This window comes from Muriicola sp. (assembly GCF_041567615.1).
Taxonomy (GTDB): Bacteria; Bacteroidota; Bacteroidia; order Flavobacteriales; family Flavobacteriaceae; genus Muriicola.
Map to the genome: position 1 here is coordinate 1 of NZ_JBFGBM010000002.1, position 46,547 is coordinate 46,547.

The following is a 46,547-nucleotide window of genomic DNA, read 5'->3' on the forward strand; positions in this document are numbered from 1 at the left end:
GGGATAATGAGCTAATATGATTGATAACTCCGGTCTCATTGTCCATATTCTGATACAGCAACTTCGCGAGCCTGGTGGGGATATCCTCCAGGGCAATTCCGGAGACCGAATTTTCCAATCCCTGAATCTTGACAGCCATATATTTCATAAGGGCCAGACTGAAATTGTGGTTCTTTCTCAACCAGTTTTTCATCTCCGGCAAAGGGATACTCAGCATCTCAGACCTTTCAAGTGTTTCGTAATACACCTTGCGCTTAAGGCCTCCAAAGAGAGACATCACGCTGAAGACATCATTGGTCTTCAGCAAGGTCAGGGTGAGTTTGCGGTCTTTTTTATGATCGATGACATAGACCTTGACCTTGCCCCTGATAATAATGAAGAAATGGTAGGAAACATCTGTCGTGTCCAGTACACAGGTATGCCGATCGCAGTTCCTCGTTCTGGATAATCGCAGCAGCTCTCTGATCGCCTCTGGAGACACGCTTTCGAAAAGCGGATTCTCAAGCAGGCTTTCAAAGTAAAACCGGTACTTTTCTAATTCGATATTCACGTCACAGAGTTCAGGCAGTGCTTCTAATTTCTGGAATTATGGCTGAAATCACAGTCAATTATGGGTACCATCCCTGAAAAAAATGTTGAAAGTTTTCAGCTATGTTTCCAAATACACGTTTACCATGTGATTACCATCGAATACATAACGCTGAACAGTGGGGCTTCTCCTTGGTAAAAGGAAAATGATCGGGTCAGGTTGGTTAGATATAATCTTTTGGTAATCAGGTTGGTCATTGTCTTAAAGATAAGAAAAAAGTAAAAATTTTACACCATTTGAAAGTAAAACAAGTAAGCGGTTGTAGTATTTCCCTCCGTTATTCCGATCAGTGTATAATGCTTAATTTTGTCAAAATCTAATTTATGAGCGATCACAAAACCAAAATACTCGAGGTGTGCAACCAGATTCGTAAGAACACGCTGATGGAGACCCTCGACATTGAATACGTGGATGTGGGAGAGAACTTCCTCATTGCGAAAATGCCTGTCAGCCCTAAGGTGCACCAACCAGACGGGGTCCTTCACGGAGGAGCGACTGTGGCCCTGGCAGAAAGTGTAGGCAGTGCAGCCTCTTATGTCTTCCTCGATGGGTCCTCATTTTTTGTCAGGGGCATCGAGATAGCAGCCAACCATGTTAAGAGCATTCGTGAGGGCTGGGTCTATGCGAAAGCGAGTATCGTGCACAAAGGCAGGACTACCCAACTATGGGAGATCCGGATCACTGACGAGGAAGACCGGCTCGTTTCACTTTGTAAACTGACAACCATTGCCCTCCCCAAAAAATAATACCCTTACATCACTGCTAGGTCAGGTAGCAAAACACCGGAGTGAAAAGAAACCCTTCGCCCTCTTCAGGTATCCGGATGAGGCTGTCGTGAAAGCGATCTTACAGGAGGATGGCCGGCTGCATACCCTGGCAGATCTCAAACGACCAGGCTTTGTGGTCAGCCCTTTTGGGCAGGACCGGCCTGCTTTCACGATCCTTCCCGACAGGACCGCCGAAGCAACTATTTACAAAACCATAAGCAGGGGAAGTACCCCGGCAGCATGGACAGAAACCGAAGAAGAGGCGACCCGCTACAAAGACCTTGTCCACAAGGCTGTGAAAACGATCCGGAAGGGAATTTTGAGGAAGGTGGTGCTCTCCAGGCCCTTGGAAGTGCCTACCGGTAAGTCGGCCCTCGAAATCTTCGAGGCAATACTGGCCTCTTATCCCTCTGCATTTTGTTATTGCTGGTTCCACCCCGAAGTGGGTTGCTGGCTGGGAGCTACTCCGGAAACTCTGGTCCGCTTCTCAAAAGGTGCATTTACTACTGTGGCCCTGGCAGGGACGATGGAAAAGGAGGAGGGAAAGGAACCCGCCTGGGGATTGAAGGAAAAAGAGGAGCAGGGAATGGTCACGGACTATATCGTTGAGGTGCTCTCAGAAATGGGCGTAAAAACAAAGTCCTCTGCCGTGGAGACCGTTGGGGCCGGAAATTTGTGGCACCTCAGGACAACACTTTCGGGAAAGGCCACAGCAGAACAGCTGGCGGAGGTGATCAGGGCCCTGCATCCGACCCCAGCCGTATGTGGGATCCCCCTGCAGGAGGCCCGAAACTTTATTGAGGAAAACGAAGGGTATTCCAGAGGGTACTACACGGGATACCTGGGGGAGCTTCACGGGGACAAGGAGGGGGAAACCCGTCTCTTTGTGAACCTCAGGTGTATGGAATTTCTCGGTGACAGGGCCAGGATCTTCGTAGGGGGAGGCATCACGGCCAGTTCCGATGCTGGGAAAGAATGGGACGAGACCCGGGCCAAGAGCCAAACTGTACTCAAAGTGCTGTAGATTTCCCTTTCAGGATTGGGAAAGCAGGTAGCTGCATCGTATTTTTGCAGCCCTATGCGATACCCAAGTATACCGTCTGCTCAACTTTTGGTACAATACTGCAAAGAGCTTGGCATTTCCCAGATAGTAATTTCCCCGGGTTCCAGGAATGCACCCCTGATCATAGGCTTTACGGAAGATCCTTTTTTTACTTGCTACAGCATCGTGGACGAGCGGTCCGCCGCTTTTTTTGCCATCGGGATGGCTCAACAGCTCAGGCAACCCGTGATCGTCCTGTGTACTTCGGGCAGTGCGTTGCTCAATTACTACCCGGCCGTAGCTGAGGCCTTCTACAGTGATCACCCTCTTCTGGTGATCTCGGCAGACCGACCGCCCTACAAGATCGATATCGGGGATGGGCAGACGATCAGGCAGGACGATGTGTTCGACCGGCATATCGGGTATTCGGCAAACCTGAAACTCGACCTGACTCACGCGGAGGATACCGTGTCACGCTACGGCCGAAAATTATTGCGGGAAGGTGTACCCCTGGAAGAGCAGCAAAAGGAGGTGGAGTCTTTTAACAGAGAGGAGATAGGTCGGGCCATGGAAGTGCTTTTTACAAAGTCCCTGCCCGTACATATCAATATCCCTTTTGAAGAGCCCCTTTACAATACGGTTTCCGCTCCGGGACTCGTCCAAAGGAAAATCAGCAAACCAAAGAGGAGCGAGGAGGCCCTTGGAGATCTGTCTGCCTATCTCGATCAATGGAATAGGGCGCAGCGCAAAATGGTACTGGTCGGGGTAATGGCCGAGGGGCAATTAGACTCTGAATGGCTGGAGGAACTGGCTTGTGATCCATCGGTTTTGATCTTCACGGAGACCACCTCAAACCTCAACCACCCCCGCATGATCCCGAGTATCGACAGCATCATCGCCCCCATTGAAAAGTCGGATCACAAAGCGGAGGAATTCTCCGACCTGCAGCCAGAGATCCTCCTCACTTTTGGTGGACTGGTAGTTTCCAAAAAGATCAAAGCCTTCCTGAGAACCCATCAACCGAAAGAGCACTGGCACGTGCATGAGACAAAGGCCTATGACACCTATTTTGCCCAGGTTCGCCATTTCCGCTGTACGCCGAATGCCTTTTCGTCTTCCTTCCTGCCGGGCGTGAAAAAAGTAAAGAGTGATTATCAGAGTCGATGGCTGGAGGTGCGCGATCGCTTTGTCAGCAAGAGGGCAGAATACCTGAACCAGATCCCTTTTTCGGATATGTGGGCTTTTGACAAGATCCTTGAGAGTTTGCCCAAAGGGGTGATGGTACAGCTGGCCAACAGCTCCACGGTTCGCTATGCCCAGCTTTTCGACATGGGAAAACACCAGGCGGTTTATTGCAACCGGGGGACCAGCGGGATCGATGGGAGTACCTCCACGGCAGTGGGGGCGGCCGTGCATTTCCCGGAACCGACCGTCCTGATCACAGGCGACCTTAGCTTCTTCTACGATATTAACGGGCTCTGGAACCAGTATCTCCGGCCTGACCTCAGGATCATCCTGATCAACAACAGGGGAGGGGGGATCTTCCGTATCCTGCCGGGAAAAGAGGATACGGCAAATTTCAAGACCTTTTTTGAGACCTCCCATGAGCTCAGTGCCAAAGCCGCCTGTGAGTTGCACGGACTGCACTACAGGTCGGCTGCCACAAAAGAAGAACTCCGGACGGCTCTAAAAGGGTTCTTCGACCCAACAGACCGGCCCCAGCTACTGGAAGTAAAAACGCCCTCCGATCTGAACGACCGGATTTTGCTCTCCTATTTCGATTTTCTATCTTCATCCGGCAAATCACAAACCTAATCTCATCCCATGGCAAACAAAAGAGACGAACTCATAGAGAAATACGCAACGGCCTTGCGCGAGAAATTCGGCCTGGAACCCGACATGGCCTTGCTGAAAAAAGTGACCATTGGTTTGGGCCCATCCATTTATAACCGGGATTCGGCCAATGTATCAGGTACGGACGAGAAGGAACTGTACAGGGTTAAGCACAATTTCCTGATCGGGAAACTGGGTCTTCAAGAATCCGGGGATCTGGATGCTGCCATTCGGGAGGTCATGAACACATACGGGACCTCCGAGCGGACCAAGTACAGGGCTGTGATCTATTACCTTCTGACCCGGAAATTCGGGAAGGAAGCAGTATATGGTTGAATCTCATTTTAAATTGGACTTCTCTTTCTCCTTACACTACCCTTACAAACCTGTCCTGCTATGATCGAGTTGGGAAACTACAACAAACTTACTATCCTCAGAAATACCAGTGTGGGCTTATTCCTGGGTGATGAGGATGTGGACGACCTCTTGCTTCCTTCTAAATATGTTCCGGAGGATTTTGAGATCGGGCAGGAGATCGAGGTCTTTTGTTATCTGGATCATGAGGAAAGGCCCATTGCCACCACCCTTAAACCTTTTGTAAAACGAAACGGTTTCGCCTACCTCCGGGTGGCCGAAGTAAATGAGATCGGGGCCTTTGTGGACTGGGGACTGGAGAAGAATCTTCTAATACCGTATCGGGAACAGGAGAGCAGACTCGAGGCCGGGAATTGGGCAGTGGTGTATTGCTATCTGGATGAGAAGTCATTCCGCATGGTGGGCTCAACTCGCATTAGCAGGCACCTCAGGAAGGACGAACCTCAGCTGTCGGTCAATGAAGAGGTTACCCTGCTCGTTTACCGCCGTACGGAATTAGGGTGGGAAGTGATCGTGAATGACGGGTACCGTGGCCTCATTTTCCACAGTGATGTCTTCCGGAAAATTTCGGCAGGGGATTCCATGAAAGGCTATGTCAAAAATGTGCGACCGGATAAAAAACTCGACATCGTCCTGCAGCCCGTTGGGTTAAAGGTTCTGGAACCGGCAGCCGACCTGATCTACCGAAGACTTCAGGAAGAAGGGGGCTACCTCAGCCTCAGCGATGCCTCCAGTCCGGAGGATATCAGGGCCGTGTTCCCGATGAGCAAAAAGACCTTTAAAAAAGCCCTGGGCACGCTTTACAAGGCCAGGAAAATAGATCTTTCCGGGGATGGGATCCGCATGGTGAAATAGGCATGGTGCAGCCTGGTTTTTACATTTGTCCGGAATTGGCGAATCCACACTGCATTTTCTTGTCCAATTAAGGGCTATTATTTTTTTGATTCTTAGCTTTTTGGTTATATTTATCTCCCACTTTTTAAACCCGGAATTTTATGCCATTCATAGAGGAGAGTGACTTGCTGGAACTTCACAAGGATATAGACAAGGCCCAGATCATCAATGAGCGCCTGCTGGACCAGATCAAATACAAGAACAAGGAACTTAAACGAAGCAAGATACAGAGGAATATCTTCGCCGGGGTTACCGTGCTTTTCCTCATCGCTACACTGGCGATTACCTCCTTTACAGCGGGGTGGAGCACCTCAAACTTCAATAAGTCCGAAACCAGCTTTTCTGTTCCCCTTGACAGCCTCGAGAGTTTTAAATCCCGCATAGACAACCTGAAGAAAGAGAACGAAGAGTTGAGCCTTGTAAAGGATTTTTACCTTGCCAAGAATTTCCTGGAAAAAGAAACGATCTATTCTGTTCAGGTTAAGTCCTTTGTGGACAATAACCTCACCCTTTCCTCAAAGTCATTGAACAATACACTCTTCGTAAAGACCAATCCTTTTTATTCTTATTCTCTGGGCAATTTCGAGACCCTGGAAGAAGCTCAGAAATTCAGGAAGCAACTCGTAAACATCGGTTTTGAAGATGCCTTTGTGGCTTCGTATAAGGACGGGAAGCGACTTAAAATAGAACCTGCCAATTAAAGTATTGAAAGCAAAAGCCTGGGTAAGTGCGGTTCGTCTGAGGACCCTGCCTTTATCAGTGTCCGGCATTCTCGTCGGCTCGGGCATGGCTTCCATCTACGGTAAATCAGATACTGCTATTTTTATATGGGCACTATTGAGCACCCTTGGGCTGCAGATCATCTCCAATCTGGCCAATGATTACGGGGATGGCATCAAAGGCACTGACAACGAGGAACGGATAGGACCCGCACGGGCCATGCAAAGCGGGTCTCTTACCGCCCGGGAACTGAAAAGCGGGATCCTGCTTTGCGTCCTTATCACCCTGGTGTTTATGGGAATGCTTCTCTACGAGGCGTTTAACGGCTACCCGGCGTATTTCCTTTTGTTCACCTTTCTGGGAGCGTTGGCGGTTTGGGCAGCCATCCGGTATACCGTGGGAGATTCTGCCTATGGGTATAAAGGTCTGGGAGATCTCTTCGTCTTTGGCTTCTTTGGCTTACTGGCCGTTCTGGGAACCCTCTTTCTCTACACCAAAGACCTCAGGGCCACGGACGCACTTCCCGCAGTGGCAATCGGATTGCTGAGTACGGCCGTCCTGAACCTCAATAACATGAGGGATTCCGCTTCCGATGCAAAGGCTGGAAAAAACACCCTTGCCGTAAAGCTGGGTATGCGAAATGCCAAACGGTATCATTATGCCCTTCTCCTTCTTTCCGTAGTCTGCATGGCGGTTTACCTCTCGATTTACAGCACGGACTGGACTCATTACCTGTGCCTCCTGGCCTATGTGCCCCTGGGGCTTCACATCCTTAAAGTACACGGGGTGAAAGAGCCTGAAAACTTCGATCCTGAACTGAAAAAAGTAGCCCTTAGCACCTTCGCCCTGGCAGGATTCTTTTATCTTACGTTTAATATTTTTTCGTAAATTTGAGAACCATAACCTTTGTAAACCCCATACATTTTGGAAGAGCCCATCAAGATCCTTATTGTTGAAGATAATGTGATCATCGCCGACGATATGCAGTCCATGCTGGAAGAAATTGGTTACGAGATCGTCGATAACGTCATCGTCTATGAGCAAGCTGAAGAAGTCCTGAAGAACAAGCACGTAGACCTCGTTTTGATCGATATCATCCTCGCTTCCGACAAGACGGGGATCGACCTCGGGAAACACATCCGCGAGAATTACAACATCCCGTTCATCTTTGTGACCTCCAACTCAGACAGGGCTACCGTGGAGAATGCCAAAACGGTTAAACCCAACGGATACCTGGTGAAGCCTTTTGAGCAGCAGGACCTCTATACCTCCATTGAGATCGCCCTTTCCAATTACGATTATTCAGAGAAGAAAGGGGAGAGTGCTGGCGAGGACACCACGGAAAAGGTGGTCTCCAATTCCGTCCTGAAGGATTCCATATTCGTCAAGAAACAACACCTTTATTACCGAATCCAGTTTGAGGATATCCGATTTATCAAAGCAGACAATGTGTATTTGGAGGTGAATACGGTTGACAAGAAATTCCTGGTGAGATCCCCTCTGAAGGATTATCTGGAAAAATTGCCCAAGAATAAGTTCTACAGGGCGCACAAGTCCTACATCGTCAACGTAGATCACATCGACGCTATCAATTCCAAGGATATCATGATCAACAATACCCTGATCCCGATCTCCAAGGAATTCAAAGAGTTCATCATCTCGGCGATGAATTCCTAGACATTTTATCCTTCTTTTTGATCTTTTTGACGGCCTCAAAGCGTTAGAATCTTCGCTACACCACAATTTGACCCGTTTTGACAACAATCTTTTTTCATTGATCTTCAGTTGAGGTAATTTGGAGTGAAAATCAGGAATTACCTTTTTTTCATTTTCATATAGTGTTCTCGTAAAAGGGTCCGTCTGAATAAGGCGGACCCTTTTTTTGTAGTCCATTTATGGATTTACAGGCAAATTGTAAGTCAAAATTTATTCACCTACAATTTTTGCTATTTCACAACACTTTGGAGGGTTTTCACAACAAAGTGATGGTCTCCGGGTCAGCTAAGCCTATTTTTAAGCGTTCTACGAACATCCCAAATCTTACCTTTTTTTAAAGAATGACCGAAAGGCTATGCAGCGATGCATAGCTTTTTTTATGCCCTGGTTTTGGAATAAAACTGACTCGAAACGAAACCTTGAAACTCAACAGGAAACACCTGAAATCAAAGCTGCCTTTAAAGCCTCGTGGGGAAGATCACCACACAAACCTCTTTGTTTACAACATATTTTTAAACTGGCCGTTAAATAATGGTAATTTTGAGGGTCGATTTACAGCCGGTAAAGTCCCGGAAAGACAACCTGTTTTAATGACTCCTCAAGGAGGGTGATATGGCAAAAAAGCACAGCATTTTTTTAATTTTCCTGCTCGTTATGCTTTCCGCCTTGGGATACTCCCAGGATCTGGATCCCATTGACAATGACGCCCTGGTAAAATTCGAGCAGTCGGGTTCCGTATCTGACAGGTTCAGCATCTTCTTTGAGACGGTAAACAGGTACAGCACGCATTCTGCCTATGACTGGCTGGATGCAGTTGAGCGTTACATCAAGAATGCAGAGATAGGAGGCGACTCTACCTCACTTAAAAAATACAGGCTGATCAAATCCCAGATTTATTTTGACATTGGGGATTATGACAAGAGTGTCTCAGAAGCTACCAGGATCTACAGTGAGAAGCACAAACTCGACATGGAAACCACGGAGATCCTCCTGAATCTCCTGGACAACAATTACGCCCGTCTTGAACTATACGACAAGCAAGTAGAGATCCGCAAGCAGAAAAGGGAGCTCGGACTCAAGGATAAGATCTCCTTCTATGACATTTACTCCAACCTGGGCCTGCATCGCCAGGCCATGAAGGAGTACATCCAGGAGAAAGCGAATACCATAGAGGAAAATGATTATTTCTCACGGGCCGAATACCACAATTCCATCGGGAAATATCTCCTGTTAGACAAATCTACCTCTACCGCCCTGACCAATTTCTCGAAGGCCAATGGATTTATCAACGTCTACCTCAATGACATGATGACGGTAAAGACTGAAAGTGAAATCATCAGGGCCAACATCCTCAAAGGGATCATTGACGGGAATATAGGGAAGTGCTACGCCCAGATGGGTCAGTTCGATAAGGCTATTCCCTACCTGGAAACCAGTATTGCCACCATAGAGGAAAACAATATAGGCAGGGCTTCAGATGATGTAAACGAAAATGTGCTCTTCCTGGCCGAGTGTCATCTGAGGATGGAACGACTGAAGGTGGCCAAGGAATACCTCGATCTCGACCTAGAGCTTTCCAAGACCAGTCAGACCATCAAAAAAAACCGGTTGTTCGCAGCCTATTACGACCGCTTGGGGGATTACGAAAAGTTGTCGGAATACCTCAAGAAAAATGTGCGGATTCAGGATTCCCTGGAGGCCAGCGAATCGGCCATTAAAAGGCAGCAGCTGGCGTCCCTTATCTCCGAGGAGAACCTGGAGGCCACTCGAAGAAAGATGAATGAGACGACCCTGGCTATGGAACAGACCAAGAGCGATATGGCCGCCATGGACGAGCGCAGCAACCTGATATTCATATCTCTTATTTTCACCCTCCTCGGTTTTGCGGGGCTGGTCTTTGCCTATTTAAAGAGTATCAAGAACCAGCGGTTGATAGCCGAACAAAAACACATCATTGAAAATGCCCTCATAGAAAAGGATTCCCTCCTGAAGGAGATCCATCACAGGGTAAAGAACAACCTGCAGATGGTGTCCAGTCTGCTGAGCCTGCAGACCAAGAACACCCGGAGCAAGGCGGCTATAGAAGCCCTGGAAGAAGGCAAGAGTCGGGTAAAGGCAATGGCGCTTATCCACCAGAAACTCTACCAGAACGACGACCTTTCCGTGATCGAAATGCAGGGGTATATCGAAAGCCTGGTGAACAGTGTACAATCCGTGTTTATGAAAGGGGGGCACAACATCAATATCACCATCGATGCAGAAGGGGTGGAACTCGACATAGATCGTGCAATCCCTTTTGGCCTCATCTTGAATGAACTGGTATCGAATTCCTTCAAATACGCCTTTCCGGAAGACAGCGAGAACGCCAAGATCTATATCCACCTTCGAAAGAACGGGGATCAGGGGTATTTTGAATACACGGACAACGGGATTGGGCTTCCCGAGGATTCAGAGGACAGGGCCAATTCTTCCATGGGTATCAGGCTGATGAACCGCCTGGTCAACCAGTTGCAATCCACTTTAAATATCGATAAAACCACGGAAGGGGTTCGATTTTGGTTCAATTTTAAATAAATTAGGGCCACTAAAATCGAATCTTATGGAAATCACCTTTCTGGGGCACGCTACCCTGTCCATTAAACTTTCAGAGCACACCCTCCTCGTGGATCCCTTTATCACCGGTAACCCCATGGTCAAGGATACGATTTCCCTAAAAGGCCTTAAGCCCGACTTTATCCTCCTTACCCATGCGCACCAGGATCACGTCCTGGATGTGGAAGAGATCGCGAAACACAGCAAGCCTACGGTCATCAGCAATTACGAGATCGCCATGCATTTCCAGGAGAAAGGATGCGAAGTTCACCCCATGAACCACGGGGGAAGCTGGACATTTCCCTTCGGTACTCTGAAATATGTGCAGGCGGTTCATACGTCCTCCTTTGCTGATGGTTCCTACGGGGGACAACCGGGCGGATTTGTCCTGAGTGCCGACGGGAAGAACATCTATATTGCCGGGGATACGGCCCTGACCATGGATATGAAACTCATCCCGATGCAATTTAAACTCGATCTGGCCGTGCTGCCTGTCGGGGACAATTTTACGATGGGGATAGAGGATGCCGTAGTGGCCTCGGATTTTGTGGAATGCGATAAGGTACTGGGATATCACTACGATACCTTTGGGTATATAGAGATCGACCATAAGGCTGCCAGGGACACCTTCGAGAAAGCAGGCAAGAAATTACACCTGCTCGCGATAGGGGAGACGCTTACCCTCTGATCAGACCACCCTGCTCCTGAGGACCGCCTTGTGGAGGAGACGGGGAAAAAATCGCTTCAGGTAAATGCCTGAGACCTCCCTGCCGCCGATGTACGCCTCGAACTTTCCCCTTTCGATGGCCCGGATCATCTTACGGACAAAGACCTCCGGTCTCATGCCTTCACCCGTCGCCTTGTCATTCACTCCCTGCGAACTACCGTCTGCGGTAAGGGCATTATAGGCCACGCGGGTCCGGACAAATCCCGGACAGATCAGCGTGACGTTGACCCCGTCCTTTTCATGTTCCATCCTCAGCACATCGAAAAATCCGTGCAGGGCGTGTTTGGCGGCACAGTATCCGGATCTTAGCGGACTTCCGAACCGGCCCATCAGGCTGGTGACCGTAACGAAATGTCCTCCTCCCTTCTCGATAAAATGGGGCAACAGGGCCTTGGTCAGGGCTAGGGTCCCCAAGTAATTGACCTCCATGAGTTCCCTGTAGACGTGCAGGGAGGTCTCAGAGATCAGGGAGCGCTGACTCACCCCGGCGTTATTGATCAGCATGTCTATCCGTCCTGCCATTTTAATGGCCGTGTCCGTGATCGCTTCCATCTTCTCGCTCCTGCCGAGATCCAGGGGAAGGACCATCACTCTACCCGGGTGCTCGCAGTGCTCCCTGACCCTCAACAGATCCTCCTCTTTTCTGGAAGAAAGGATCAGGGTATTTCCCTGAGTACTCAGTTTATAGGCAAGGGCTTCGCCTATACCGGAAGAAGCTCCGGTGATCCATATGACCCGGTCTTTAATCCTCATGTACAAGATCTTTTTATGAGTCAAAATATAGCTAAATTTGCAGCATTCCCATATGAAAGCATCCTGTAAAAGACACCTGCTCCAATTTATCAAGCCAGGGGGTACTTCCCGGGGGGTCCTTACCCGGAAAGAGACCTGGTTCCTCATCCTGAGGGATGGCGATAAGACGGGGATAGGGGAGTGTGCTGTTTTCAGAGGACTGAGCGTGGACGATGTCCCGGATTACGAACAAAAGCTTCAATGGGTTTGCCGGAACATAGAGATGGGGCTCGAATCCCTCCTGTCAGCACTCTCGGCCTATCCCAGTATCCAATTCGGACTTGAACAGGCATTTATTTCTCTGGGGTCCGGGGACCCATTTATTCTGTATCCATCGGCCTTTACCGAATCCGCTGCACCCGTTGCCATCAATGGCCTCATTTGGATGGGCGACCGGAAGTATATGGAAGAACAACTCAAACAAAAGGTGGATGCAGGCTTCAACTGCCTGAAAATGAAGATCGGGGCCATCGATTTTGAAACTGAGATCGATATCCTTAAGGCCATCAGAACTGGGTATTCAGCGGAAGAGATCGAACTAAGGGTAGATGCCAATGGAGCTTTTGGACGGGAAGATGTTTTCCAGAAGTTAGAGTCACTGGCAGCTCTCGACATCCATTCCATTGAGCAACCCGTTAAGCCGGGTCAGCCTGAGCTCATGAAAGAGCTCTGCGAAGCCGGTTTGGTTGATATTGCTCTGGATGAGGAGTTGATCGGCGTGACCTCTGAAACAAAAAAGAGAGAATTGCTACATATAATCAATCCTCATTATATTATCTTGAAGCCGAGCCTGGTGGGGGGATACGGGGGAAGTGAAGAATGGATCGCCCTGGCCGGCGAAACGGGAACAGGCTGGTGGGTCACCAGTGCCCTGGAGAGCAACGTAGGGCTCAATGCCATCGCCCAGTGGACCTTTACTCTCGGGAACCCCATGCCGCAGGGCCTGGGAACGGGACAGCTGTTCTCAAACAATATAGAAAGTCCGCTGGAGGTACAGGACGGCCACCTCTGGTATCGAAAGGACAGGCCGTGGAATATGAATCTTATTTGAAAAACATGTATATCGAACAAGGATACGAGGGGAGTTTTGCCCACTGGAAGTTTTGGATCCTGCCTTTGGGCTTCATCATCTTTATGGTCTTCAACTATATTTCCATCCTCTACTCTCCTGTAAGTGTCGACGTGATGATGGCGGAGTTGATCGAACAGCTGGGCTCCAATGTGGTCCTCATCCTGTTGCTCTTTCCGTTGGCTTTAGGACTCTTTTTCCTTCTTGGATGGGTAAAGCTCGTACAGACCCAGTCGATCCGGGCTTTTACCACATCCAGAAAGCGAATCGACTGGAAGAGAATGGGCTTCGCATTTCTACTGTGGGGAGGGATCACTGTATTGATGACCCTGGTAGACGTGTACTTTTCCCCTGAGGATTTCAGATGGAATTTTGAGCTGGTGCCTTTTCTGAAACTGGCTGCCATTGCGGTACTCTTGATCCCGTTGCAGACCAGCTTCGAAGAGTACATGTTTCGCGCCCATATGATGCAGGGGATCGGCTTGCTGGCTCGCAATCGCTGGTTGCCCCTGGTGGTTACCTCCCTGCTCTTCGGCCTGATGCACCTGGGAAATCCCGAGGTCGAAAAACTCGGGCCGGGAGTCATGATCTTTTATATAGGTACCGGCCTCTTCCTGGGCATCATTACCCTGATGGATGAGGGCCTGGAGCTGGCCCTGGGATTCCACGCGGCGAACAACCTCTTTGGAGCCCTGCTGGTCACCGCAGACTGGACGGCTTTTCAGACCAATTCCGTGTACCGCGACATTTCTGACCCGGTTCTGGGGTGGGATATCCTGGTACCCGTATTCATCCTTTTTCCTCTCTTGCTGTACTTCTTTTCCAAAAAATACGGGTGGACAGACTGGAAGGAAAAACTGACCGGGCGGGTAGCTTCAAAAGAGGAATTTCTTCAAAATCATACACATGCAAAGACATTTTAGCGATATACACCCCCATTTTAAACTCCAGGGATTTCATTACACCCATCACGAACTCAAGGATGTGGCTTACAGCCTGATCAAGGAGGGGGATAAGGAAGAACGACTGATAGGCGACTTCCTGATGGACTGGATCTCGCCCAGGGAAGAAGTGGTGGTCAGGACCTCGGGTTCTACCGGCAAACCCAAAACGATCACCCTGAGCAAGCAAGCGATGGTGAATTCAGCCCTGGCTACCGGGTCCTACTTTGGGATCCGGGAAAAATCCACCGCCCTTCTGTGTTTGTCTGCAGATCATATCGCTGCCAAAATGATGCTAGTAAGGGCCATGGTACTTGGACTTTCCCTGGATACCGTAATCCCTTCCTCCACACCTCTGAGTGGATTGGATAAACAGTATGACGTCTGTGCCATGGTACCCATGCAGCTCGAGAAATCCTTAGGAGAACTTTCCAGGATCGGGACCCTGCTGGTCGGCGGAGCTCCCATCCCAAAAAAACTCCGGGAAAGTCTGAAAGGCTGCAATACCCGGATTTATGAGACCTATGGAATGACCGAGACCTGTTCGCATATCGCCGTGCGATATATTGAAGTGGATAAGCAGGTTCCCCAGGTAGGAGGAGGTGAACACTTTCACACCCTCCCGGGCATCACGGTCTCTGTCGATGAGAGGGGCTGCCTGGTCATACACGCCCCCGAACTGGGGTTGGATGCCCTGAAGACCAATGACCTGGTAAATCTGGTCTCAGAAACCGAATTCGATTGGCTGGGCCGATGGGACCACGTCATCAACTCTGGAGGGGTTAAGCTCATCCCGGAACAAATAGAGGAAAAATTGAGACCAGTGGTCAACGGCAGGTTTATCCTCACGTCCAAACCGGACGACACTCTGGGTGAAAAGTTGATCCTGGTGGTAGAAGGCGAAGAGAGGCATCCCGACCTGCTCAATAAGATCTCGGGGATGAAGAATCTGGATAAATTTGAAATACCAAAAGAAATACATCATCTGGAAAGCTTTCCGCAATCGGAATCCGGAAAGGTGAAGCGCGATAGTATCAGGAAGGAAATCCTTTAAAACCGAGGTGCCGATTCTTTTAAAGAGTCAGGAACGGACAGAAACAGGTAACGGTTTCTAATGGGATGAATACAAACTCAAATTATATACAAGTGAATTTAATGGACCTCTCTATAATCAAATGGCGTAGGGCAAGAAGTTTATTTTTCTTCATTCTTCTGCTCGCACTTAGCACCCAGTTTTCTTTTGGACAGCACATACTGCATGAGAAAGAAAGGGCAGCTGTTATTGACGAGATCCTGGACGAACGTTTCAATAACCTCCTGCCTGAACTGATGGATAAGACGGGGATCGACATGTGGATCCTGATCTCCAGGGAGTACAACGAGGATCCGGTCCTGAGGACGATGCTACCAGCCACATGGCTCAATGCCCGGCGTCGGACTATGCTGGTATTCTACAGGGACGCGCAGAATAACCGTATTGAAAAACTGGCGGTGGCCCGATACAACGTGGGGAAGAACATCGTCTCTGCCTGGGACAAGGAGAAGGAACCCGACCAGTGGAAGCGCCTGATGGCAATTATAAACAAGAGGGATCCCAAACGAATAGGCCTTAATTTTTCGAAGGACCACAATATTGCAGACGGGCTCGACAAGACCGATTATGAGGAATTCATGTCGTATCTCCCCAAGGCCTACCAGAAGCGAGTAGTGTCTGCTGAACAACTGGCGGTGAGGTGGATTGAGACCAGAACTGAAAGGGAGATGGTCATCTATTCCCAGCTGGTGAGCATTACTCATGAAATTATTGCCGAGGCTTTTTCAGAGAAAGTCATTACTCCCGGGGTTACAACGACCTCTGATGTGGAATGGTGGATGCGGCAGAAGGTCACAGAAATGGGCCTGGAGACCTGGTTCCATCCCACCGTGGACATTCAGCGTTCAGAGGAGGCTCTCGTGGGACATTTGTATTCCTTTTCCGGCAGGCCGGAAGATATGCTGATCCTGCCAGGTGATCTGCTGCACTGTGATTTTGGGATCACCTATCTTAGGCTCAATACGGATTGCCAGGAACTGGCTTATGTCCTCAGGCCTGGAGAAACTTCCCCGCCCGAATTCCTGGTGGAAGCCCTTCGAAAAGGCAACCGGGTACAGGATCACCTCACTGATAACATGAGAACGGGCCTCACAGGGAATGAGATACTCGCAAAAGCACTGGAAGCAGGCAGGGCAGAAGGGCTCAGACCTGCTATTTATACGCATCCCCTGGGGTCTTACGGACATTCAGCGGGAACGACCATAGGGATGTGGGACGCCCAGGATGGGGTGATGAAGGACGATGGGGAGAATTATCCCCTCAATCCCGATACGGTTTATGCCATCGAACTCAATACCACCGTCTACCTTCCCGAATGGAAACGGGATATCAGGATCATGCTGGAAGAAGCCGGGTTCTATGGAAAGGAGGGCTTTAGGTATGTGAACGGCAGACAGACGGAATTACTCCTTATCCCCAGACCCTTAACCCATCAGGGCCAGTGATATGAAATCAACCCGATTAACCCTCATGATGGGGTTCCTCATCTGTTCCTTCCTCAGCGCACAGCAGGAAGCAAACCCGAATACGACCATCTTCTGGGATGTATCCCTTTCTGCCAAGGACCGGGACCTGGAAAAGGACCTGTCCATTTTAGACAAGGTTTTCCAAAGGTCTCCGGACCAGCGGGTACAACTTGTGCTTTTCAATCTGCAGATCACGGAAAAGAATTACACGATTGCACAGGGGCAGTGGGAAGACCTGAGGAAGGATCTCCAATCCCTGACCTATGATGGGGCCAATGAGTATTCACAGCTCAAAGGCCTTGCGAAACATCCCAATATTTACCTCTTTACAGACGGGAACCGGATCTACGAGGGGGATTACCCCGACCTGCCTCCCAAAAGCTTTTTGATCAACAGTTCACCTTACCGGGATGAGGAATTCCTCAAAAGGACGGCCCTGATCAACCGGTACCGCTTAATGGACTTTGCGGCCATCCTGCCCGAGAATATCAGCAGCCTTAGAAAACCCGTTCCTCCGGCAAAGAACACCGTCAGGGGTAAGGTATACATAGACAATGTACCTGTCCCGGATGTGGTCATCACCGTAAAAGGGGAGGCCGGAGGAGTGCGCACCGTACTGGACGGGAGTTTTTCCATTGAAGCTCAACCCGGAGACAGCTTGCTGGTCAGCAGCAGGAGCAGGAATACCTATAAATACGTACCTGTGGAGGATACATCTCAGATGAACATTTTTCTCGAGGGTAATGTCTTTACCCTGGAAGAGGTGGTCCTGGTGGAAAAGAGACAGGAGGAAGCCGCCCAGGTCGATACGGGGTATGGAAAAGAGAATGCAGAAAAAATAGGCTATGCCGTACAGAGCCTAGGTGATGACGACATTACCCCCATACAGACCGATGTATCCCAGACTGTTCTCAATAAATTCTCTAACGTCAACCTGGGTAATACGGAGGATATCAGCAGGGCGACCATGCGGTCCAATACCTCCATCCTCGGGAATAACTACAGCCTTGTGGTCATAGACGGCGTACCCCAGCGCCAGTCGGATTCCTCCCGTGGGGCGTCCTCCTCGAGCCAGGCTATTTTCAATTTTGTAAATCCGGACAATATTGCCTCCATCTCCGTTCTCAAGGGATACGCAGCCACAAACCGGTATGGCAGCCTCGGGGCCAATGGGGTGATCCTTATCACCACCAAGAGTGCAGCAGGCGCTAAAGCTGCGGGCCAGCCGGTAGACCTGGCCAGGCTTACGGACAATGTGTATAGAGGCGCAGATGCAGGCACAAAGGCATCCAAATCCGATTTGATTACCGCCCTGGAGCGCTCCGGCACCCCCGAAAAGGCCTATGAGGAATACCTCAGATTGCGGGCTGCCGCCGACCGGGGGGTGGATTTCTTCCTGGAGGCTTATGAATTCTTTAAAAAGGAGGACAAAGACAGGGCAGCGGTCATCATCTCGGGGGTCCTGGAACTTTTTCCCAAGGATATCAATACCCTGAAAGCGGTATCCCTGGCCCTCTCCGGGGTTGGCAAGTACAAAGATGTCATCCGTATCAATGAAGAGATCCTTGAAATTGACCGGAAACACACCCAGGCCTATCTCGATATTGCGGTTGCCAAAAAGGAGACGGGCGACTACCAGGACGCCCTGCAGGACCTTCTTGCCCTTCACGGGAATACGATTACACCTCCCATCAGTGCCAACAGTGTTTCCAAAACGGTGGTCCGGGAAATAAAAAACCTGGTCTTCAGGCATAGGGGAGCGTTGAATACTATCTCAATTCCGCCTCAATTAATGAACAACCTCAAGTATAATGTGCGACTCGTCTTTGAGTGGAATGACCCTCAGGCCGAGTTCAGCCTGCAGTTCGTCAACCCCCAAAATCGCTTTTTTAACTGGGAACACAACACCATGAGCAGCTCCGAAAGGATGAAGGATGAGATCATCAACGGATATAGTTCTGAGGAATTCGAGTTCTACGGGGATGGGGTGCAAGGCAAATGGCTCCTGAATGCGACCTATCAGGGACACGTGGATATTACCAACCAGGTTCCCCTGGTCCTCAAGTGTACCCTGTATCAGAATTTCGGGTCCCCAGATCAAAAATCCAGGGAGATCATACGGTCTTTTACAACGCCCGAAGAGACGAAGACCCTGGCGGAGATCCTTGTAGATTGAATCGGAATTTTTCGTAATTTTATACGACTTCAGGCGTTCGATAAGCCTGAAAGTCAATGCTATAAAAAAGAAATTATGAAAAAGATCGTCTTCATCCTTTGCTTCCTGTGTGCTGTCATGATCCTGAAGGCACAGGAAAAACAAGTGACCATAAAAGGGGAAGTTTCTGCCATGGATGCAGCCCTGGTCAACGCGGAAATCACTTCCCAGAAAACCGGAGAAACTGTAAAAACAGACAGCAGCGGGAAATACGAACTGCGGACCACGGCAGGAGATATGGTGACCTTTTCTTATCCCGGTCTTTCGGATATGGAAATTATCGTGGAGGATGTGAGCTCTGTCCTGAATGTCAAGTTGAATTCAGCCGTCAATGTCCTGGACGAAGTGGTGGTCGAAAAGACCAAGATCAAAAGCCAGGCCCAGCTGCGACAGGAATACAACAGCAATAAGAACCTGATCAACACTGCTTTTGGGATCCTCGATAAGGAGATCACAAATTTTTCGGTCAGGATCATCGATAAGTCGCAATTGCTTTACGGAAACTTTGACCTCGCTTCTCTCATTCAGTTCAGATTTGCCGGTGTCCGTGTGGAAAGACTTGGTGAAAGCCCTTTCAGGCCCAAAATATATCTCAGGGGGTCTTCCATGGGAATGTTCCCGGCGATTTATGACGTGGATGGTCTTATTTTAAATGAATATCCCGACTTTATCATGGTAGAGAACATTGAACGTGTAGCCATACTCAGCGGTCTCGGACTGGTCACTAAGTATGGTGGAGCTGCCAACGGAGGGGTTGTCGTCATCAATACCAAAGGAGCAAATACCTACAGGGACCCCAGAACAGGCGGACCTTATGATCAGGCCTTATTGAGAAATAATGTTTACGAAGGCAATGCCCTGAGCAAGGAACAGGCCGGAAAGAACCTCCCGGTCTACCTGCAGGAATTATACGCCAGCCCGTCAGAGAGGAAGGCCATGGAAGTCTATAAAGACCAGGCTGAAATGTACCGGAGCTCCGTATACTATTTCCTGGATGCTTTTGGATATTTTGCGGCCAAGTGGGGCAATGCGCAGTTCGCAGACCAGATCATCGAAGACCACTGGCACCTCTTCCAGGAGAACCCCGTGGGCCTGAAAGCCCTGGCCTATCTGTATCAGACAATGGGTGATGATCAAAAGGCGCACGAGCTCTACAAGGAGATCTTTATCCTGCGGCCACACTACGCCCAGTCGTACCGAGACCTGGCACTGAGTTACAGGCAGATAGGAGATATTCGCAAGGCAGCAGCCATGTATGCCCGGTATGACTACCTGGTCAAAGAAGGATTTATCAGGGCCGAAGACCGGGATTTCACCCCCCTGATGGAAAGAGAGTTCAGTAACTTACTGGAACTCCACGGAAGGGAGTTCAGAGGTGCCGACAGGAGAAAAAGCCGGTCCCTGAACAGCGATTTTGAGGGGACCCGACTCGTATTTGAATGGAATGACAGTGAGGCTGAATTCCAGCTGCAGTTCGTCAACCCACAGAACAAATACTTTAACTGGGAACACAGCCTGCTGGCAGATGCGGACCGCATCAGGGATGAGAAATTAAAAGGGTATTCCTGTGAGGAGTACCTCATAGACGGGAACCTTCCCGGTACCTGGCAGATCAACCTCAAGTATCTGGGCAATAAGAGCCTGACACCTTCTTTTATAAAAGCGACGATCTACCACAATTACGGCACCCCCTCACAAAGGGCGGAGGTAAAGGTCTTTAAACTGCAGTTGAAGGATGTGAACCAGGAACTCTTTACGGTTCAGAACAATACCAATCTCACTTCCAATTGATTCCGGGGACAGGAAATTAAGGCAACTAACTTTAAACCTGCAGCACGCCCATATTGAAGGCTTTTTCGATGGGGGCGTGATTGGCGGCCTCAATCCCCATGCTGAGCCACTTGCGGGTCTCCAGAGGATCGATGATGGCATCTGTCCACAAATGAGCTGCCGCATAATAGGGTGAGATCTGGTCATCGTATCTCTTTTTGATACGGGTGTAGAGTTCCTTCTCTTTTGCCGGGGTGATCTTTTCGCCCTTTTTCTTGAGGGAGGCGGTTTCGATCTGCAGGAGGACCTTTGCGGCAGAGTTACCGCTCATCACGGCCAACTCGGCGCTGGGCCAGGCCACAATGAGTCTCGGGTCGTAAGCCTTGCCGCACATGGCGTAATTCCCGGCCCCGTAGCTGTTTCCTATGATGACGGTGAATTTGGGGACCACGGAATTGCTCACGGCGTTGACCATCTTCGCCCCATCCTTGATAATCCCCCCGTGCTCACTCTTGCTGCCCACCATAAATCCGGTTACATCCTGCAGAAAGACCAGGGGTATCTTTTTCTGGTTGCAATTGGCGATAAACCGGGTCGCTTTATCTGCCGAATCGGAATAGATGACCCCTCCAAAACGCATTTCCCCTTTTTTGGTTTTCACCACCTTTCTCTGGTTGGCTACGATCCCGACGGCCCAGCCGTCTATCCGGGCATATCCTGTCAGCAGGGTTTTTCCGTAACCCTCTTTATATTGCTCAAACTCCGAATTGTCGACGAGCCTTTTGATGATCTCCAGCATGTCATACTGGTCTGCTCTCGACTTGGGAAGGATCCCGAAAATATCATCCGCCTTTTCTTTGGGGGATTTGGATTTGATACGGTTATAACCCGCAGTCTGTGGAGCGCCCATTTTATCGACCAGATTTCTGATGGTATCCAGCGCATGTTTATCGTCTTTCGCCTTGTAATCAGTGACCCCGCTGATCTCGCAATGGGTGGTGGCCCCTCCCAGGGTCTCATTATCTATATCCTCTCCAATGGCCGCCTTGACCAGGTAACTTCCGGCCAGGAAGATGCTGCCTGTTTTCTCAACGATCAGGGCTTCGTCACTCATGATGGGCAAATAGGCCCCTCCAGCCACACAGCTACCCATTACTGCCGCGATCTGGGGAATACCCATGCTGCTCATGATGGCGTTATTCCTGAAAATCCTCCCGAAATGTTCCTTGTCAGGGAAGATCTGCTCCTGCATGGGCAGGTAGACTCCGGCACTGTCTACCAAATAGATGATCGGCAGGTGATTTTCCATGGCAATCTCCTGGGCTCTGAGATTCTTCTTTCCCGTAATAGGGAACCAGGCCCCGGCCTTTACGGTAGCGTCATTGGCTACCACAATGCATTGACGCCCCTGAATATATCCGATGACCACGACCACTCCTCCCGAGGGACAGCCCCCGTGCTCCTCATACATGTCGAGCCCGGCCAGGGCACCGATCTCAATTCGCTCCGAATCCTTGTCGAGCAGGTAATCGATTCGCTCCCTCGCCGTCATCTTCCCCTGGGCATGGTGTTTCTCTATCCTTCCCTTGCCGCCACCCAGATGAATCCTGGCGAGTATTTTCTTGAGGTCTGATCGCTGTAGTTTATTGTGGTCTTCGTTGATATTGAAGCTCATATCCATAAGTGCAGGCGTGTTTTTTTTAACGCCTAAAGATAAGGAGTTATATTCATTAACTTTGTCAAAAATACCTGGTATATATGGCAAACAGTGTGGGTTGGGGAATCATCGGATTGGGAAACATCGCCCGGAAATTCGCAAAGGATCTCTCCCTGGTACACGATGCTGCCCTGATGGGTGTAGCGTCCAGATCTCTGGTAAAAGCAAAGGCGTTTAAAGAAGAATTCAAAGTGCCCTATGCCTTCGACAACTACGAGGCCCTACTCGACTGCGAGGAAGTGGAGGTAGTCTATATCGCCGTGCCGCATACCGAGCATTTCGAGTGGAGTATAAAGGCCATGGAGAAGGGAAAGCACGTTCTGTGTGAAAAACCTGCTGGGATCAATCAGGCGCAGGTAAAAGAGATGGTCGAGGCCGCCCGGAAGAACAAGGTCTTTTTTATGGAAGCCCTCTGGAGCCGGTTTATTCCTTCCATACAGGAGATCAAAAAAAGTATCGATGCAGGTGAGGCAGGGGAGATCGTGTACCTCCATGCCGACTTTGCTTTTTTTGCCCTGGATCGCAATCCCGACAGCAGGGTACTGAATCCTGAACTCGGTGGGGGGTCCCTCCTGGATATTGGCATTTACCCCGTGTTCCTCGCTTACCTCATCCTGGGTAAGCCAGACAGGATTGAGGCTCATGCCAAGTTCCTGGAATCCGGGACGGAAGTGCAGACCGCCATCACCTTTTATTATCCCGGGGCCCACGCCTTGTTGTTCAGCAGCCTGGGCACCCATAGTCCTATGGCGGCGACCATTGCCGGGACCGATGGTACCTTCATCATACATCCGCGCTGGCATGAGGCCGAGGGATTTTCACTCCTCTCAGATGAGAAGAAGGAAGAATTTGAATTTCCGAAGGTGGGGAAGGGCTACACCTATGAAATTGAGGAAGTCCACCGCTGCCTCTCGGAGGACCGCCTTGAAAGTCCGCTCTGGTCGCATCAGCACAGCCTCGACCTCATCAGCCTCCTGGACCGGATCAGGGAGATTACGGGGATCCGCTTTCCTTTCGAGGGATAAAGTTTTTTGATGGGAAATCGAATTCCACAGTTTTTACGATATTTGGCAGAACTAAACTAACTCAAATGGGGATGAATAAGAATACTGTCCTGGCATGGGCCACCTTTATCATGATCTTTGTGGGTTGCGCGTTGATCGCCCTGGGGGCATTTAGATACGACGATGTGGCCGGCTGGGGATTTGCTTCCGTGGGTATTGGTTTTTTTGCGATCGCATGGGTTTTTAATGCCCTTAAGGGCAGGGTTTAGAGCTTACTCTCTTTCCATCCGCCTTAATTCACCTTAACACATACATTCCAGTACATGTCAGACGATAAAAAGGTCATTTTCTCAATGTCCGGGGTCACCAAGACCTATAAGAATGCCAATACACCCGTTCTAAAGAATATTTACCTCAGTTTTTTTTACGGGGCCAAGATCGGGATTCTCGGTCTCAACGGCTCGGGGAAATCCACTTTGCTCAGGATCATAGCGGGAGAAGACAAGAACTATCAGGGTAACGTGGTATTCTCACCGGGCTACAAGGTCGGATACCTGGAGCAGGAACCCCAGCTGGACGACTCCAAAACCGTAATGGATGTGGTCAAAGAAGGGGTGGCTGAGACGGTAGCCATCCTGGATGAATACAACAAGATCAACGATATGTTCGGCTTGCCGGAAGTCTACGAGGATGCAGACAAGATGCAGAAGCTTATGGACAAACAGGCAGCCTTGCAGGATCAGATCGATGCGGCCAACGCCTGGGAACTGGACACCAAGCTCGAGATCGCCATGGACGCCCTCAGGACCCCGGAACCCGATAAGAAGATCGGCATCCTATCCGGAGGTGAACGCAGGCGGGTAGCTCTGTGCAGGCTCCTGTTACAGGAACCGGATGTACTTCTACTGGATGAGCCTACCAACCATTTGGACGCTGAGTCCGTACACTGGCTGGAGCACCATCTGGCTACCTACAAGGGGACGGTGATCGCGGTAACCCACGACCGGTATTTTCTCGATAATGTGGCCGGATGGATCCTGGAACTCGACCGGGGGGAAGGAATTCCATGGAAAGGCAACTACAGCAGCTGGCTCGACCAGAAATCCAAGCGCCTGGCCCAGGAAACCAAACAGGCTTCCAAAAGGCAGAAAACACTGGAACGTGAGCTGGAATGGGTAAGGCAGGGGGCGAAAGGCCGTCAGACCAAACAGAAAGCCCGTCTGAACAACTACGATAAATTATTGAGCCAGGACCAGAAGCAGCTGGATGAAAAACTGGAGATCTATATCCCGAACGGCCCGAGATTGGGAACGAATGTGATCGAGGCTATAGGTGTGAGTAAGGGATACGATGGCAAGTTGCTGTACGAAGACCTGAATTTTAAGTTGCCCCAGGCAGGAATTGTCGGCATCATCGGTCCCAACGGGGCGGGGAAGACCACGATTTTCAAGATGATCATGGGGGAAATATCCCCCGATAAAGGAGAATTCAAAGTAGGGGAGACGGCCAAACTGGCCTATGTAGACCAGAGCCATTCGAACATAAATCCCGATAAGAGCATTTGGGAAAATTTCAGCGACGGACAGGAATTGATCCTGATGGGAGGAAGGCAGGTGAACTCCAGGGCCTATCTCAGCAGATTCAATTTTTCGGGCAGTGAGCAGAACAAGAAGGTAAACATGCTATCCGGGGGAGAAAGGAACCGGTTACACCTGGCCATGACCCTGAAAGAGGAAGGAAACGTTCTTCTGTTGGATGAGCCTACCAATGACCTGGATGTCAATACGCTAAGGGCTCTGGAAGAAGGGCTTGAGAATTTCGCCGGATGTGCCGTGATCATATCCCACGACAGGTGGTTCCTGGACAGGGTTTGTACCCATATGCTGGCCTTCGAAGGGGATTCTCAGGTGTATTTCTTCGAAGGTTCCTTCTCTGAATACGAGGAGAACAAGAAAAAACGCCTAGGAGCAGACCTCACACCCAAGCGCCTCAAATACAAAAAACTGATTCGTTAAAAGTGGGTTTAAAAAGGATCTGAAGGGTACCAGTCGAGTTGCACTACCTCAATATCGGGATCATTCTCACGGATCAGTTCCGCAAACCGGGATACGTTACTCACTTCCGGTCTGCCTCTGTAGTGCTAGGGGTATACCTGTTCAGGCTTAAACGCCAGGACGGCATCTGCGGCCCTGTCTACCGTCATGGTATAGGGTAGATTCATACAAATAAAGGCCTTGTCAATATTCTCGAGCGCCCTCATTTCCGGGATATCCTCCGTATCTCCTGAAAAATAGAGTCGTTCATTCCCGAGGGTGATCACGTATCCGTTGCCCCGTCCTTTCACATGGAAATTCCTGGCCTCTTCCCTCAGGTTATACATAGGAATGGCCTCCACCAATACCCCAAAACGTTCCTTTGAATCACCATTGTTCAGCACATCCAACTGGGGTGTGAATTTTTCAGGCATTTTGTCGGCCACCGCCTGAGGCACGATGATCTTTGCACCGGCAGTGTCCAGATTCTCCAGGGTCTCAACGCTCAGGTGGTCCCCGTGTATATCCGTGATCAGGATGAGATCAGGGCTCGGATAGTCCGTAAAAGTTTCTGCTCCGCCCACCGGATCAATATAAAGAGTGACCTTTCCCCACTTTAGCACGGTAGTGGCGTGTTCCACCGGGTGGATCTCAATAGCAGGCGAGGAGGTCTCCTGAGATTTTATAGCGGATTCATCTGCATTTTTTGCCTGGTCTTGTGCATTTTTTTCTTGCTTGCACCCCAGAGTGAATAAAAAAGCGATTGCGAGTAATTTAACTACTGAATACATTTAAGAGATTTTATTTTGCCATGATGTCGCTTAAAGATAGGGGATAAGGCGAAACCTTCCCTAGAGGTTTAACGCCATTTTAATATTGCTGCGCGCATAGGGGGGAGGGTCTTCCATCTCGATCTCCACAAACCCGAATTTGCGATAGACGTGGATGGCTGTTGACAGGATTGTATTGGAATACAGGATGAGCCTGTTCATCCCCTGCCGCCTGGCAAAGTCGATGGCGAACGCAAGGAGTTGCTGGCCGATATGCTGTCCCTGGAACTGCGGTTTTACGGCCATTTTCCCCAGTTCGTAGCAGCCTTCCTCACTGGGCAGGAGGGAAAAACAACCTGCGATCTCCCCTTTTACACGGGCGAAAAAGATCTTTCCTCCCCGGGCTATGATTACCTCCTCTGATCGGTTCAGCAGGTCCTCGTCCTTGGGCTCCACGTAAAAATATTCCTGCAGCCAGGTGAGGTTCATATCCCTGAACTCAGCAGCCAGATCGGATGTAAAATCGATTATTTCAACGGACATGGGCCTGGACTGGTTTTAAATGGAGCCTGCTAGCCACCTTCTCACAAAGAAAATTACAACATATTTTGAACTGAAAAATCTAAACGCAAACTTTTCACGTATATAGCAATGTAAACACGTTACTAACTAATACACGTTTAAATTATTACACTATGACTGAGACTAAAAACAATAATGGATTAAAGGTAATTGCCGGTTTGTTGGCTGTGGTCCTTTTGGGTACCATCATCTATACCGTAAGTCTTTACCAGGACAAAAAGAAAAGGGAGAGCGAACTCACTGCCGAAAAAGAACTGGTCGTTGAGGACCTGAAGAGCCTGCAATCTGAGTATGACAAGGCTATCCTTGAGAGCAACGCTACCAACGAGGAGCTCGTTGAGGCAAGGGACAGGATCGCAAAATATATCGATTCCGTTCAGACGATGAAAGCCGACCTGTCTTCTTTGAGGCGTTACAGGAACCAGGTAGCTGTCCTGAGACAGGAAAGAGAGCAACTGCTGAAACAAGTTGACTCCCTGACGCGATCTAACTCCCTGCTGGCTATGCAGCGCGACAGTACTTTCGTCGAGCTTGAAAAACAAGCTATTTTCAACGACTCTTTGGTTGTTCAGAATACACAACTTGCCGAAGCTGTGGAAAGGGGTTCTGCCTTGAATCTTTCAGACTTCAATGTAGACGCCGTTAAGGAGCGTAGCAGCGGCCGACTGGTATCCACTCCAAGGGCCAGAAACACCGATAAGCTGAAAGTATGCTTTACAGTGGCTGACAACGTGATCGCCCAGGCCGGAGACAGGCAGTTCCTCATCGAAGTACTGGACCCACAGGGTAATGTACTTGGCGGGGGCAGCACCAAATCTACAGACGAAGGTGCTTCTGTAACCTATACCAAGGCTACTGATTTCTACTACGAGAACCAGGATCTGGACGTATGTGACTTCATCACGAATCCAGCCGGCTCCTTCCAGTCCGGAAACTACATGGTGAACGTGTACGATGACAACCTTAAGCTTCTGGGAACTTCTAAGTTCACCCTGAAGTAAGCATAATACATAGACATGGAAAGGGCCTTCAATCGAAGGCCCTTTTTTTGTTTTAGTCTTTCAGGGAACCGGTCATGTCTTCCGGCTTCACCCATTCATCGTATTCCTCGGCGGTCACATAGCCGAGGTTGATGGCCTCTTCCCTGAGGGTGGTGCCATTCCTGTGAGCCGTGTTGGCGATCTCCGCGGCCTTGTAATACCCGATCTTGGTGTTGAGAGCCGTGACGAGCATAAGGGAATTGTTGAGCAATTGCGCAATGACCTTGTGATTGGGTTCTATCCCCACCGCACAATGGATGTCGAAACTCACACAGGCATCCCCCAGAAGTTCTGCCGACTGCAGGAAATTGCTGGCCATAACAGGTTTGAATACGTTGAGTTCGTAATGCCCCTGGGCGCCTCCTACAGATATGGCCACATCATTTCCCATCACCTGGGCGCACACCATGGTGAGGGCTTCACATTGGGTGGGATTTACTTTTCCCGGCATGATAGAACTTCCGGGCTCATTGGCAGGGATCATGATCTCCCCTATACCCGACCTTGGGCCTGAGGCCATCATGCGGATGTCGTTCGCGATCTTGTTCAGGGAAACTGCCAGTTGCTTCAGGGCGCCATGGCTCTCAACCAGGGCGTCATGGGCGGCCAGGGCTTCGAATTTATTGGGTGCTGTTTTAAAGGGCAGGCCTGTAAACTCAGCGATATACTTGGCCACAAGGACGTCATAACCCTCGGGCGTGTTCAATCCCGTACCTACCGCAGTTCCTCCCAGGGCCAGTTCACTGAGGTGGTCCAGGGTATTTTTAAGGGCTTTGAGGCCGTGATCAAGCTGGGAAACATATCCCGAAAACTCCTGCCCCAGGGTTAGGGGGGTGGCGTCCATGAGGTGGGTCCTCCCGATCTTCACGATCTTATCAAATTCCTTAGCCTTTTTATCCAGGGTGTTCCTGAGTTGGGTGATTCCGGGGATGGTCACCTCAGAGATCTTGGTATAAGCCGCGATGTGCATTCCTGTAGGGAAGGTGTCGTTAGACGACTGGGACTTGTTTACGTCGTCGTTAGGCTGTATGGTCTTAGTGCCTTCTCCTATCTTGTGCCCGGCCAGCTCATGGGCCCGGTTGGCGATCACCTCATTCACATTCATATTGCTCTGTGTGCCCGATCCGGTTTGCCAGATTACCAGAGGAAACTGGTCGTCGAGCTTGCCCTCAAGGATCTCCTCACAGACCCTGGCAATGAGATCCCTTTTCTCCTCTTCAAGCACGCCCAATTCCCAGTTCGCATAGGCAGCTGCTTTCTTGAGATGAGCAAATCCGTAAACAATGTCCAGCGGCATCGAGGCCGGCGGTCCTATCTTAAAATTGTTCCTCGATCGCTCGGTCTGGGCCCCCCAATATTTGTCGGCAGGGACCTGAACTTCTCCCATGGTGTCTTTCTCAATCCTGAATTTCATCTTTTTAGGTTTTGGCCTAACAAAGGTAAGGCTTGGGTCAGAAATTCCATTTTCAATCCGGATAATTTTATGTCCTCTGTTTGCATCTTTTGAGAATTTCCAAGTATCTTTGCCCTGTAAAGCAAAGAATATGTTCGAATTTGATCAATACCTCGGATTTTTAGCCTTTCTCACCATAGTAACCATCGGGTTCTGGTTGATGATTTTCCTCTTGCTTTTTGTAGTTCCTTACTGGGTAGGGGGTAACCTGATGGAATTCTTCAAAGAAAAACGCGAGGCCAAAAGGGCTAAGCGCAACTCATAAAAAAAAGAAGCCAGAAGGCTTCTTTTTTGTTTTATCTCCTTGGAGTCCGAATCAGGTACCTTCGAACTCGTAATCTTCTTCCTGTCCGCCCCGTCCGTTTCTCTGTCGCTGGTTCTGCTGCTGATTGAACCTGTACAGGAACGAAAGCGTGAATTGCCTCTCCCTCCATTGGAATTCACTGTAGGTAGACACCGTATTGGTGTTGGTCTCTGTCCTCCTTTTCCTGGAATTGAAAAGATCACTTACATTAAAGGAAAGCGTTGCCTTATCCTTGATCACATCCTTGCTGAAGGCCAGGTTTGTGCTTAAAATACCCTTATTGAAGTTTTGCGCATCCTTGTTGGGGCCACGGTAGAAGAGATTCGACTGAAAATCGATGGCACCCGGTAATGGGATCTTGGCGCTGAACCTTGAGAACCAGGTAAAGTTATCCGCATCAAAGTTCTGGGTGATGACCTCATTCTGAAAGTTGGTATAGGTGTAATCGCCCCTGAGTTGCTGCTGGAAGAGGTTCAGGTTCAGTGTCAGCCTCCAATCGCGTTTGGGGGTATAGGTAGTCGTAAACTCCATCCCGTAACGGCTGTCCGTAGCCAGGTTGATAGGCGTACGCACCTGCACAGGGACGAGAACGGGGTTCCCTGGGGCATTCGGATTGTCGATCTCCACAAAGTCTCCCGTTTCCTGGGTGATGAACTGGAAAACACCGGTAGACCTGTTGTAATATCCCGAGGTCGTGAAAGTCACCTTATCCCATCTCTTGAGATATCCCAGATCAAATGCATTGGTGAACGTAGGGTCCAGGTCCGGGTTCCCCTGGAAGAGGTTGGTATTACTCGACCTTGAGGGGAAGGGGTTGATAAAGCGCGTTCTAGGTCGCCTCAACCTTCGGCTGTAGCTGATGGTTAACTGTTCTTCCTCCGAGAACTCATAACCGAGAAAAAGAGAAGGGAACCAGTTCACATAGTCTTTATCATCGACCTGGCCGGTTTCCACCAATTCGATGCCGATATCAGATGCCTCCATCCGGAGTCCACTGAGAACACTGAACTTATCCACCTTGGTCCCGAGTTGTACATAGGCCGCGTTGACGTATTCCTTGTAGTTGAGTTCGTTGCTGAAATCCGGGTTCCGGTCGAGAACCCCGTCCTCCAGCACACCGAAGTCGAAGTCCGTATTGAAATTGTTGAAGGTCCCCCTGTAACCCATTTCAAACTGGCTCTGGTTTTCCTTGCCAAACGGCAGGATGTAATCGAACTGCACCAGTTGGTTCACCTGGGTCTCGTCATTGATGGTCTGTTCTGTAGGCAACACCACGTCCTCCCCCAGGATGATCTCTTCGATGATGGAATTCTCGATCTCATTACCCTTAGAATACTGGTAGTCCATGGTAAATTCGTGTCCTTCCCTCTCAAATGTCTTTTTGTAGTTCACAGAATACTGCACATTCTCATCGGTCTCCCCTTCGACGGTGAAACGGTTCCTCCGGATGGTCGGATTCCTTGCGGCATCGAAGTTGAAGAAATCGATATCCACGGTATTCTCTCCGTCAGAATTTCGAATAACCAGGGAATTGGTGATGCTGCTCGTCTCACTGATAAAATATTCGAAGCCGATGTTGGTATTGAAACTGTTGTCCTGACGCTGATAGTCTCTGATCTCGTCCTGAAAGCTTACCGTATTCCGGTTCTCATCAAAGTTCTCCTGCTCGAAGAGGGCGTTTCCCGGAGCATCCCTGTAGCGATAGGTGGTCGTGGTGAAGATATTGAACTTGTCACGCCTGAGGTTCAGGCTTACCGCTGTACCGTAGTTGTCGGGATATCCGGCAAATACATTCACAGAGCCATTTACTCCGGCCGTTTTACTTTGCTTTAAAATGATATTCAGGATCCCCGCTGTTCCTTCCGCATCGTATCGGGCAGAGGGGTTGGTGATCACCTCCACGCGTTCTATGGCATCCGCAGGGAGTTGCTGCAGGGCCTGTGGGCTGAGTCCGGACAAAGCCGAAGGTTTGCCGTTGATCAGGATGCGTACGCTTTCATTTCCCCTGAGGCTGATATTCCCCTCTATATCAACTGTGACAGAAGGGACATTATCAAGAACATCCGTTACTGATCCACCCCTTACGGTAAGATCCTGTCCTACGTTGTAAACCTTCTTGTCCAGACGTAGCTCAACGGTAGTTCGCTCTCCTACCACCACCACATCTTCCAGCATCTGTGCATCTATCTCGAGCTCAATTTTTCCCAGGTCGGTGGAGCTGCGATAGGTTTGGGCCTTGAGTTCATAGGTTTTGTAGGAAAGATACTCCACCCTGACGTTGTACTGCCCGGGCATGGTCTCCACAGAAAATTTACCGTCCACATCTGAAATCCCTCCCGTGACCATCTCCGGTCTCCTCACACTCTGCAGTACAAGAGTGGCGTATTCCAGGGGTTGGCCCGTATCCTTGTCATAAACTGTACCGGAAATAGTGATCATTTGCTGTCCCCGCCCTGAAGGTCTTTGGGCATAAGACAATAAAAAAGCCATTAAAAACAATGGCAGGACAATACTTCGCTTCATCTAGGATTTGTTCTTTTTTTTCTTCCTTTTCTTTTCTTTCGGTCTTTTACCGCCATTGTCGCGGTATTCCTTTAAAGCATTGTATTTTTCTTCAGGCAGGCTGGCTTTGAGTTCTTCTTCCTGGTTCAGGTTGATAGTCTCGAAGGCCTCGCGGGTTTTTTCCGGCCCGAGGTTCAGGATCTGCACCTCGATACGCTGTTGTACGTATTTGGTGAGGATGGATCTCAGGACGGCCGCTTCAAACTCCGAGAATTCAATAGCCTCCCTGATCTTGGGCATTTCTGCATCCACCATCTCCGCGGCGGTCAGGTTTTCTGCCTTTTCCGGAGGTGCTGCCTGGGTTTGAGGGGCGAGTCGCCTCCTGCCCATAGCCCCATATCTCTGGTCGACCTGAGCTTCCAGTGACGGGATCAGAAAAAGAGTGGAAAAAAGAAATATAAAAAAGAGGTGTTTGGTTCTCATGTCTCTGATTCGATCTCAAAAGTAAAAGGAAGGGAATCAGAGCTCGGTTAAATGTTTGTTAAAAGAAAATTTGTTCTTAAACATTTGAGAAAAGTTTAAGAAACCGTTGTGTCAAAATTGGGAACCGGCTGTTTAATCCAGTAGCTCGGAAATAGCCTCAGGGGGCCTGCCGATAACTGCCTTTCCGTTATATACTACAATGGGCCTTTCCATGAGTTTAGGGTATTGGAGGAGGGCATTGATGATCGCCTGATCTGAGAGATCCTTACCCCTGAATTCGGATTTCCAGACAGCCTCCTGTTGCCTGACCAGCTGTATCGGGCTGATCCCTAGCATGTTCAAAAGGTCCTTCAATTCCGTTTCTGTAATGGGGTTGTCCAGGTAGCGTACAACATCGAAAGGCTTGCCGCTTGTTTCCAGTAGGGCCAGCCCTTCGCGTGATTTTCTACACCTGGGGTTGTGATAGATCTTTACCATGGTTTAGCTTTCGTGTTTTTGTCCCATCATCATCAGGTAAGCCTTTAAAAACAGGTCTATTTCCCCGTCCATGACGGCATCGACGTTCCCGGTCTCCTCCCCGGTCCTGACATCCTTGACCAATTTATAGGGATGCATGACGTAGTTCCTGATCTGTGATCCCCATTCGATCTTCATCTTCGAAGATTCAATCTCGGCCCGGGCCTCCTGTTTCTTGCGCAATTCGATCTCATACAGCTGGGATTTCAGCATCTTAAGCGCTGTGGCTCGGTTGTCGTGCTGCGATCTGGAATCCGAACATGAGATTTGGATGCCTGTGGGCTTATGATACAGCTGTACCTTGGTCTCCACCTTGTTTACGTTCTGGCCTCCGGCCCCGCTCGACCTGGCTGTGGTGATCTCAATATCGGCCGGGTTGACCTCAATCTCGATGCTGTCATCCACCAGGGGGTATACGTAGACCGAGGCGAAGGAGGTATGCCGCTTTGCATTGCTGTCGAAAGGGGAGATCCTCACGAGCCTGTGCACTCCGTTCTCTCCTTTGAGCCAGCCAAAGGCGAAATCGCCTTCAATTTCGAGGGTTACGGTCTTTATGCCGGCCACATCCCCTTCCTGGTAGTTGAGTTCCTTGATCTTATATCCGTTCTTTTCGCTCCACATGAGGTACATCCTCATGAGCATGGAAGCCCAGTCGCAACTCTCGGTGCCACCGGCACCTGCAGTGATCTGCAGAATGGCGGTCATGTCGTCCCCTTCCTCGGAAAGCATGTTCCTGAATTCCAGTTTCTCAATGGCTTCCAGGGCCTTGCCGAACTGTGTGTTCAATTCTGCTTCATCCACATCGCCTTCCCGGTGAAACTCCAGTAAAACTTCCAGGTCGTTGGCAAGTGTCTCGGCCTCCCTGTAATCTGAGACCCATTTTTTCTTGGCCTGTAACTGCCGCATTTTCTCCTGGGCTTCCTGGGGATCGTCCCAGAAATCAGGTGCCAGGGTCTTTTCTTCTTCGTTCTCTATTTCAATAAGTTTGGCATCTATGTCAAAGATACCTCCTTAACGCACCGAGGCGTTCAATGAGATCCTTTTGCTGATCTGTAGTAACCATTTCCTTTAAATTTCGTGTAAAATTAGTACTCTTTTGATGAGATGCGAATAATTCGATTACAAATTTATTGCTGTTGTTGCTGCCCGTGGACCTGTACGGTGTGATGGGTAGTGTTCTCGCCCTTTGAATATAAGATACCTTTCAGGGGAGCGCAATCCGCATAGTCCTTGCCGTGGGCAACTTTGATGTGGTTCTCTCCCGCGAGGATGTTGTTGGTAGGGTCGAATCCTATCCAGCCCACATCCTGGATAAAGGCCTCGTTCCAGGCGTGCATCTGTGAATCTCCGAAATACCCGTTGCCCTGGTGCAGGTACCCGGAAACATATCGGCACGGGATGCCAAATTGCCTGGCCACGGCGGCAAAGAGATGGGCAAAGTCCTGGCATACCCCATGTCTGTTCTCAACGATTTCATCCAGAGTTGTGTCTACATGAGTGACCCCGGGGGTGTAAAAAATCTTCTCAAAGACCCAACGATTCAGGTCTACCAGGTTCTCAAACACCGTCTTTTCCTTCCGGTATTCGAAGAAACTGGAATGTTCTTCCTGGAGGGTGGTCAGAGGGGTCCTGCGCAGGAAGGGTTCGTATTCCACCCTGAAATGGAGGTTCCGGTAGCGCTCCAGGTCCTCTGCAGGATTCAGGGGCAGGTCAAAATCAAAGGGATTGGTCGCTGTTTTGATAACGGAGAAACTGGCTTCAAAGGAAATACGATCAAACTCTTCCTTGGCCAGGATGCGCATGGTGGTGAAACCGTATGCATTTGTCGAGACCTCATAGGGAAAATTCAGGGAATTCTCAAAAGAGAGGGCGGTGACTTTCTGCCCATCCTCCTCATAGGGCGTGATCAGGAACTGCCATCGAGCCTCCTTGACGGGGTGCTCATATTGGTTTTCGGCCTTATAGGCGATCCTATATTCTAGAGACATACGGGTATTTGATCACTTCGGAAACGGTGATTAGTAATGAAAGAATTCGTTTTCCATCTGGGTGCCAATATCGGCTAAATTCGTCAACATCCCGTCAATAAATTGCTGTATATTTCCCTCGATCTCCTCGACGTACTTGTACTGGTACTCCGAACGCACCCTCCCTACAAGAAAGGCGGTGGAATTCTTGTTGTAGCGGAAGGAATTATCCAGCACACGGACGTGATTATAGATCTGGTTCAGGCAATTCATCAGCGACCTGGGGCAATTGGGATTCAGGATCAGGAATTCCAGGGTGGTGAGGCTGGTAGGCGTTTTTTTGTAATGCCTGCGCATCATATCGTAAGACTCCAGGCATTTGAGGAGAGTCGTCCATTCAAAACTCTTGGAGAAGGTATCCCCGTAACTCCCCCTGGCTTCTTTGGCATCCTGGTATTTGGCATTGATCATCCGGATCAGCTGATTGGCGCGTTCCAGATTCACCCCCAGCAGGATGATGGCATAGACTTCGTCGTGAAGCAAAGTACTCCTGATCCTGGCTCTTAGGATGGAAGACATTTCGATGATATTGACGGAGAAATCATAAAGGCCTTTCTGCTTATAATGGTCTACAGGGTATTTCAGGACAAAATGGTAGAATTTGTTGATGGATTCATAGAGTTCTGTCGAGATCAGGTCGCGCGCACTGTTGGCGTTTTCCCGGGTAGACCTCACATTGCTGATGATGGAAAAAGGATTCGACGGGTCCAGGGCTAGCTTGTACAATACCTCTTCCTCTTGGAGTTCTTCCCCTTCACCCGGAACCGGTTCGCCCGCCATCCTGAGCATGGACCTTAGGACGAACTGCCTCGATCTCGAGATTTCGTGTGGGGCATCGAGGGAGGAGAAATAATTTACATGCATATATCTCGCAATATGCTCCGAACGTTCAATATAACGTCCCATCCAGAAGAGGTTGTTGGCTACCCTTGCTAGCATACAATCAATTTTTTAGAACCCAGGTGTCTTTGCTTCCCCCGCCCTGGGAAGAATTAACAACGAGATTACCCCTTCTCAGTGCCACGCGGGTGAGCCCGCCTTTTAGCACGAATTCCCTGTTTTCTCCCAGTATCGTAAAGGTCCTGAGGTCTACATGCCGTTGTTCGAAGGAGTTGGTTTCATCTATATAGGTCGGGTGCACAGACAGTGACATGATGGGCTGGGCGACATATTTACGGGGATGCGCTTTGATCTGCTTTTTTACGTTTTCAATTTCCTCTTTCGAGAGTTTGTTTCCGATGGAGATCCCATAGCCACCTGCTTCATCTACGGGTTTGATCACCAATTCGGGGATGTGTTCCAGCACGTAGGCCAATTCTTCCTTTCGGCTGCAATGGTAGGTGTGGACATTGTTCAGGATGGGATCCTCGTCCAGGTAGTACTTGATGATCTCCGGCATGTACGTATACACCGCTTTATCATCGGCCACGCCTGTACCGGGTGCATTGGCCAGGGTGACATTTCCTTTTTTGTAGGCCGAGAATAGCCCTGGGACACCCAGGGCTGAATCCGAACGGAATTCCAAGGGGTCCATAAACTGATCGTCTATCCTCCTGTAAATGATGTCTACTTTTTCAGGCCCTTTGATGGTGCGCATATAGACGAAGTCATTCTCTACAAAAAGGTCCCTGCCTTCCACCAGTTCCACCCCCATGGTCTTGGCCAGGTAGGAATGTTCATAAAAGGCGGAATTGTACATACCTGGGGTGATCACCACGGTATTAGGGTTATCCACTCCTTTAGGTTTCACCGTTTCGAGGAGTTCCAGAAGGTTCTCCGCATAATTGGTGACCGTGTAGGCTTCGTAATGGTTGAATACGCCGAACAAGGCACGTTTCAGGGCTGTGCGGTTACTGATCACATAACTCACCCCCGAAGGACAGCGTATATTGTCTTCCAGCACATAGTACTTTCCGTCCTTATGCTTGATGATATCCGTTCCCGAGATGTGGTTGTAGATCCCGCCAGGCGGGTCCACATCCATCATTTGGTGCAGATAGTTTTCTGAGGAACTGATCAGCTCCAGGGGTACCACTCCCTGTTTCAGGATTTTTTTTTCGTGGTAGATGTCCCAGAGGAAGAGGTTGAGGGCCCGGCTGCGCTGTATGGCCCCCTTTTCGATCACCTCCCATTCCGCAGGATCGATGATTCTCGGAAACAGGTCGAAGGGAAAGATCTTTTCCTGTGAATCCTTGTCCCCGTATACCTGAAAGGTGATCCCCTGATTAAAGAAGGAAGACTTGGCCTTTTCATTCAGTCGCATGTAATCCTCTATGGAATGTGAACCATAGAGATCAAACAGGGTTTTGTAAATCTTTTTAACCTCGCCTTTTTCGTCATAGAGCTCGTCAAAAAGGGCGGGATCCCTCTGATAAGATGAAAAAATAGTGTGGTCTTTGGCAGCCATGACTTCCTTGCTAATTGAGAAGGAAATATAACGGAAAATAGGTGAATTCGAAACTCGAATTTCATAATAATTAGGGTGTAATTTTGCATTTTTTACATTGGAATATCTGGGTTTTCGGATCTTCAGGATGAATTTTTTGATCGGTGAATGCGTTTCCTCCTATTTGTTTTAAATTTAGCGCTCAAACACTGAAGATGAAAAAAACACTATGCCTGCTGGCCGGACTCGCCTGCATTGCCGGTTTCGGCCAGATCACCGAAAAACTCAAGGATTTCAAGAAACATGAAGGATTCTTCCCATTTTACTACGACGGGTCTTCAGACAAGATCTACCTGGAAGTAAAAGACCTCAACAAGGAATTCCTCTATGTGTATTCCCTTAGCAGTGGGATTGGAAGCAATGATATAGGTCTAGACAGGGGACAGCTTGGTAATGAACAAGTTGTGTTTTTTAAAAAGGCAGGTAATAAATTGCTGTTGATCCAGCCCAATCTTCAATACAGGGCTTTGACGGACAATGCCCTGGAAAAGAAATCCGTGGAACAGGCCTTTGCCAAATCCATCCTCTTTGGATTTAAGATCGAAGAGGAAGCGAACGGCAGGTACTACATCGACCTAACCGAATTCCTCATGCAGGATGCACATGGGGTGAGTGAACGCTTAAAAAGTCGCGGACAGGGAAGCTACAGCCTGGATAAAAGTAAAAGTGCCTTCGATCTGGATCGCACTAAAGCTTTCCCGAAGAATATTGAGTTCGACCTGATGCTGACCTTTAAGGGCCAACCTGCGGGAAATCATATCAGGTCGGTCACCCCGAACCCCGAGCTGGTCACCGTTTCCCAGCATCACTCCTTTATAGAGCTTCCCGATTCTGGGTATCGCATGCGTGAATTTGACCCCAGGTCGGGTTCCTACCCTTTTAGCTACTACGATTATGCTACCCCGGTAGAGGAATCCCTGGTCAAGCGTTTCATTACCAGGCACAGGCTGGAAAAGAAAGACCCCGATGCCGCCGTAAGTGAGGCTGTTGAACCTATTGTCTATTATCTTGATAACGGCACCCCTGAGCCGGTCAGAAGCGCTTTGCTCGAGGGGGGAAGGTGGTGGAACCAGGCTTTTGAGGCCATAGGTTTCAAGGATGCCTTCCAGCTTAAAATGCTCCCGGATGACGCCGACCCCCTTGACGTTCGTTACAACGTCATCCAGTGGGTACACAGGTCTACCCGGGGCTGGAGCTATGGCAGCAGCATTACGGACCCCAGGACAGGGGAGATCATCAAAGGACATGTGAGCCTGGGCAGCCTCCGGATCCGCCAGGATTTCCTGATCGCCCAAGCCCTCAGCAACAAACCCTTTGCAGAGCGGGACGACAATGAACAGGCTATGCTCGACCTGGCCCTGGCAAGGATCCGCCAGTTATCGGCCCATGAGATAGGGCACACCCTGGGGTTTGCCCATAATTTTGCGGCCAGTACCAACGACCGGGCTTCGGTTATGGACTATCCCCATCCCTATATCCGCCTCAAAGATGGGGAGATCGACTTCTCCCAGGCGTATGACACAGGTATTGGGGAATGGGACAAGGTAACCGTTGCCTATTCCTACACCCATTTTCCCGAGGGTGTCTCCGAGAAGGAGGGTTTAAGGGCTATCCTGAAACGTTCTCATCAACAGGGACTCAGGTATATTTCAGACCAGGATGCGCGCCCCATGGGCAGTGCACATGCGCTCGGACATCTGTGGGATAACGGAAAGGACGCCAGCGAAGAGCTAGACCGGTTACTGGCCATCCGTTCCAGGGCCATTGAGAACTTTTCCATAGACAACATCAGAACAGGAGAACCCAATACCGTGCTGGAAGACGTCTTTGTCCCCCTGTATTTTTTCCATCGCTACCAAACAGAAGCGGCTACCAAGATAGTAGGCGGACTCGATTATAACTACGCTGTGAAAGGTGATGGACAGGTTGTCGTAAGTACTGTTCCTGTGGCTGAACAAAAAAAGGCAATGAACAGCATCCTGCAAACACTGGACGCTTCCGTGATCAGTATCCCCCCTTCAAAATTATCCCTGTTTCCACCGCGTGCCATTGGATATGGCGGTACGCGGGAATCTTTCAACGGTAAGACCGGGGTTTCCTTCGACGCTCTTTCAGCTGCCGAGACAGCGGCCGATATGACCCTATCACTCCTGCTTCACCCGGAAAGGGCTTCCCGACTTATCCAGCAAAAAAGTGTGGATGAGAAACAATTGGGATTGAAAGAACTGCTGGATCAGCTTATAAACAGTACGGTGAAAAGATCTTTTAAAGACCCTTACCTGTCTGAGGTACAGCGAACCGTGAATTACCGTGTGCTCATGCACCTGATGAGCCTCGCCGCTCACAAGGAGGTCCACCCTCAGGTCAATGCCCTTTCGGGAGCAGCTTTAAATCAACTAAGGTCCTGGATGGTGACGTCCGGAGATCCTGACATGCGGGAAATGGTTCGGCGTATTGACGAGTTTAATAAGGAGAGGGATGATTTTGAAGTGATCGCATCCCCAAAGATCCCTGACGGTTCACCCATAGGCATGGCCTGTACGCAACATTAGACGAGAGGCTATGGAGATCAATCTTATCAGTGATACGGTTACAAAGCCCACATCGGGAATGTTGAAGGCCATGATGTCTGCCAAGGTGGGCGATGATGTTTTCAAAGAAGACCCATCTGTCAATGCACTGGAAGAAAAGGTGGCGGCTCTATTTGGCATGGATTCAGCGCTATTTTTTCCCAGTGGCACTATGGCCAACCAAACTGCGATCAAGATTCACACCAACCCTGGAGACCAGCTTATTTGTGATAAATACGCCCATGTCTACAATTATGAAGGGGGAGGAGTGAGCTTTAACAGCGGGGTGTCCTGCAAACTGGTTGATGGCCACAGAGGCATGATGAAAGCCTCCCAGGTGGAAGCCGCCATCAATCCTCCGGATTTCTATCACAGTCCGCTTACCTCCCTCGTCTGTATTGAGAACACCACTAACAAAGGTGGAGGAGCCTGCTGGGATTTTGGAGAATTGGAGGAGATCCGTAAGGTCTGTGACCGGCATAAACTGAGATACCACCTGGACGGGGCCCGACTCTGGAATGCCCTTATCGCAAAAGGGGAGGCAGCCAAATCCTATGGGCAGCTTTTCGATACCATCAGTGTCTGTCTCAGCAAGGGTCTGGGGTGTCCTGTAGGTTCCGTTTTGGTCGGAAAGAAGAAATACATGGAGAAGGCCCTGAGGGTCCGGAAAGTCCTTGGAGGTGGGATGAGACAGGCAGGTTACCTGGCAGCGGCGGGTATATACGCCCTGGACCACCATCTGAACCGTCTGGAGGAGGACCATATCAAGGCCAGGGAATTAGGGGATCATCTGCAGAAACTGCCCTATGTAAAGCAGGTGGAACCCATCGAAACCAACATTATCATCTTTCAGGTAGACGAAGACAAATGCAGCAGTGAGAGATTCCACAGTGCGCTGACGGAAAAGCAGATAAGGATCATTGGAATGGGGCAGGGGAAGTTAAGGATGGTAACCCATATGGATTACACGGAGGAGATGCACCATCACACGCTTAAAACACTCCAAACACTAAGAGATCTCTGATGAAGGGAGGGAGGAGATTCTGTTTTTCAGATTCGTAATGCCATTCTCCATTCCGGCCTCGGATGAATAGGGTTTACTCTTGCCGATCACAGCGCCTTCCTGGTTTTTCAGGGTAAAGTGGAATTTTCCGTCATGACTGGTCTGTCTTTCAAAAACGTTGGTTTTTGAAACCAGGGGAGGCAGTTGCTTGACGGTATCGTCCAATTCTTTCCTGGAGGCAAAAGGGACGCTTTGCAGGAGGGAATTCCCGCTTTTGGCCGTGACCACAAAACTGTATTGGTCATCCTTATCCTTTTTTATCCGAATCACATCCAGGTCTTTAGTCGGTTTATTTGAATAGTGAATCCATGCCTGGGATATTGGGCATGCCTTCCTTGGCTACGGCAGAAAGTTCTGCTTCCTGGACCCCTGTGGCTTTTGCGATGGCCTTGTTAAGGGTGACCACGAGCAGGTCTTCCAGTTGTTCTTTGTCTTCCAGAAGATGGTCTGCCAGAGTAATGCTTCTGATCTCCCTGTTTGCGGTCAGGGTTACGGTAACAGCATCATCTGCCGAACTTTCATCCAAAAGGACGGTATCCAGTCGTTTTTTAGTCGCCTCTACCTTGGCACGGGTCTCTTTGAGCTTACCCATCATACCCATAAAATCTCCGAACATAGTTTATTGTTTAGACTGACAAATTTACTAATTTGCCCGGATTTTATTGACCAGCTATGTATTTGTCAAAAAAAACCTCCATTCTCCTAATTCCCCTTATTTTTGCGTTTTCTTGTCAGACTCAGAAGGAAAAAATGGCTGATATTACCCCACCCGTTGCGAAAAAAGTACCCAAAAAACTTGAGATACACGGAGATACCCGGGTTGATGATTACTATTGGATGAACGACAGGGAGGATTCGGAGGTGATCCGTTTCCTGGAACAGGAAAACGAATACTACCGGGCGATGACATCCCATACGCAGAAACTTCAGGATACCCTCTTTCAGGAAATGAGGTCGAGGATCAGGGAAGACGATACCTCTGTGCCCTACAAGCGCAACGGTTACTGGTATATCACCCGTTATGAGACCGGAAAGGAATATCCGGTCTATGCTAGGAAAAAGGAAAGCCTCGATAGGGAGGAAGAGGTCATGTTCAACGTAAACGAACTCGCAGAAGGGCATGAATACTTCAGGCTTACTGGCATTTCCGTAAGCCCTGACAACAAACTGGCTGCTTTTGGGACGGATACGGTTTCCCGCAGGCAATATTACATCAGGATCAAGAACCTGGAGACAGGGGAGGTGTATCCCGATAAAATTGACAATACTACCGGAGGTTCTGTTTGGGCCAAGGACAACAAAACCCTGTTTTACACCAAGAAGGATCCGGTTACACTCCGTTCCGACAAGATTTACAAGCATGTGTTGGGCACCCCGGCAGAAGAGGACGAACTGGTCTATCACGAAGAGGATGAGACCTTTAGCACCTATGTGTATAAGTCGAAATCCCAGGATTACATCATCATAGGGTCGAACAGCACCTTGACCTCTGAATATCGTTTCCTCAACGCGGACGATCCTCAGGGAACCTTCAAGGTGTTTTCTCCCAGGACAAGGGGCCTGGAATATTCCATTTATCATTTCGGCTCTGATTTTTACATCCTCACTAACAAGGACGGGGCGACCAATTTCAAGCTGATGAAGACCTCCAGGAAGACCACGGCTTCAGAGCACTGGGAAGAGTATCTGCCTCACAGGGAAGATGTGCTTCTCGAGGATATCGAGATTTTTAAGGATTTCCTGGTCGTTTCGGAGCGGGACAACGGGCTCAATAAGATCAAGGTGACCCGTTGGGACGGAAGTGATTCCTACTATTTGCCGTTCGACAACGAGACCTATGTGGCTTTTCCCTATGTCAACCTGGATTACGACACCCAATTGCTGAGGTATATCTACATGTCCATGACCACACCTTATTCCATTATTGACTTCGATATGTCCTCAAGGGAAAAGACCGTATTAAAACAGGAAGAGGTGCTCGGAGGTAAATTCAAGGAGGAAAATTACCGATCGCAAAGGGTTTGGGCCACCGCCAGGGATGGTGCCAGGGTAGCCATATCCCTTGTATACCACAAAGATACGCCCCTGGATGGCCGTTCGCCTTTGCTCCAATACGCGTACGGATCTTATGGCAGCACTATTGATCCTTCCTTTTCCAGTGTGCGCCTGAGCCTGCTGGACCGTGGGTTTATCTATGCCATTGCCCATGTCAGGGGAGGAGAATACCTCGGCAGGCCCTGGTATGAGGATGGAAAACTGCTCAACAAGAAAAATACCTTCACCGATTTTATCGACTGTTCTAAATTTCTGATCGAGAAAAAATTCACCAGTTCGGAACACCTCTATGCCTGGGGCGGCTCTGCAGGGGGCTTGCTGATGGGTGTAGTGGTCAATATGGCCCCGGAACTCTATCACGGTGTGATCGCAGCGGTTCCATTTGTGGATGTGGTGACCACCATGCTGGACGATTCCATCCCCCTTACCACAGGGGAATACGACGAATGGGGCAATCCGAATGATCCGGTGTATTACGAGTATATGTTGTCGTATTCACCTTACGATAATGTCAGGGCTCAGGCATATCCCAATATGTATGTATCCACAGGCCTGCATGATTCCCAGGTACAATACTGGGAACCGGCCAAATGGGTAGCCAAGCTGAGGGAATATAAGACGGATGACAACCTGCTCTTCCTCGATACGAATATGGATGCCGGGCACGGAGGTGCTTCCGGCAGGTTTGAGGCCTTGAAGGAGACAGCCAAGGAATACGCTTTCCTGCTGGATTTAGAAGGAATCTCTCAATAATCAAAAAAAAGTGTTAATTTTGCCCATGGGTTTTCGGCCTTGCCGGAGGCTCATGAACCTATCCTATGGAAAAATCGATTAACGCCTGCCAGTCCATCCTAGATCTTATCGGCAATACACCTCTGGTGAAACTCAACCAGATCACCCAGGATCTCAAGGGGGAATTCTACGCGAAAATGGAATCTTTCAATCCCGGCCATTCGGCCAAGGATCGTATCGCTGCCTTCATCATTGAAGAAGCGGAACGCAAAGGGATTTTAAGGGAAGGCAGTACCATTATTGAGACTACGTCAGGAAACACCGGCTTTAGCCTTGCCATGGTCGCCATTGTAAAAGGTTATAAGTGTATTTTGGCTGTGAGTTCCAAGTCGTCTCAGGACAAAATAGATATGCTGCGTTGTATGGGGGCCCAGGTTTATGTTTGCCCTGCCCACGTTAGTGCAGATGATCCCAGGTCCTATTATGAAGTGGCCAAAAGACTTCATGAGGAGACTGAGGATTCAATCTACATCAACCAGTATTTCAATGAGTTGAATACAGAAGCTCATTACCGCACTACCGGACCTGAGATCTGGGAACAAACCAAAGGTCAGATCACGCATTTTGTGGCGTGCAGCGGTACCGGCGGCACTATTTCCGGAACGGCGCGCTTTCTCAAGGAGATGAATCCGGACATCCGTGTGATCGGTGTGGATGCCTATGGATCTGTCCTGAAAAAATACCACGAAACGGGAAAGATAGACAAGAATGAGATCTACCCATACAGAATTGAAGGGTTAGGTAAGAATTTGATCCCGGAAGCTACCGATTTTGACATCATAGACTATTTTGTCAAGGTCACAGACAAGGAAAGTGCCCATACGGCCAGGGAGATCGCGAAAAAAGAAGGGATCTTTGCGGGCTATACTTCAGGGGCTGTGATGCAGGCCGTCAAACAACTCCACGAGCAGGGAGAATTCACCGAAGATAGCAGGGTGGTGATCATCTTTCCCGACCACGGATCCAGATATATGAGTAAGGTCTATAGCGATAAATGGATGGAGGCTCAGGGCTTTATGGATTCCGTTGAGGAAAGTGCTCAGAAAAAGGTAGAGATCATCAGGTAAAAGCCTATTAAACAAAGCCATACAAAGGCAGTGGAATCCTCTTCCACTGCCTTTTTTGCGTCCATAAATTAATTTATGATTCGTGGTCAAAAATCCATAGTTTTGCAGAAATCAAAATGGGTTAAATGAAAGATTTATTTGACAGGATTATTGAAAATAAAGGCCCTCTCGGAAGATGGGCCTCCCAGGCGGAAGGCTATTTCGTTTTTCCAAAATTAGAAGGTCCGATCTCCAACAGGATGAAGTTCCAGGGCAAGGAAGTGATCACCTGGAGTATCAACGATTACCTGGGGCTTGCCAATCTTCCTGAGATCAAAAAAGTAGACGGAGATGCAGCCCTTGAATACGGAGCTGCTTATCCTATGGGTGCCAGAATGATGAGCGGGCATACCGTATATCATGAACAACTCGAAAAAGAACTGGCCTCTTTTGTGCACAAAGAGGCAGCATATCTCCTCAACTTTGGCTACCAGGGAATCATGTCGGCCATAGATGCGCTGGTTTCCAAGGATGACATCATTGTTTATGATGTAGATTCCCACGCCTGCATCATCGATGGGGTCAGGTTGCATATGGGGAAGCGGTTTACCTTTAAGCACAATGATATAGAAAGCCTGGAAAAGAACCTGGAACGGGCCACCAAGATGGCCGAGCAGACCGGGGGAGGAATCCTGGTGATCTCAGAAGGGGTCTTTGGCATGCGGGGAGAACAGGGCAAACTCAAGGAGATCGCCGCCCTTAAGAAAAAATATAAATTCAGGCTGCTGGTGGATGATGCCCACGGCTTCGGGACTCTGGGTAAGACCGGGGCCGGAGCAGGGGAGGAGCAGGGTGTGCAGGACGATATCGACGTCTATTTCGCCACCTTTGCCAAGTCACTTGCGGGTATAGGCGCTTTCCTGGCCGCAGACAAGGAGATCATAGACTATCTCAAATACAATCTCAGGTCACAGATGTTCGCGAAATCCCTTCCGATGATCTATGTGAAAGGGGCTTTGAAAAGGCTGGAAATGCTCAGGACCATGCCTGAACTCAAGGCAAAGCTGTGGGAAAATGTAACGGCTCTGCAGGAAGGTCTCAAGGAACGCGGTTTCGATATCGGGACCACTTCCAGCTGTGTAACTCCCGTATATCTCAACGGAAGTATTCCTGAAGCCATGGCTCTGGTAAAAGACCTGCGTGAGAATTACGGTATCTTTTGTTCAATTGTGGTATATCCCGTTATACCCAAGGGTCTGATCCTGCTCAGGATGATCCCTACGGCTACCCATACCATGGAGGATATATCCATCACCCTGGACGCGTTCTCATCCATTCGGGAAAGGCTTGAAAACGGCACCTACAAAAGGTTATCAGCTGCCGTCGCAGCGGCCATGGGAGAATAAGCGTATTCCGGTTTTAGCAATTAACTTTCAGAGGGCCTTTTTATAGGTCCTCCTTTTTTTGTAGACCTCCGGATTGAAATGTTTCCACAGTTGCTTGATCGGGATATTGTCTTCGAGTTCCGGGGTGCGGTAGCACA

At 49.4% G+C, this 46,547-nt stretch carries 41 protein-coding genes; 26 read left to right on the forward strand and 15 right to left on the reverse strand.

Features of this window, described 5'->3' with window-relative positions:
• The coding region (locus ABYP73_RS00210) for a Crp/Fnr family transcriptional regulator (RefSeq protein ID WP_372973107.1) at window positions 1–550 on the reverse strand (550 nt) is incomplete at its 3' end.
• Between the two features lie 362 nt (window positions 551–912).
• Here ABYP73_RS00210 and ABYP73_RS00215 point away from each other — a divergent pair.
• The 10 genes from ABYP73_RS00215 (at window position 913) to ABYP73_RS00260 (ending at window position 11,216) form a co-directional block, all read left to right on the forward strand.
• The gene (locus ABYP73_RS00215) at window positions 913–1,335 is read left to right on the forward strand and encodes a PaaI family thioesterase (RefSeq protein ID WP_372945364.1); all 423 of its coding nucleotides are present in this window, start codon (window positions 913–915) and stop codon (window positions 1,333–1,335) included.
• Window positions 1,316–2,380 carry an isochorismate synthase gene (locus tag ABYP73_RS00220; protein ID WP_372973108.1) on the forward strand — a complete coding sequence of 355 codons (1,065 nt, stop codon included), beginning with the start codon at window positions 1,316–1,318 and terminating at the stop codon, window positions 2,378–2,380. Before ABYP73_RS00215 ends, ABYP73_RS00220 begins: the two co-directional genes overlap by 20 nt.
• 87 nt (window positions 2,381–2,467) lie before the next feature.
• Window positions 2,468–4,213 carry a 2-succinyl-5-enolpyruvyl-6-hydroxy-3-cyclohexene-1-carboxylic-acid synthase gene (gene menD / locus ABYP73_RS00225; RefSeq protein ID WP_372945366.1) on the forward strand — a complete coding sequence of 582 codons (1,746 nt, stop codon included), beginning with the start codon at window positions 2,468–2,470 and terminating at the stop codon, window positions 4,211–4,213.
• Between the two features lie 9 nt (window positions 4,214–4,222).
• Window positions 4,223–4,567 (forward strand): DUF2853 family protein, encoded by a 345-nt coding sequence (locus ABYP73_RS00230; RefSeq protein WP_372973109.1) that lies wholly within the window; start codon window positions 4,223–4,225, stop codon window positions 4,565–4,567.
• Window positions 4,568–4,627: 60 nt separating this feature from the next.
• Entirely contained in the window at window positions 4,628–5,461 is an 834-nt protein-coding gene (locus ABYP73_RS00235) for a S1 RNA-binding domain-containing protein (protein WP_372973110.1), read from the forward strand.
• 140 nt (window positions 5,462–5,601) lie between these two features.
• Window positions 5,602–6,201: an SPOR domain-containing protein gene (locus ABYP73_RS00240; RefSeq protein WP_372945369.1), complete on the forward strand. Its 600-nt coding sequence runs from the start codon at window positions 5,602–5,604 to the stop codon at window positions 6,199–6,201.
• 4 nt (window positions 6,202–6,205) lie between these two features.
• Window positions 6,206–7,108: a 1,4-dihydroxy-2-naphthoate octaprenyltransferase gene (gene menA / locus ABYP73_RS00245; protein WP_372973111.1), complete on the forward strand. Its 903-nt coding sequence runs from the start codon at window positions 6,206–6,208 to the stop codon at window positions 7,106–7,108.
• Window positions 7,109–7,144: 36 nt separating this feature from the next.
• Window positions 7,145–7,897, forward strand: coding sequence for a LytR/AlgR family response regulator transcription factor (locus tag ABYP73_RS00250; RefSeq protein WP_372945371.1), 753 nt, complete (start codon window positions 7,145–7,147; stop codon window positions 7,895–7,897).
• 651 nt (window positions 7,898–8,548) lie between these two features.
• Window positions 8,549–10,510, forward strand: coding sequence for a sensor histidine kinase (locus tag ABYP73_RS00255; protein WP_372973112.1), 1,962 nt, complete (start codon window positions 8,549–8,551; stop codon window positions 10,508–10,510).
• A 25-nt stretch (window positions 10,511–10,535) separates the two neighbouring features.
• Entirely contained in the window at window positions 10,536–11,216 is a 681-nt protein-coding gene (locus ABYP73_RS00260) for a metal-dependent hydrolase (protein ID WP_372945967.1), read from the forward strand.
• Here the strand turns inward: ABYP73_RS00260 and ABYP73_RS00265 are convergent, their stop codons facing one another.
• Window positions 11,217–12,008: an SDR family oxidoreductase gene (locus ABYP73_RS00265; RefSeq protein ID WP_372973113.1), complete on the reverse strand. Its 792-nt coding sequence runs from the start codon at window positions 12,006–12,008 to the stop codon at window positions 11,217–11,219. It lies immediately after the preceding gene.
• A 52-nt stretch (window positions 12,009–12,060) separates the two neighbouring features.
• On the opposite strand from ABYP73_RS00265, the gene ABYP73_RS00270 reads away from it, so the two are divergent.
• The 6 genes from ABYP73_RS00270 (at window position 12,061) to ABYP73_RS00295 (ending at window position 20,622) form a co-directional block, all read left to right on the forward strand.
• Window positions 12,061–13,098, forward strand: coding sequence for an o-succinylbenzoate synthase (locus ABYP73_RS00270; protein WP_372973114.1), 1,038 nt, complete (start codon window positions 12,061–12,063; stop codon window positions 13,096–13,098).
• Between the two features lie 5 nt (window positions 13,099–13,103).
• Window positions 13,104–14,039 (forward strand): lysostaphin resistance A-like protein, encoded by a 936-nt coding sequence (locus tag ABYP73_RS00275; protein WP_372973115.1) that lies wholly within the window; start codon window positions 13,104–13,106, stop codon window positions 14,037–14,039.
• Window positions 14,023–15,111 carry an AMP-binding protein gene (locus ABYP73_RS00280; protein ID WP_372973116.1) on the forward strand — a complete coding sequence of 363 codons (1,089 nt, stop codon included), beginning with the start codon at window positions 14,023–14,025 and terminating at the stop codon, window positions 15,109–15,111. Before ABYP73_RS00275 ends, ABYP73_RS00280 begins: the two co-directional genes overlap by 17 nt.
• A 101-nt stretch (window positions 15,112–15,212) precedes the next feature.
• Entirely contained in the window at window positions 15,213–16,595 is a 1,383-nt protein-coding gene (locus ABYP73_RS00285) for a M24 family metallopeptidase (RefSeq protein ID WP_372973117.1), read from the forward strand.
• Window positions 16,596–16,620: 25 nt separating this feature from the next.
• Window positions 16,621–18,792 (forward strand): TonB-dependent receptor plug domain-containing protein, encoded by a 2,172-nt coding sequence (locus ABYP73_RS00290; protein WP_372973118.1) that lies wholly within the window; start codon window positions 16,621–16,623, stop codon window positions 18,790–18,792.
• 75 nt (window positions 18,793–18,867) lie between these two features.
• Window positions 18,868–20,622, forward strand: coding sequence for a hypothetical protein (locus ABYP73_RS00295; RefSeq protein ID WP_372973119.1), 1,755 nt, complete (start codon window positions 18,868–18,870; stop codon window positions 20,620–20,622).
• Between the two features lie 31 nt (window positions 20,623–20,653).
• Here the strand turns inward: ABYP73_RS00295 and ABYP73_RS00300 are convergent, their stop codons facing one another.
• Window positions 20,654–22,282: an acyl-CoA carboxylase subunit beta gene (locus ABYP73_RS00300; RefSeq protein WP_372973120.1), complete on the reverse strand. Its 1,629-nt coding sequence runs from the start codon at window positions 22,280–22,282 to the stop codon at window positions 20,654–20,656.
• A gap of 77 nt (window positions 22,283–22,359) precedes the next feature.
• Here ABYP73_RS00300 and ABYP73_RS00305 point away from each other — a divergent pair, with 77 nt between their 5' ends.
• The 3 genes from ABYP73_RS00305 (at window position 22,360) to ettA (ending at window position 25,337) form a co-directional block, all read left to right on the forward strand.
• Window positions 22,360–23,343, forward strand: coding sequence for a Gfo/Idh/MocA family protein (locus ABYP73_RS00305; protein ID WP_372945774.1), 984 nt, complete (start codon window positions 22,360–22,362; stop codon window positions 23,341–23,343).
• Between the two features lie 65 nt (window positions 23,344–23,408).
• Window positions 23,409–23,591: a CAL67264 family membrane protein gene (locus ABYP73_RS00310; RefSeq protein WP_152573739.1), complete on the forward strand. Its 183-nt coding sequence runs from the start codon at window positions 23,409–23,411 to the stop codon at window positions 23,589–23,591.
• A gap of 54 nt (window positions 23,592–23,645) precedes the next feature.
• A complete protein-coding gene (gene ettA, locus ABYP73_RS00315; protein ID WP_372945775.1) occupies window positions 23,646–25,337 on the forward strand; it encodes an energy-dependent translational throttle protein EttA in 1,692 nt (563 codons plus the stop codon).
• A gap of 125 nt (window positions 25,338–25,462) precedes the next feature.
• Here ettA and ABYP73_RS00320 read toward each other — a convergent pair whose 3' ends face one another.
• Window positions 25,463–26,146 carry an MBL fold metallo-hydrolase gene (locus ABYP73_RS00320; protein WP_372973121.1) on the reverse strand — a complete coding sequence of 228 codons (684 nt, stop codon included), beginning with the start codon at window positions 26,144–26,146 and terminating at the stop codon, window positions 25,463–25,465.
• Between the two features lie 60 nt (window positions 26,147–26,206).
• A complete protein-coding gene (locus tag ABYP73_RS00325; RefSeq protein ID WP_372973122.1) occupies window positions 26,207–26,668 on the reverse strand; it encodes a GNAT family N-acetyltransferase in 462 nt (153 codons plus the stop codon).
• A gap of 152 nt (window positions 26,669–26,820) precedes the next feature.
• Between ABYP73_RS00325 and ABYP73_RS00330 the strand changes: the two genes are divergently transcribed.
• Window positions 26,821–27,708 carry a hypothetical protein gene (locus ABYP73_RS00330; protein ID WP_372973123.1) on the forward strand — a complete coding sequence of 296 codons (888 nt, stop codon included), beginning with the start codon at window positions 26,821–26,823 and terminating at the stop codon, window positions 27,706–27,708.
• 52 nt (window positions 27,709–27,760) lie between these two features.
• On the opposite strand, the gene fumC is transcribed toward ABYP73_RS00330, so the two are convergent.
• A complete protein-coding gene (gene fumC / locus ABYP73_RS00335) occupies window positions 27,761–29,161 on the reverse strand; it encodes a class II fumarate hydratase (RefSeq protein WP_372973124.1) in 1,401 nt (466 codons plus the stop codon).
• Between the two features lie 130 nt (window positions 29,162–29,291).
• On the opposite strand from fumC, the gene ABYP73_RS00340 reads away from it, so the two are divergent.
• Window positions 29,292–29,465, forward strand: a complete 174-nt coding sequence (locus tag ABYP73_RS00340) for a hypothetical protein (RefSeq protein ID WP_372973125.1) — start codon at window positions 29,292–29,294, stop codon at window positions 29,463–29,465.
• Window positions 29,466–29,516: 51 nt separating this feature from the next.
• Here the strand turns inward: ABYP73_RS00340 and ABYP73_RS00345 are convergent, their stop codons facing one another.
• From ABYP73_RS00345 to ABYP73_RS00375, 7 genes are all read right to left on the reverse strand, one after another.
• On the reverse strand, window positions 29,517–32,027 hold the full coding sequence (locus ABYP73_RS00345; RefSeq protein ID WP_372945706.1) for a TonB-dependent receptor domain-containing protein: 2,511 nt from the start codon (window positions 32,025–32,027) through the stop codon (window positions 29,517–29,519).
• Window positions 32,028–32,489 (reverse strand): hypothetical protein, encoded by a 462-nt coding sequence (locus ABYP73_RS00350; protein WP_372973126.1) that lies wholly within the window; start codon window positions 32,487–32,489, stop codon window positions 32,028–32,030.
• A gap of 132 nt (window positions 32,490–32,621) precedes the next feature.
• Window positions 32,622–32,966 carry an arsenate reductase (glutaredoxin) gene (arsC, locus tag ABYP73_RS00355; protein WP_372945708.1) on the reverse strand — a complete coding sequence of 115 codons (345 nt, stop codon included), beginning with the start codon at window positions 32,964–32,966 and terminating at the stop codon, window positions 32,622–32,624.
• 3 nt (window positions 32,967–32,969) lie between these two features.
• Window positions 32,970–34,068 (reverse strand): peptide chain release factor 2 gene (gene prfB / locus ABYP73_RS00360; RefSeq protein ID WP_372973127.1). Its coding sequence is split into 2 segments (ribosomal slippage): window positions 32,970–34,004 and window positions 34,006–34,068, totalling 1,098 coding nucleotides; the frame shifts between segments, so codons are not numbered across the junction.
• Between the two features lie 64 nt (window positions 34,069–34,132).
• Window positions 34,133–34,993, reverse strand: coding sequence for a transglutaminase family protein (locus tag ABYP73_RS00365; RefSeq protein WP_372945710.1), 861 nt, complete (start codon window positions 34,991–34,993; stop codon window positions 34,133–34,135).
• Window positions 34,994–35,023: 30 nt separating this feature from the next.
• Complete coding sequence (locus ABYP73_RS00370) at window positions 35,024–35,971, reverse strand: alpha-E domain-containing protein (RefSeq protein WP_372973128.1); 948 nt, start codon at window positions 35,969–35,971, stop codon at window positions 35,024–35,026.
• A 4-nt stretch (window positions 35,972–35,975) separates the two neighbouring features.
• Entirely contained in the window at window positions 35,976–37,439 is a 1,464-nt protein-coding gene (locus ABYP73_RS00375) for a circularly permuted type 2 ATP-grasp protein (protein WP_372973129.1), read from the reverse strand.
• Between the two features lie 194 nt (window positions 37,440–37,633).
• On the opposite strand from ABYP73_RS00375, the gene ABYP73_RS00380 reads away from it, so the two are divergent.
• Both ABYP73_RS00380 and ABYP73_RS00385 read left to right on the forward strand, forming a co-directional pair.
• Window positions 37,634–40,030 carry a zinc-dependent metalloprotease gene (locus ABYP73_RS00380; protein WP_372973130.1) on the forward strand — a complete coding sequence of 799 codons (2,397 nt, stop codon included), beginning with the start codon at window positions 37,634–37,636 and terminating at the stop codon, window positions 40,028–40,030.
• Window positions 40,031–40,040: 10 nt separating this feature from the next.
• On the forward strand, window positions 40,041–41,072 hold the full coding sequence (locus tag ABYP73_RS00385; protein ID WP_372973131.1) for a low specificity L-threonine aldolase: 1,032 nt from the start codon (window positions 40,041–40,043) through the stop codon (window positions 41,070–41,072).
• Here the strand turns inward: ABYP73_RS00385 and ABYP73_RS00390 are convergent.
• Window positions 41,058–41,381 (reverse strand): YegP family protein, encoded by a 324-nt coding sequence (locus ABYP73_RS00390; RefSeq protein WP_372973132.1) that lies wholly within the window; start codon window positions 41,379–41,381, stop codon window positions 41,058–41,060. The genes ABYP73_RS00385 and ABYP73_RS00390 overlap by 15 nt on opposite strands.
• 19 nt (window positions 41,382–41,400) lie before the next feature.
• A complete protein-coding gene (locus tag ABYP73_RS00395; RefSeq protein WP_372945348.1) occupies window positions 41,401–41,727 on the reverse strand; it encodes a YbaB/EbfC family nucleoid-associated protein in 327 nt (108 codons plus the stop codon).
• A gap of 56 nt (window positions 41,728–41,783) precedes the next feature.
• On the opposite strand from ABYP73_RS00395, the gene ABYP73_RS00400 reads away from it, so the two are divergent.
• The 3 genes from ABYP73_RS00400 to ABYP73_RS00410 all read left to right on the forward strand — a co-directional run bounded on the left by ABYP73_RS00400 (window position 41,784) and on the right by ABYP73_RS00410 (window position 46,410).
• Window positions 41,784–43,919 (forward strand): S9 family peptidase, encoded by a 2,136-nt coding sequence (locus ABYP73_RS00400; RefSeq protein WP_372973133.1) that lies wholly within the window; start codon window positions 41,784–41,786, stop codon window positions 43,917–43,919.
• 65 nt (window positions 43,920–43,984) lie between these two features.
• Window positions 43,985–45,025 (forward strand): PLP-dependent cysteine synthase family protein, encoded by a 1,041-nt coding sequence (locus ABYP73_RS00405; protein WP_372973134.1) that lies wholly within the window; start codon window positions 43,985–43,987, stop codon window positions 45,023–45,025.
• A gap of 125 nt (window positions 45,026–45,150) precedes the next feature.
• A complete protein-coding gene (locus ABYP73_RS00410) occupies window positions 45,151–46,410 on the forward strand; it encodes an aminotransferase class I/II-fold pyridoxal phosphate-dependent enzyme (RefSeq protein WP_372973135.1) in 1,260 nt (419 codons plus the stop codon).
• Window positions 46,411–46,547 lie beyond the last annotated feature (137 nt).

What these genes read in the sequence shown, in the direction of transcription:
- ABYP73_RS00215 (WP_372945364.1), top strand. Translation starts at nt 913, where the DNA reads ATGAGCGATCACAAAACCAAAATACTCGAGGTGTGCAACCAGATTCGT.
- ABYP73_RS00230 (WP_372973109.1), top strand. Translation starts at nt 4,223, where the DNA reads ATGGCAAACAAAAGAGACGAACTCATAGAGAAATACGCAACGGCCTTG.
- ABYP73_RS00235 (WP_372973110.1), top strand. Translation starts at nt 4,628, where the DNA reads ATGATCGAGTTGGGAAACTACAACAAACTTACTATCCTCAGAAATACC.
- ABYP73_RS00240 (WP_372945369.1), top strand. Translation starts at nt 5,602, where the DNA reads ATGCCATTCATAGAGGAGAGTGACTTGCTGGAACTTCACAAGGATATA.
- ABYP73_RS00255 (WP_372973112.1), top strand. Translation starts at nt 8,549, where the DNA reads ATGGCAAAAAAGCACAGCATTTTTTTAATTTTCCTGCTCGTTATGCTT.
- ABYP73_RS00260 (WP_372945967.1), top strand. Translation starts at nt 10,536, where the DNA reads ATGGAAATCACCTTTCTGGGGCACGCTACCCTGTCCATTAAACTTTCA.
- ABYP73_RS00265 (WP_372973113.1), bottom strand. Translation starts at nt 12,008, where the DNA reads ATGAGGATTAAAGACCGGGTCATATGGATCACCGGAGCTTCTTCCGGT.
- ABYP73_RS00270 (WP_372973114.1), top strand. Translation starts at nt 12,061, where the DNA reads ATGAAAGCATCCTGTAAAAGACACCTGCTCCAATTTATCAAGCCAGGG.
- ABYP73_RS00275 (WP_372973115.1), top strand. Translation starts at nt 13,104, where the DNA reads ATGTATATCGAACAAGGATACGAGGGGAGTTTTGCCCACTGGAAGTTT.
- ABYP73_RS00280 (WP_372973116.1), top strand. Translation starts at nt 14,023, where the DNA reads ATGCAAAGACATTTTAGCGATATACACCCCCATTTTAAACTCCAGGGA.
- ABYP73_RS00285 (WP_372973117.1), top strand. Translation starts at nt 15,213, where the DNA reads ATGGACCTCTCTATAATCAAATGGCGTAGGGCAAGAAGTTTATTTTTC.
- ABYP73_RS00290 (WP_372973118.1), top strand. Translation starts at nt 16,621, where the DNA reads ATGATGGGGTTCCTCATCTGTTCCTTCCTCAGCGCACAGCAGGAAGCA.
- ABYP73_RS00295 (WP_372973119.1), top strand. Translation starts at nt 18,868, where the DNA reads ATGAAAAAGATCGTCTTCATCCTTTGCTTCCTGTGTGCTGTCATGATC.
- ABYP73_RS00300 (WP_372973120.1), bottom strand. Translation starts at nt 22,282, where the DNA reads ATGGATATGAGCTTCAATATCAACGAAGACCACAATAAACTACAGCGA.
- ABYP73_RS00305 (WP_372945774.1), top strand. Translation starts at nt 22,360, where the DNA reads ATGGCAAACAGTGTGGGTTGGGGAATCATCGGATTGGGAAACATCGCC.
- ABYP73_RS00310 (WP_152573739.1), top strand. Translation starts at nt 23,409, where the DNA reads ATGGGGATGAATAAGAATACTGTCCTGGCATGGGCCACCTTTATCATG.
- ettA (WP_372945775.1), top strand. Translation starts at nt 23,646, where the DNA reads ATGTCAGACGATAAAAAGGTCATTTTCTCAATGTCCGGGGTCACCAAG.
- ABYP73_RS00320 (WP_372973121.1), bottom strand. Translation starts at nt 26,146, where the DNA reads ATGTATTCAGTAGTTAAATTACTCGCAATCGCTTTTTTATTCACTCTG.
- ABYP73_RS00325 (WP_372973122.1), bottom strand. Translation starts at nt 26,668, where the DNA reads ATGTCCGTTGAAATAATCGATTTTACATCCGATCTGGCTGCTGAGTTC.
- ABYP73_RS00330 (WP_372973123.1), top strand. Translation starts at nt 26,821, where the DNA reads ATGACTGAGACTAAAAACAATAATGGATTAAAGGTAATTGCCGGTTTG.
- fumC (WP_372973124.1), bottom strand. Translation starts at nt 29,161, where the DNA reads ATGAAATTCAGGATTGAGAAAGACACCATGGGAGAAGTTCAGGTCCCT.
- ABYP73_RS00340 (WP_372973125.1), top strand. Translation starts at nt 29,292, where the DNA reads ATGTTCGAATTTGATCAATACCTCGGATTTTTAGCCTTTCTCACCATA.
- ABYP73_RS00345 (WP_372945706.1), bottom strand. Translation starts at nt 32,027, where the DNA reads ATGAAGCGAAGTATTGTCCTGCCATTGTTTTTAATGGCTTTTTTATTG.
- ABYP73_RS00350 (WP_372973126.1), bottom strand. Translation starts at nt 32,489, where the DNA reads ATGAGAACCAAACACCTCTTTTTTATATTTCTTTTTTCCACTCTTTTT.
- arsC (WP_372945708.1), bottom strand. Translation starts at nt 32,966, where the DNA reads ATGGTAAAGATCTATCACAACCCCAGGTGTAGAAAATCACGCGAAGGG.
- ABYP73_RS00365 (WP_372945710.1), bottom strand. Translation starts at nt 34,993, where the DNA reads ATGTCTCTAGAATATAGGATCGCCTATAAGGCCGAAAACCAATATGAG.
- ABYP73_RS00370 (WP_372973128.1), bottom strand. Translation starts at nt 35,971, where the DNA reads ATGCTAGCAAGGGTAGCCAACAACCTCTTCTGGATGGGACGTTATATT.
- ABYP73_RS00375 (WP_372973129.1), bottom strand. Translation starts at nt 37,439, where the DNA reads ATGGCTGCCAAAGACCACACTATTTTTTCATCTTATCAGAGGGATCCC.
- ABYP73_RS00380 (WP_372973130.1), top strand. Translation starts at nt 37,634, where the DNA reads ATGAAAAAAACACTATGCCTGCTGGCCGGACTCGCCTGCATTGCCGGT.
- ABYP73_RS00385 (WP_372973131.1), top strand. Translation starts at nt 40,041, where the DNA reads ATGGAGATCAATCTTATCAGTGATACGGTTACAAAGCCCACATCGGGA.
- ABYP73_RS00395 (WP_372945348.1), bottom strand. Translation starts at nt 41,727, where the DNA reads ATGTTCGGAGATTTTATGGGTATGATGGGTAAGCTCAAAGAGACCCGT.
- ABYP73_RS00400 (WP_372973133.1), top strand. Translation starts at nt 41,784, where the DNA reads ATGTATTTGTCAAAAAAAACCTCCATTCTCCTAATTCCCCTTATTTTT.
- ABYP73_RS00405 (WP_372973134.1), top strand. Translation starts at nt 43,985, where the DNA reads ATGGAAAAATCGATTAACGCCTGCCAGTCCATCCTAGATCTTATCGGC.
- ABYP73_RS00410 (WP_372973135.1), top strand. Translation starts at nt 45,151, where the DNA reads ATGAAAGATTTATTTGACAGGATTATTGAAAATAAAGGCCCTCTCGGA.